We start from the raw sequence: 57,671 nt of genomic DNA, 5'->3' as shown, positions 1-57,671 counted from the left end.
CCGCGCTATCATGCCCTGAGCCGTCCGCTGGAGTGCGAGGCAGAGGCCATTGCCAGAATGATAAACCTCGCCCAGTTGGCCGGAAACGTGCCGCTCTACATCGTGCATCTCTCCAACGGTCTCGGGCTGGACTACCTGCGCCTCGCCAAAGCGCGCAACCAACCGGTATGGGTAGAGACCTGCCCACAGTATCTGCTGCTCGACGACCGCTGCTATGAACGCGAGGACGCCCTCAACTATCTCCTCAGCCCGCCGCTGCGCAACGCCAGCAATAACGACGCGCTGTGGTGCGGCATTAACGACGGTTCGATAGATACGGTGGCAACAGACCACTGCACCTTCTCGTCGGTTCAGCGGCATCAGATCTCCGGGGGCGACTTCAGCCGCTGCCCGAACGGTCTTCCGGGGGTCGAGAACCGGTTGCTGCTGTTGTTCTCCCACGGGGTAATGACCGGGCGTATTTCGCCAGAGCGCTTTGTGGCCCTGACCAGTGCCAATCCGGCCAAGCTTTTTGGCCTGTGGCCGAAGAAAGGGTTGCTGGCGCCCGGTGCCGATGGCGACGTAGTGATTATCGATCCTCAACGCACGACCACTATCCGTCATGAGATGCTGCACGACAACGCCGACTATTCGCCTTATGAAGGCTTTACTTGCCAGGGAGCCATTCGCCAGACGCTCTCCCGAGGCCGGGTCATTTTTGACAACGGTACCTTTACCGGCAGTGCCGGGCAAGGCCGTTTCTTACACCGTAACCGATTTTCCACCGAGTACCTTGCCGTTAGCGGACCAAAGACTTAATGAGAGGAATCTATGAGTAAAAAAATTGTTCTTGCCCTTGGCGGAAACGCGCTGGGCGAGGATCTCGCCGGACAGATGCAGGCCGTTAAGCAGACATCTCAGGCAATCGTTGATCTCATCGCCCAGGGCCATCAGGTAGTGGTTACCCACGGCAACGGCCCGCAGGTGGGAATGATCAACCTCGCCTTCGAAGCGGCCGCGAAAACCGAAGCCCATACCCCGATGCTGCCAATGTCAGTCTGCGTAGCGCTGAGCCAGGGCTATATTGGCTACGACCTGCAGAACGCCCTGCGCGAAGAACTACTGTCGCGCAAGCTGGATATTCCGGTGGCCACCCTGATTACCCAGGTGGAAGTGGATGCAAACGACGAAGCCTTCCGCAATCCGACCAAGCCCATTGGTTCATTCTTTACTAAAGAGGAAGCCGAACAGCTGACCAAAAACGGTTATACCATGAAAGAGGATGCCGGACGTGGCTATCGCCGTGTGGTCGCCTCGCCGAAACCGGTGGACATTATCGAAAAAGAAACGGTGAAAGCCATGATAGACGCCTGTCACGTGGTGATCACCGTGGGCGGCGGCGGTATTCCGGTGATACGTGAAGGGAATCACCTACGCGGCGCCAGCGCAGTGATTGATAAAGACTGGGCGAGTGCGAAGCTGGCAGAGATGATCGACGCCGACGTGCTGATCATTCTCACCGCTGTAGAAAAAGTGGCCATCAACTTCGGCAAACCCAACGAGCAATGGCTGGATAAGCTCTCCTTGAGCGATGCCGAACGCTTTATCGACGAGGGCCATTTTGCCAAAGGATCGATGCTGCCAAAAGTCGAGGCCGCCGTCTCCTTTGCCCGCTCCCGTCCGGGGCGCAAGGCGCTTATCACCGTGCTCAGCAAGGCCAAAGAGGGAATTGAAGGGAAAACGGGCACCGTTATTAGCCAGTAAACCAGCAGCAAACCTCTCCACTGAATGACCGACGCTTCTGGGCCGACTGACTCTAGGGGCCCTCAGGCCCCAACCTCCTTCACGCCGCAGGCGGATATCCGGTCCTGCGGCGAGGCACTTTTAATCTGAGTCATCAGCCCGCCTGGCGCTCCGTTTTTGACCTGCAGGATCTCCGCCAGTACGCTGATGGCAATCTCATTTGGCGTTTCGGCTCCGATATCGTACCCGATAGGCGCCCGCAGGCGGTTAATGTCGGATTCCTGCACGCCGTTCTCCCGTATCTGATGCAAAAAGACCTGTACTTTACGACGGCTGGCCAGCAGGCCAAGCCAGGCAACAGGTTGGGTAATCAGCCTGTCCAGGGCTTCCCTGTCCTGGTTATTGGTGGCTATCAGCACGAAGTCTTCCGGCCGGATCGCCATTGCATCAACCAACGCAGAGAAGTTGGGTGCATGCAGCAGGCGGGCCGACGCGGGGAAGTACTCCGGGCTGAGGCTTTCGGGGTAGATATCGCCGACGCAGATATCAAAGTCCAGCAGTGCGGCGCCGTGGGCGATCGATCGGTTAACGTGCCCCGCGCCAATCAGCACCAGCCGGGGGCGCAGGCCGTGGACGCTGATATACACGGACATCGCCCCGCCGCAGTCCGAGCCCACCGCATCGCTGCCGTTGCGCGCCATACGGCCATGAAACATTCTCGACGCTTTCTCTTGCAGAGCCTCAAGCGCTTCGGCAATGACTTTGCGTTCAACCATGCCGCCACCAATGGTGCCCACAATCGAGCCGTCTTCGCGGATCAGCATTTGTGCAGAGTGCCTGGGAGTCGATCCCCGGCTATCGACGATCTGCGCCAGGGCAAAGGGGTGGTTTTGTTCTTCAAGTCGTGCTGCTTGTGCGAAAATATTCATATCAACCTCAAGATCTACCTTTACTCTCTGCGACGCTCACGGGATTTCTCAGTTTGAGAGTTCAGCACCTGCTGCATAACACCCGGTGAAGATACCGTCGCAGCGACATATCCAGATGATGCAATATTCATGCTTGCCGTCAGATTTTCATTGTAAAGCGTGAGCTGGGTCATTTTGATGACTGGAATAATGCTGAAATTGAGATGTTGCACTTATTAGTTCATGTACAACAGCACCAAAAGTCGAAATGCGTTTTCGCCCCATCGTAATAAAAGCCTCAGCGCCGCCATAAATTATCATTGTGATATTTTAACTGTGTTTTTGAGAAACACTATGGGGTAAGAAAATTGAGTGATTTTAATTCTCATTAATTCACGGTGAAATAATTCACACTCCGACGTTGAGTTTCGACATGCCTCACAAATTCATTATTCCAGTGTCGTTATCTGAATAACTGGTGTGATTGTTGCTCTTCTTCTGTTACCCGTCGGGATGATTACCATCCGGCAATGTCGATCTTACAACTATGTCTAAGGAGAGGGTTATGGGAGATATCATGCGTCCCGTGCCGTTTGAGGAGCTTTTGACGCGCATTTTCGATGAATATCAGACTCAACGGTCTATTTTTGGCATTCCCGAACAGCAGTTCTACTCGCCGCAAGGGCAGCACCCGCTCAGCGTGTTCGGCGAAAGCTGCGCAACGCCTCTCGGCCCGGCAGCCGGGCCGCACACCCAGCTGGCACAGAATATCATTACCGCCTGGCTCACTGGTGGGCGGTTTATCGAACTGAAAACGGTGCAGATCCTTGACCAGCTGGAGCTTGAAAAGCCCTGTATCGACGCAGAGGATGAGTGCTTTAACACCGAGTGGTCCACCGAATTTACCCTGAAAAAAGCCTGGGATGAGTATCTGAAAGCCTGGTTCGCGCTGCATCTGCTGGAGCAGGTTTTCCCCCTGACGCCGGTTAAAGACGGCAAGTCGTTTATTTTCAACATGAGCGTTGGCTACAACCTTGACGGCATAAAACAGCCGCCGATGCAGGAATTTATCGATAACATGATAGACGCCTCCGCCCATCCTAAGTTTGCCCAGTACCGTGACACGCTGAACCGCTGGCTGCATAACAAAGCGTTTATTGAGCGCCTGCCGCAGGGCGCCCGCAAAGCCGGGCTTGATACCCTGGCGCAGCGCATACCTGCCACGCTGGTTCACGGGGTTACCCTTTCCACCATGCACGGCTGCCCGCCGGATGAGATCGAAGCCATCTGCCGTTACATGCTGGAAGAGAAAAATATCAACACTTTCGTCAAGCTGAACCCGACCCTGCTCGGCTATCCGCGCGTGCGGGAAATTCTCGACACCTGCGGCTTCGATTATATCGGCCTCAGCGAAGAGTCTTTTGACCACGACCTCAAGATCGATCGGGCCCTGGAGATGCTGACCCGCCTGATGGCACTGGCGAAAAAGCGCAAGCTGGGCTTTGGCGTCAAGCTGACCAACACTCTGGGCACCGTCAACAATAAGGGTGCGCTGCCCGGGGATGAGATGTACATGTCCGGCCGCGCGCTGTTCCCGCTGTCAATCAACGTTGCCGCCCTGCTCTCGCGGGCGTTTGACGGCAAGCTGCCTATATCCTACTCAGGCGGCGCCAGCCAGCTCAACATTCGCGACATTTTCGACACCGGCATTCGCCCGATCACCATGGCTACAGACCTGCTGAAGCCGGGGGGGTATCTACGCCTGAGCGAGTGTATGCGCGAGCTGGAGAAATCCGACGGCTGGAACCTGACTCAGGTCGACGTCGAGCGTCTGAACGCGCTGGCGAAAAAAGCGGTGAGCATGGACTACACCCAGAAACACTGGAAATCGGAAGACCGAATTGATACCGGTGAACCTCTGCCGCTGCTCGACTGTTACGTGGCCCCCTGCGTGACCGCCTGCGCCATCAAGCAGGATATTCCGGAGTATATTCGTCTACTGGGCGAACACCGCTACGCAGACGCGCTGGAACTCATCTATCAACGCAACGCCTTACCGGCCATTACCGGCCATATCTGCGATCACCAGTGCCAGTTCAACTGTACACGCCTGGATTACGACAGCGCCCTCAACATCCGCGAACTGAAAAAAGTTGCGCTGGAAAAAGGTTGGGAAGAGTACCAGAAGCGCTGGCATAAACCGGCGGGCACCGGCTCCATGCACCCGGTGGCGGTGATTGGCGCAGGCCCTGCCGGCCTTGCTGCAGGCTACTTCCTCGCCCGTGCCGGACATCCGGTAACGGTGTTTGAACGTGAAGCCAATGCGGGCGGCGTGGTTCAGAACATCATTCCGCAGTTCCGCATTCCCGGTGAGCTTATCCAGCATGATATCGACTTTGTGGTCGATCACGGCGTGAAGATTGAATACGGCTGCGATCCGCATCTGACCGTGGAAAAACTGCAGGCGAAAGGTTTCCGCTACGTGCTGGTCGGCACCGGTACCGATAAGAACAGTGGCGTGGAGCTGCGTGGCGATAATCAGAACGTGCATAAATCCCTGCAGTTCCTGCGCGAGTTTAACCGCGGCGATAAGCTGGATATGGGTAAACACGTGGCCGTGGTCGGCGCAGGCAACACCGCCATGGACTGCGCCCGTGCGGCGCTGCGAGTACCGGGCGTGCAAAGCGCCACCATCGTCTATCGCCGCTCTCAGCAGGAGATGCCCGCTTGGCGTGAAGAGTATGAAGAGGCTCTGCACGAAGGCGTCAACTTTGAGTGGCTGTGCAATCCGCAGCAGTTTAACGCCGACGGTACTCTCGTCGTGCGCGTGATGAAACTGGGGGAGCCCGATGAGAAAGGCCGCCGACGCCCGGTGGAAACCAATGAAAGCCGTATTCTGAAGGTTGACTCCCTGATTACCGCAATCGGCGAGCAGCAGGACGGCGAGGCGCTGTCGACAATGGGTATTCCGCTCGATCCCCAGGGCTGGCCTGTGGTCAATGCCGAAGGCGAGACCAGTAGACCGAACGTGTTCCTGATTGGCGATGTTCAGCGCGGCCCCTCCTCTATCGTGTCCGCTATCGGCAATGCCCGCCGCGCCACAGACGTGATCCTGGCTCGGGAAAATATCGCCAGCCACTACGGAGACAAATTCTGGAACAACGTCAATCCGGCAGACGTTTACCAGCGTAAAGGCACCATCGCCATCGCCCAGGTCGATAAAGACGATCGTGAAGCCTTCGTTGAGCAGGAGGCCAACCGCTGTCTGGAGTGTAACTACGTCTGCAGCAAATGTGTCGACGTCTGTCCGAACCGCGCCAATATTTCCGTGGCCGTACCGGGCTTCCAGAACCGCTTCCAGACGCTGCATCTAGACGCCTACTGCAACGAATGCGGCAACTGCGCCCAGTTCTGCCCGTGGCAGGGTAGACCGTACAAAGACAAAATCACCGTTTTCAGCCTGGCACAAGATTTCGTCAACAGCACTAACCCTGGCTTCTTTGTCGAGGGTGGCTGCGTCCAGGTGCGCCAGGACGACAAGACGTGGCAGCTTGAAATTAGCGACAGCGGCCAGTTCAAAGAGGTTCCACCGCAGCTGGATGCCATGTGCCGCATCATCAGCCATATTCATCAGCACCAAAGCTATCTGTTGGGAGGCGTTGAAGTATGAGTATCCTGATCCTGAAGAATGCCACCGCCGTGCAGCTCCATCCGGCGAAAGTGTGGGAGAATGTCGATATTGCCGTTGAGAATGACAGCATTCTCAACGTTGGCCCAGGGCTGAGCCAGCGCTATCCGCAGGCGCAGGTCAAGGAGATGCGCGGGCGGCTGGTGATGCCTGGCATGGTCTGCTCTCACAACCACTTTTATTCGGGCCTGTCCCGCGGCATTCAGGCGAATATCGCCCCCAGCCCGGACTTTATCTCGACGCTGAAAAACCTTTGGTGGCGCCTTGACCGAGCGCTGGATGAAGAGTCGCTCTACTACAGCGGTCTGATCTGTGCCATGGAGGCCGTGCGCAGCGGTTGTACGGCGGTTATCGACCATCACGCGTCGCCCAACTACATCGCTGGCTCGCTGAGCCAGCTGCGCAATGCCTTCATCAAGGTTGGCCTGCGCGGGATGACCTGCTTCGAAACCACCGACCGTAATTTCGGCAGCCGTGAGCTGCGCGACAGCGTCGAGGAGAATATCCGCTTTGCCAAAGAGATCGACGCCGCGCGTCAGAAGGGCGATCAACCTTACCTGGTGGAAGCCCACATTGGTGCCCACGCGCCGTTCACTGTGCCTGATGAAGGTCTGATGATGCTGAGTGAGGCACTGAAAGCGACTGGCCGCGGCCTGCATATCCACGCGGCGGAAGACAGCTACGACGTCTCCCACAGCCACCACCACTATGGTAAGGATCTGCTGGTGCGGCTAGCGGAGTTCGGCCTCATCAACAGCAAGACGCTCATTGCCCATGGCCTGTACATCTCTGATGCCGATGTCGAGCTGCTCAACGCTCAGGACGGCTTCCTGGTGCATAACGCCCGTTCCAACATGAACAACCATGTCGGCTACAACCACCGCCTGCCGCAGATCCGCAATCTGGCGCTGGGCACCGACGGCATAGGTTCCGACATGTTTGAGGAGATGAAGTTTGCCTTCTTCAAACACCGCGATGCTGGCGGCCCGCTGTGGCCGGACAGCTTTGCGAAGGCGTTAAGCAACGGCAACGAGCTGCTGAAGCGTAACTTCAACGCCCACTTCGGCCGTCTTGAAGCGGGATATAAAGCGGACCTCACCATCTGTGACTATCTGCCGCCGACACCGCTAATCGCTGAAAACATCGCTGGGCATATCGCCTTCGGCCTGGGTTCAAACAGCGTCCATAGCGTAATGGTAAACGGGGTGATGATCTATGAGGATCGTCAGTTCAGCTTCGACTGCGAGCCCATTTTCAAGGCCGCGCAGAAGGTGGCGAAAAAAATGTGGGAGAGAATGGATGCCCTGCCCTGACGGCTAGCGTAAGCCAGTGACCCAGCCCGGCCAATCTGGCCGGGCTTTTTGCTGTTGGTGCCGCAGTTTTGCCGGGTGGCACAACCAGGGTCGGAGGTCGAACAGGCCCGGCAGGCGTGAAGCAGCCGGGTAGGAAGGTTAAAGTGTAAGCAGCGCGGCCGTGGCGATATTGCGCTGCTTTTGCAGATCGTTGAGCTGCTTTTCGGTCATTTTACTCAGCGCCGCCGTCGGGCAGACGTCAACGCAGGCGGGTCCGCGATCCCTGTCGCCGCAGAGATCGCACTTGACGATAACCGGCGTCTGTCCTGTATTCACCTCAATGGCGATCGCGCCAAACGGACAGGCGACGGCACAGCTCTGGCAGCCGATACAGCGTCCGGCATCGGCCTCGACCCGTTCTGCGCCCATGCTGAGCGCTCCGGTCGGACAGGCACCCACGCAGGGAGCGTTCTCACACTGATGACACATGACCGGCACGCTGAGGTCATCGAGACGCATCACCTTCAGGCGGGGATTAAACTCCGCACCCGGGGTCACATGCTCCAGCGCACAGGCCACTTCACAGGTCCTGCAGCCGATACAGGACTGCGGACTGGCGACGATAAAACTGGTCATATCCCCTCCTTCTCCCTGAACTGGGTCAACATCTCATTGGCCGCCTGACGCCCCGCCACCATAGCAGTCACCACCAGGTCGGCACCGGTGACGGCATCACCCCCGGCATAGATTTTGTCGTTGCTGGTCTGAGTGGTTCCGCGCCCTTTGCCGCCGGTGAGGATCTGTCCCCAGCGGTCCAGCTTGATACCGTGAGCGCGCAGCCACGGCATTTCGTGGGCCTGAAAGCCAAAAGCCATAATCAGCACGTCGGCCTGCAGCTCAAACTCGGAGCCTGCTATCGGCTGTGGCCGACGGCGGCCGTCCGGGCCAGGCTCGCCCATCTTCGTGCGGATCATACCCACCGCTTTGACCTGCCCCTTGCGGGTGCGCTGAATGTATTGCGGCTGAACGTTGAACTCAAAGTTAACGCCCTCTTCCCGGGCATTCACCACCTCTTTTTTCGAGCCGGGCATACTCAGCTCATCACGGCGGTAGGCACAGGTCACGCTCTCAGCCCCGCGGCGGACGGCGGTGCGCAGGCAGTCCATCGCCGTATCGCCGCCGCCGAGCACCACGACGCGCTTGCCCTTGATATCGGTCAGCGGATACTCGGCGCTTTCTTCAAGCCCCATCACCTCGCGGGTGCTGGCAATCAGGAACGGCAGGGCCTGAATCACACCCGGGGCATCTTCTCCCTCCAGACCTGCGGCCATCAGGCCGTAGGTGCCAACGCCGAGGAACACGGCATCGTAGTTGTCCACCAGATCATTGAAAGCCACGTCGCGGCCAATCTCCTGATTGAGGTGGAAGTGGATGCCCATGCTGCTGAAAATTTCGCGCCGCACCTCAAGCACGTTTTTATCCAGCTTAAACGGTGGAATACCGAAGGTCAGCAGGCCACCGATCTGCGGATGGCGATCGAAGACGTCAACATGTACGCCCGCGCGGGCCAGAATATCGGCACAGCCTAGGCCCGCAGGCCCGGCGCCGACCACCGCTACCCGCTCCTGGCGCAGGGTAACTTCGCCGAGAGTAGGACGCCAGCCCATTGCCAACGCGGTATCAGTGATGTAACGCTCAAGGTTGCCGATGGCCACCGAACCGCCCTCGCCCTTCAGGGTGCAGGCGCCCTCGCAGAGTCGGTCCTGAGGGCAAACGCGGCCGCAGATCTCCGGCAGGGAGCTGCTTTGGTGGCACAGTTCTGCCGCCTCGATAATTTTGCCCTCGTTCACCAGGCGGATGAAATCCGGAATAGCGTTATGCAGCGGGCAGGTCCAGTTGCACCACGCTTTCTGTGCGCAATTGAGGCAGCGTTCACTCTCATATTCGGCATCGCATTCGCTCAACGGCTGGTAGATCTCCTCGAAATGCTGCCTGCGGGCGTCGGCGGCGACTTTTTTCGCTCCAACGCGGGGCGGTTTGTCGAGAATCGCTTGGCGCCGCGCACCGCGAACAGTGTCCACCGGCTGCCCTATGGCAGAGCGGATCTGCCGTTCCTTGCGCAGCTGGTTGATGCCGGCCTCATCCATCAGGCGCAGCGCCTGGGTCGGACAACTGGCCACGCACGCCTGCTGCCCGGAAGGATGCTGGCTACAGAGATCGCATTTCTGCGCCAGCTGCGGGGCGTCATCATCGTTTGCAACCATCTCAATGGCGCCAAAGGGACAGGCGATGACGCAGTTTTTACACCCGATGCACAGCGCGTCTTTAAACTGAACGCTGTCGTTAGCAAACTGCAGCGCCTGGGTCGGGCAGGAGCCGACGCAGGGAGCATCGTTGCAGTGGTGGCAGGTGGTAGCGCTGCTGACGTTGCGGTGGAAGAACACGTGAATGCGTGGGAGAAAGTCACTGCGCTGCTGAGGCCAGCTGTCTTGGTGGTGCGAGGTAACACAGGCTACTTCACAGGCGTGGCAGGCAATACAGTTCGCGGCATCGGCAACGATAAATTTATTCATCTGATCCCCTTTATTATTCTAAAAGTCGCTCAGAACTGTGATGCAATAATCATGCGCTTTTTTTTGTTTTATTGATGCCACGGCCGTTTTTGCGAGTCACCTCAAAAAACACCGCCATGTCAGCTCTGGTTTAATTTAAATGTAAGTGAAATCAGTGAAAGGCATCGCTCTGTTGATAATTTAATGCGTATCCCGTTATACCAAAATGAGATCCATCCCATCTCAATATGATACCTCTTATTTATTATCAGCCAGGTTCATTTCCGCACGCCCGCGATTCGTGGGCATATATCCCTTATCACGTGATTTATTTCACAATATTACCCTTCAATAGCCGTGTATTTGTTTTTTGGCACATCTTACGCATATCACTCACTGTGCGCGCAACATGCTGATGATTTCATCAGCTCAGGGAGGCAGTGGCCTTCGAATCGTAACTTCGCCTCTGTTCACGCTTTTACGGAGCGAAGTCGTACAGGAGACAACAACGTCATGAAAGATATTGTCAATTCCGCCTCACAGTATGGGAGATCGACCGCACCGGTTGATGAAATTTTACCTGTTACACAAATGATTCTTTATGGACTGCAGCATGTGCTGGTGATGTACGCTGGCGCTGTCGCAGTCCCCCTCGTTGTTGGCAACGCGGTAGGGTTACCGCCAGAACACATTATTTTGCTGATTAGCGCGGACCTGTTTATCTGCGGAGCGGCTACTATGGTGCAGTCGCTGGGCGCCGGTAAGTGGCTGGGCTGTCGACTGCCGCTTATTCAGGGCTGTACCTTCGCGGCGCTTATCCCGATGGTGCTGATCGGCAAGGAATATGGGATTGGGGGTATCTCTGGCGCCGTGATCGTTTCCGGTATTTTCATCCTCTGTTGCGCCCCGTGGATAAGCAAACTGATCCGCTTCTTTCCCAAAGTGGTGATGGGGAGCATCGTGACCCTTATCGGCATGTCGATTATGCCGGTCGCCGGCGGCTGGGTCGGCGGTGGCGATAGCGAGATGACAGGCTTTGGCGCGCCCTTTTCGCTGCTCATGGCCGCGATTACTCTCGTTATCATCCTCAACATTTACACCTTTGCTTCCGGCGTGGTCAAGAACACCTCGGTGCTTATTGGCCTTATCATTGGCACCCTACTCTGGAGCTTGTTCAAACCCCTGGATTTCCAACTGGTCAACGCCACGGAGTGGCTCCACCTGCCTACCCTGATGCCGTTTGCCAAACCTGAGTTCCACATTATCCCCGTTGCCCTGCTGTCGATGGTGATGGTGGTGGTCATGGTGGAAACCATGTCCTCAATGATGGCCACCGGCGATATCGTCGGTAAGAAAGTGGACGCCAGAATGCTGCGCAACGGCCTCAACACCTGTGGGGTAGCGACGACTATCTGCGGGTTATTTAACCTGTTCCCCTACGCTGCTTTCGCCCAGAACGTCGGCCTGATCGGTCTGACCGGGGTACGCAGCCGTTTTGTGGTCTCGGTCTCCGGTATCATTCTGATTCTGATGGGCGTGTTCTCAAAAATGGCGGCGCTGGTGGTGCTGATCCCGAAACCGATCCTCGGCGGCGCGGGCATCGTCATGTTCGGTATGGTGGCCGTTTCCGGCATCCGTACGCTAGGGCAGGTCAACTATCGCAATAACAACAACGGCATGGTGGTGGCATTAACCCTCGGTCTTGGCATGATGCCAGTGCTGGTACCCAACCTGTTTAGCCAGCTTCCAGCGATGGTCCAGCTCTTCCTGCACAGTGGGATCACGATTGGTACCCTGACGGCCATCGTCGCCAACCTGACGCTCAACGGTAGCGTACCTTTGCGCATTAACCACGAAGTGCTGGTACCCGATCCGGATCCACCAAGTTCAGCGGCGCGCAACATGGCCGTCAGAACCGTCAGAATGTGGCTGCTGCTGCGCAAAGTTCAGAAAGATCAGCAGCCAGAAGAGGCCCAGGAAGGGTAATTTTGATTATCCGACTCCTGTTTACGCTGATAACCCTGCTGCTGGCGCTACCCGTCGTACGGCAGAGGGTTGCGCTGGGTCTTTACAACGGCTTCGGTTTCAACCTGCTGTTCTACGTTTGATTTCATTAGGAACATTGCTATGAAGACAGTAACGACCGTTTGCCCCTACTGTGCCTCCGGCTGCAAAATGCAGCTGACGGTAGAGAAGGGAAAAATAACCCGTGCCGACGCGGCGATGGGCAAAAACAACCAGGGCACGCTGTGCCTGAAGGGTTACTACGGCTGGGATTTCGTTGACGATCCGCAGATCCTTACCCCACGTCTGAAAACGCCGATGATCCGCCGCCAGCGTGGGGGCCGGCTGGAGTCCGTCTCCTGGGAAGAGGCGCTCGATTACGTTGCGGCCCGCCTCGGCGCCATTAAAGAAAAGTACGGCCCGAATGCCATCCAGACCACCGGCTCTTCGCGTGCCACCGGGAACGAAACCAATTACATCATGCAGAAATTTGCGCGCGCCGTTATTGGTACCAATAACGTCGACTGTTGCGCACGTGTCTGACACGGCCCCTCGGTTGCAGGTCTGCACCAGTCGGTCGGTAACGGCGCCATGAGTAATGCAATCACTGAGATCGATAATACCGATCTGGTGTTTATTTTCGGTTATAACCCGGCGGATTCGCACCCTATCGTGGCGAACCACATCCTTAACGCCAAACGCAACGGGGCGAAAATTATCGTCTGCGATCCGCGCAAAATCGAAACTGCGCGCGTTGCTGATATGCACCTTGCGCTGAAAAACGGTTCCAATATCGCGCTGCTTAACGCTATCGGGCATGTGATTATTGAAGAAGATCTTTATGATAAATCTTTCGTCGCCAGCCGCTCTGAAGGCTTCGAAACCTATCGTAGCATCGTCGAAAGTTATACCCCGGGATCCGTGGAAGCGATAACCGGCATCAGCGCCCGGCAGATCCGCGAGTGCGCGCGGATGTACGCTACCGCCGGAAACGCCACTATTCTGTGGGGGATGGGGGTAACACAGTTCTGGCAGGGCGTGGAGACCGTGCGCTCCCTCACCAGCCTGGCGATCCTCACCGGCAATCTGGGCAAGCCGCACGTTGGCGTTAACCCGGTGCGCGGCCAGAATAACGTTCAGGGTGCCTGCGATATGGGGGCGCTGCCGGACACCTATCCGGGCTATCAGTACGTGAAGTTCCCGGAAAACCGGGAGAAGTTCGCCAAAGCCTGGGGCGTGGAGAGCCTGCCGGAACGGGCCGGATACCGCATTAGCGAGCTGCCGCACCGCGTCGAGCACGGGGAGGTGCGGGCGGCCTATATCATGGGGGAAGACCCGCTCCAGACCGATGCCGAGCTTTCAGCAGTCCGCAAGGCGTTTGAGGGGCTAGATCTGGTGATCGTGCAGGATATCTTTATGACGAAAACCGCAGCGGCGGCGGACGTGATCCTGCCCTCCACCTCCTGGGGTGAACATGAGGGAGTCTATACCGCAGCGGATCGCGGTTTCCAGCGCTTTTTCAAGGCGGTAGAGCCTAAGTGGGATCTGAAAACCGACTGGCAGATCATCTGTGAAATCGCCACCCGCATGGGCTATCCGATGCACTACGACAACACGAAGCAGATCTGGGACGAGCTACGCCATCTGTGCCCTGACTTCTTCGGCGCGACCTACGAGAAGATGGGCGAACTGGGCTATGTACAGTGGCCTTGCCGGGATGAGTCGAACGCGGATCAAGGCACCTCGTATCTGTTCGAGCAGCGCTTCTCAACCCCGAACGGGCTGGCGCAGTTCTTCACCTGTGAATGGCTGGCACCGCTCGACAAGCTCAGCGATGAATATCCCATGGTGCTCTCCACCGTGCGTGAGGTAGGCCACTACTCCTGCCGCTCCATGACCGGCAACTGCGCGGCGCTGGCCAAACTGGCCGATGAGCCGGGTTACGCCCAAATCAATACCGCCGACGCGCAGCGTCTGGGCATTGAGGATGAGGAGCTGGTTTGGGTCCATTCACGCAAAGGCAAGGTGATCACCCGGGCGAAGGTCAGCGACAGACCTAACTTCGGCGCGGTGTATATGACCTATCAGTGGTGGATTGGCGCCTGCAACGAACTGGTGACAGAGAATCTCAGCCCAATAACCAAAACGCCGGAGTACAAGTACTGCGCCGTTAACGTTGAACGCATTGCCGATCAGCGGGCTGCAGAGCAGTATGTGATTGATGAGTACAACAAGCTGAAAAACCACCTGCGCGAAAGTGCGGTAGGTTAAAAAAGTTCGCCCCGGGAGGTGTAAACCCGCCCGGGGCGAACTTGTCTCTTCTCACCCCCTCCCCGACGACGCTATCCTGCATCAACCAGTTCCTGGCTCAAGCGTGCAACCTGCTGATACTGTTGCTGGGTGTCAACATCCCAGTGAATACCCTGAGCATCCACCGGCACAATGCGCATCGCCATCTGGCCAATCACATCCCGGAGGGTGGTACCTTCCGCAGCGCTGCGAATAAGCGTAATGGCGTACTGCGGAAGCAGGACCGGATGACCTTTTCCCCGCTCGTAAGCCGGAATGAAGCAGGTCTCTGGATCGGTGCAGGCCCACAATTTGCGGTAGACCCCGGGCGTTACCTCTGGCATATCGCCCAGCGCAAGAAAGAAGCGCGAGGACCGGATATGGCTGACACCGCACTGAATAGAAGAGAACATTCCGGTCTGATAATCAGGGTTAAACACCACATCGATGGCCGGATGATCCTGATAGCAGGCAGCTAGCTCATCACCGCGAAACCCCGTCACCAGCACCACCCGATCGCAGAACGTCAGAGCGCTGGCGAGAGCGCTATCAAGGAGAGTCCCTTCCCCCCACGGCATCGTCATTTTCCATTTACCCATGCGGCTGGAGAGCCCAGCAGCCAGCATGACGCACTCTTTATTCATTTTTTTGCTCATGGTGATATTCCCCCTGTATCCGAATAAAACGCCACCGTCGGTAATCGACGGGGCGTTTACGGGCGATCAGGCTTTCAGAACCGCTTTAATGGAGGTAATGATGGGCTGATACCCAGTACAACGGCAGAGGTTCCCCTCCAGCGCTTCCTTGAGCTCATCGTCGCTCGGGGACGGGTTGGTATCCAGCAGCGCCTTGGTGCTCATCAATACGCCGGGAGTACAGAAGCCGCACTGAACCCCGCCGTGACGAACAAAAGCATTTTGCAGTTTTTTACCGACCGGATCCTGGTGCAGCGCTTCGACGGTAGTGACCTCCGCCCCGTTGCACTGCGCTGCCAGCAGCAGGCAGGAGCAGACGGATTTTCCGTCCATGATCACGGTACAGGCTCCGCACTCGCCCACGGAGCAGCCTTCTTTGGTCCCTGTTAACTTCAGGTCCTCACGCAGAAAATCGATCAGGCGTAAATTGTCTTCAACATCACGGGCAACGCGGATGCCATTCACTTTTAGCTCAATATGGTTCATGGTCATGGCTCCTTATTTTTTCTGCTCTGTCATCACTTCCTGCAGCATCTGCCGGAACATATCGATAAATACGGGGATTTTGTAAGGTGCAGACCAGCGCCCACCAATAGCGTTTTCCACCTGGCCGTGAAGCACCCGGGCAGCGTGTTCGATGGTCTCGGCGTTCAACGTCTTGTCAGTAACCGCCTGCTCAACCTCCAGCAAGCGCTGCGGTTTAGCCATTAGCGCGCCATCTACCAGCCGACACAGGCGAACAATGCCGTTATCGACCAGGAATTGGCCCGTTAAGCTCTGACGGGTGATGTTCAGCGCATTGCGACGACCCAACTGCAGATAGCGATTGATCAGCGGCTGCTTCATCGGGGCTGGAATAATGAACCGCGTCACCAGCTCATCAGGCTCCAGGAGGGTGCGATAACCGCCGGTGACAAACTCGCTGACCAGCATCCGGCGCGTACCGCGCACGCTGCACAGCTCTACTTCTGCATCATAGATAATCAGCGGTGGCATGGAGTCCGCACAAGGTGCGGCGTTGACGATATTGCCACCAATAGTGGCGCGATTGCGCAGCTGTAGGGAACCGACGGTTTTACAGGCAGTGACCAGCAGCGGGTAGCGTTGCTGAATCAGCGGATGCTTAACCAGATCGGTGAAGCAGACGCCCGAACCGATGGAGACCCCGCCGTCGACGTCAACGATCTCTTTCAGCTCCTGCAGCCCAGCTATGTTGACCAGCGGCACATCGCCGGACTGCATTCTGGCCTGCACCAGCACGTCGGTACCGCCAGCGATCGGCATAAAGCTCTGATCTGCCATCAGGGTCAACGCCTGCTTCAGAGTTTGCGGCATGCTCAGCGAAAGGGAGTTAAGGCGATGAACCTGCTTCTTATCGCCCGACTCCAGCATCTGCTCGCTCTGACGCTCTGGTTTCTTGAGGTTGTAGCCCAGACGAACCTGCTCCAGGGTCAGCGGCAGAGTGCGGTTATGACGCTCGATGGCGAAGCTCACCGCGTTGTTGAGGGCCGCTGCGCCCAACTCTAGCACCGGCTCGCCGATGACTTTCGCGCCCATCGGGCCAGCTTTGTCATGGTTTTCGACCGCAATCACATCTATGTGCGGCATATCTTTAATTGTCGGCAGCAGATAGGTGTCAAAGTTTTCAGATTTCACCACGCCGTGCTCGGTGTTGAAATCCTCCAGCATGCCGTAGCCAATCATCCCCTGCAGCACACCGCCATAAACCTGACCGGTAAAGCCGACCGGGTTAATCACTTTACCCACATCATGGGTGGCCACGACGTTGTTAACCGTTACTTTACCGGTACGCATATCCACCGCCACGTCGGCCACCTGACAACCGTAAACCCAGGTGAAATACGGGCTACCGCAGCCTTTCTCTTCATCCCAGTGAATATTTGGCGCTACGTGCCAGCCATACGCGGAGAGGTTTGCCCCGGTGGCTTTGGTCATATCGCACACCTGCTGGAAGCTGAGGCTCAAAGCCGGATTATGGCGGTTGAACACTTTGCCATTTTGCCAGACGATATCGTCGATATCGTCGACTTTCAACGTGACTTTGATGGCATCCGCCATGCTTTTTTTAATTTTGTTGGCCGCACTGAGGATCGCCTGTCCACCCATCAGGGTGCCGCGGGAGGCAACCGTTGAGCCGCCGTCGGCGATCATGGCGGTCGCCGGTTCGCTGAACATCACGCGGTCCAGTCCGATACCGAACGCCTCAGCAGCCAGCAGTGACATGGTGGTCTGCAACCCCTGACCGTTCTCGGAGACAGAGGTGGAGATGTTGACGCTGGCGTCGGCGTTGACCTGAATCAGCGCCGAGGAGGAGTCCAGACCTTCAGCGCCGAGAGAGCAGCCGCGGTGGCTCAGCGCGAAGCCGATACCGTAGCGGATTGGGCCACCCTTGGCGTTGAGTTGCTTATAGTGTTTGCGTTTGGCCTCATATTCGGCCTTTACCAGCGACTTCTCCAACACCTCCTGTGCGGAGACTGTATGCTCGCTGAACACCTGTCCTGCCATGCTGGTGTCGCCCTGCTTGAGAATGTTGCGCAGGCGAAGCTCGACTGGCGATAGCCCCATCTCGGCAGCGACTTCATCCATCAGGGATTCGTTGGCGAAGATAACCTGCGGGGCGCCGTAGCCGCGATAAGCGGAGGTGTAGTTATTGTTAGTGTAAACACCAACCAGATCGACGCGCACGTTAGGAATATTGTATGGACCGGCCGCCTGCACGGAGCTGCGCCAGGTAACGAAGACCGTCTGGCCGCAGTAGCTGCCACCGTCGGCGACGATGTCAATCTTGATAGCCTGAATGCGCGCGTCGTCATCCAGGCCAATGCGGTATTTCATCTTGTAGGGATGGCGCTTGTAGCTCTCGCGCATGGACTGTTCGCGGTTATAGGAGATTTTCACCGGGCGCCCGGTGAGGTGTACCAGTAGCGCCGCACGACAGGAGACGTTATCGATAATGTCATCTTTACCGCCGAAGGATCCGCCAAGAATCGAGCGCTTGACGTTCACTTTCGACTGGGGCAGATCGAGGTATTTGGCGATCACGGCGCGGGTGCGGTGCGCGTTCTGAATCGATCCCTCGATGGTCATGATCTGCTCATTATCATCCAGATAAGCGGTGATGGACTCCGGCTCAATGTAGCCGTGCTCCTGAAAACCCACCTCATACTCACGCTCAAAGATGTGGGTGGAGGCGGCAAAGCCGGCGTCAATATCGCCCTTCGCCGTGTGGTGGCGGTTGATGATGTTGCTGTCGAGTTCGCTGTGAATGAGGCGCGCCCCCGGCTTCATGGCCTCTTCCGGAGAGGTAATCGGCTCCCAGGGAGTATAGACGATTTGTATCTTATCAACCGCGATGCAGGCGGCCTCATAGGATTCCGCCGCCACAACGGCAACCACGTCGCCGCGATAGGCGATTTCATTATCGATAATGGGCGGATGATCGAGAACAATCGCCCCCAGTTTGCGCTGCCCGGGAATATCATTCCAGGTGGCAATACGCACGACGCCGGGGACTTTTTCCGCTTCCGACAGGTCGAGAGAGTCGATGCGGCCAGCGGCAATATCCACGTAGCGGCAGACGCCATACAGCATATTATTCATTTTGATGTCATCGCCGTAGACGGCTTTACCCGTCACCTTGGCGAGCCCATCAACGCGGGGCACTTCACTGCCAACAAGCAATGTATCCATGTTATTCGGTCTCCACTAGCAAGGAAAGATAACTGAATAAAGCAATGGATATGCCATCTATCTAAAAAGCGGTATTTAAGACTTGGTTATGTGAGGTAAATCGAAAAAAAATAGCGGAGTGAGGAATAAAGAGGTGATGATATCGCCCGTAATTATCAAAAGGAGACTGATTGTATCACTATGATAATACGCGGCTCCTGTGACTCCAATCGATAGAAACCACGGAATTTGAAGTGCGACCGGCTCGCTAGTGCAGAGCATGCTCAGCCCCCTACCCGATCAATCTGGCCTGCTGGTATTGACTAACATGCGAATAATACGAGAATAACAAGATTGTGTTGGGGTGCCGCATGCTGCGCCCACTTATATTACCGGAGCGAATCATCGCCTGTTCTCATCGCGTTACCAAAGTTAAACAGCTAGGCGTGCTTTTTGCCGGTGTGCTTTCACTGGCCAGTTGCACCTCCGAACCAGCGAAATCCTTAGTCACTCCGTTGCCTTCGGTGGCAAAACAGCCACTACCTGATAAATCACGGCAAAGCCAGGAACCGGTGCGCGGCGTCTGGCTGGCAACGGTTTCCCGCCTGGACTGGCCACCAGAGACATCGATCAATACCAGCAGCCCAACCATCCGCATTCGCCAACAGCAGGAAGCGCTGAAAAGCAAGCTGGATAAACTGCAGACGTTGGGGGTCAACACCGTTTTTTTCCAGGTTAAACCTGATGGCACTGCCCTCTGGGCATCAAAAATTTTGCCATGGTCAGATGTACTGACGGGAAATATTGGTGATGATCCCGGCTATGATCCGCTGCAGTTTATGTTGGATGAAGCACACAAGCGTGGCATGAAAGTCCATGCCTGGTTTAACCCCTACCGGGTGTCCGTTAACACCAAGCCAGCAACCATTGATAAGCTGAACCGCACATTGTCGCAGCAGCCAGCCAGCGTCTATGTGCTGCACCACGACTGGATCCGCACCGCAGGCGATCGATTTGTGCTCGACCCAGGTATCCCGGAGGTGCGGGACTGGATCGCCAGCATCGTGGCGGAGGTGGTTGCCAATTATGATATTGACGGTGTGCAATTTGATGATTATTTCTATGCGGAGTCCCCTGGGTCCGTTCTCAACGACAGCCAGACCTTCAAAAGGTATGGCCAACATTTTGTCTCCAAAGCGGACTGGCGGCGAGACAATACCAAGCAATTGGTTGGGCAAGTTTCTCGGACTATCAAGAAGTTGAAGCCCGACGTTGAATTTGGTGTCAGCCCTTCTGGCGTATGGCGTAACCACTCACACGATGCGGCGGGTTCCAATACGCGAGGTGCTGCGGCATATGATGAATCTTATGCCGACACCCGCAGTTGGGTACAGCTTGGGCTGCTGGATTACATTGCCCCGCAGCTGTATTGGCCCTTCGCGCGCGACGCAGCCCGTTATGATGTGCTCGCCAAATGGTGGGCGAATGTAGTGGCCTCCACCAATACTCATCTTTATATCGGCGTTGCGCTGTACAAGGTGGGTATTCCGTCAAAAAACGAACCAGATTGGATGATCAACGGTGGCGTGCTGGAACTACAAAAGCAGCTGGATTTGAACGAGTCGGTATCGCAAATTAAAGGCACGATCCTGTTCAGAGAGAACTATCTCAATCAACCACAGACCCAGCAGGCCGTCAGTTACCTGAAAAGTCGTTGGGGTAGTTGAGAGATTCAGGGGGCAATATGCCCCCTGAAACTGCCGGGCTCACAATATAGGGCTTCGCCCGTCAGCCAATTACTTCTGCAACGCTTCAAGAATGTGGTATGCCGCCTCAACCCGCACCGGGTTAGGATAATTTTTGTTCGCCAGCATCACGATACCGAGATCCTGTTGAGGAATGAAGGCTACGTAGCTGCCAAACCCGCCGGTTGAGCCGGTTTTATGTACCCAGGAGGCGCTTGACAGTGGCGCTGGCGGAGTGATTTTTGTGACGCTCAACGATGCCAGTGCGTTTTTATTATCGCTACCCTCGACTACGGTTTTCGCTTTAACCGGCCAGTTCAGCATTTCCCAACCCAGCCCCTGATACATATCACCGGCATGCCAGTAGCGCGACTGGGCAAGCGTAATCCCCTTCTGCAACGAGGTATCCTTTACTTTGGCAGGCGTCATGTTGGCCTGCACCCAGCTTGCCATGTCCTCTACCGACGACTTCACGCCGTAGGCTTCGGCATCAAACATGCCCGGAGAAACGCGAACCGCCTTCCCATCACGATAGCCCCAGGCGTAGTGCTTCTCTTCCTGCTGTGGCACGTTTATCCAGGTTTGCGATAGCTTCAACGGTTGGAACACACGTTTGGTCATCGCCTGGTCAAAACTCATGCCAGAGGGTTTGATCATCAGCGCACCGAACAGGCCAATACTGGCGTTCGAATAAAGGCGCTTGCTACCCGGAGCCCACTGCGGTTGCCAGGTTTGATAGTAATTCTGCAGCGATGCTTCATCGGTAACGTTATCTGGTATCTGCAGCGGCAAGCCACCGGCGGTATAGGTTGCCAGATGCAGCAAAGTGATCCCTTGCCATTGCTTGCCCGACAGCGCTGGCCAGAACTTGCTCGCCGGATCGTCAAGGTTGATTTCACCGCGAGCAATGGCGTCCCCACCCAGTACCCCGGTAAACGTTTTACTGACCGAACCCAGCTCGAATAAGGTTTGCTGGGTGACGGGCTGCTTGCCGGCAACGTCTGCCAATCCCCAGGTGAAGTAGTAAGGCTGGCCCTGATAAATCACCGCCACCGCCATACCGGGAATGCCCTGCTCTTTGATCAATGGTGCAACGGTGCGATTCACAATGTCGGCTATCTGTTTTTCCGTTTGCGGTGCTGCAAACACTGAACCTGAGGTGGCGAGCAACAGCACACAGGATAGGGATTTTTTCAACATTGCTAGTTCCGTAATTGAGGGTTAAAAGTGCGATCAGACGCGCTTAGTCTGTAGAATTTGATGTTGGGCGGCAAACGGTAAAATTTAGCATCAGTTAAAAGTTTTTCTAATGGCTTGGGTGATAACCATTGTACAAAGGCGAATGTGCGGGGCGTAGCGTTGTCGCTATCGAGCCGTTTTTCCCGACCTCAAAACGCTGTAGCCGTTCATGGAAAAATGCCTCTTGAAATTCGTCATTGGCACTGCCCTGAATCGCAGCACGCGGCTTAGGTTCGGCTCGTTGAAGTGGGGATCCTCGTCCTTCGGGGCGTGGAGCAGTCAAGACGAATCACAACAGCTTAAGTAAATGTGTCGCGATCCCCCATCGGAGAGTAACGCATTTATCCCCAACCAGGTCTAAAACAGAGTAGCTCGCGTTCGGTTGAGCATAACGGGGAAAATTGTCGATCCTTCCCTCTTTGAGCAAGGCCAGAACTCCCTGGCTGACTTGGCCATGAGACACTATGCATATTGTCTGGTGTGCAGCTACCGCTTGTTGGTTGTGCAAAAAACGGATAACTCGCTGAGAAGCCTGCGTCAGCGACTCGCCACCTGGGGGACAAAACTGCGCGTCTCGTGCAAATAGCGATTCTGCTTCATTGGGATGGTCAGATTGTATTTGCACCCGAGTCATCCCTTCATAATGACCGAATCCCTGCTCTTTCAGTGCGGGTTCCGCAACCAACGGGCAGAGAAAACTGTCCGCCAGTGCCTGCCCCATCTGCCAGGCACGACCAAGGGGAGATGCGTAGACACCATCTGTAGGGTAAGCGGCGTCTGTTAAGGCTGCCAGTAACGCTGATGTCTCGAGCACACCCCGTTTGGTCACCGGACTATCCATATGCCCCTGGATAATGCCGCGCTGATTCCATTCGGTTTGCGCGTGTCGTACAAGTATCACTTTCATCAAGAATTACCGTTGCTCCATTAGGCTAACAGCCAGATTCGCCAGCCGGCTGAAAATTCGTTATTATCCACCCCCACTCCCCATCCGGCAGCCTGATGTCTACGATTTTCGATACCTTTATTGCCCCGCCGTGCCATAACGAGATAGAGATCCTTTATCAGGACGATCACCTGGTGCTTATCAATAAGCCCACCGGGCTGCTCAGCCTCTCGGGGAAGGCTCCGCAAAATCTCGATTCGGTGCATCATCGGTTGGTACAGATATTCCCCGGCTGCACCCTCGTCCACCGCCTTGATTTCGGCACTTCCGGCCTGATGGTGGTTGCCCGCAATAAGGCTATCAATGCCGCCCTCTGCCAACAGTTCAGCCAGCGCACCGTGTCCAAAGTTTACAGCGCACTGCTCTGCGGACATCTGGTCGACAACAACGGGGTGATAGACGCTGCGATTGCCAAAGACCCGGCTCTGTTCCCGCTGATGTCGATTTGCTCAATCCACGGTAAACCTGCTCGTTCGCGTTATCGTGTCGTTGAGCGCTTGTATCACGAGATGGCAGACGGGACGTTACTGCCTTTGACGCGTGTAGAGCTAACCCCGGAGACCGGGCGCACCCATCAATTGCGCATTCACTGCCAGCAGTTGGGCCACCCTATTTTGGGCTGCGACCTGTATGGCGGCCTCCTGCAGCCAGGCACAGAACGGACACCGCGACTGATGCTGCACGCCAGTGAGTTGCATTTTGTTCATCCTATTAGCGAAGAGTTGATCAAAGCCTGTAATGCCTGCCCGTTCTGAAAACGATGACGTGACTTGTTCCCCATTCATTGAAAGTTAGCGACGAACTTATTGCTAAAGTGTTGCTGCAAACTGGCCAGCAGTACGGCGCTGCAAGCATAAATCGGTTATATCTTCAACTCGATTACAATGCAAGTTAACAAAGACTATCTGAAAGCTTAGAAAAATCGCAATTCAAAAAAGCATTCTCAAAATCGTTAATATTATGTCGATTTAAATAGAAAATGAGCAAGGCGGAAAACAGATTTAATTCTGGCTCATAAGTTCCATAGTTCAACACGAACTGCACTCTGTTCTTTATGTATACATCTTCTCCCACCGTATACATATCCTGAAAATCATCTAGTTTTTCAACAAGATCGTTTAACTCAAGAAAATTGTAATGATATTCAAAAGATGAGATATTTTCTTCATCAATGTTAAGGCTGCCCAAGACCGCATCAGCATAGACAATAATCTTTTCATTTTGAGAAGTAGGCGGTGACGCCAGTTTAATCGTGGAAACAAGAATCTCTCTCGCTTGACGAGTGCATTTGCTGAGCTGCTTATGGAATCTATCAATCAAGTTGAAAACCTTAAGATACCCTTCACCGGGGTTATCAGGAAACCATTCTTGAGTAGAAACCAATTCGTTGAACACCATAAGGTCAGTCGGGACCGGAATTCCAACAGGTATAGAAAAAGAATTCCCTTGAGCTGGATTAGTTGCAAAATATCGGCTGTATTCGTTTTTTAATGAATCAAGGAAAGATTTCTGAAAGTGAGTACTTTTTTTAAGAACCTCACTAACCATATCAAATAATGTAATGTATTCGATATTAGATGAGGGAAGTTTTATCGATGGTTTAACAGGTTCAACAGTTAACAAGAAGAACCAAATGTTGGGGTAGTTTTGTTTCAAAACAGCATTATTAGTATGAGTGTCAAAAGTATCTTGAAATTTTTTCTTTGTTACTGTTGCCGTCATTTGGAGACCCGTCTTCATAGAAAGGCTACCATAATCTACACCAGGGAAATTTTTCCTATCTGTGTTTAAATCTATAAAATCAGACTCATAAACCAGGTTGATTAAGGAAAGTAAAGAAACTTCCTGATTTTTTGCTAAATCGGTTAAACCATCTCGTGTACTGAGCTTAATCTGTGCATAGAGGGTCGCAGTAAAAAACCTTAACTGTCTTGCGATAAAAGAACTTTCAGATTCCATATTTTCATCTCCGATTATGTATTGATTAGGGAAGATATCCCAGCTAGGAATCACCTTCCCTACTCTGTTACATTTGTTGCCTTCATGCTGGCCGAGTCCTTCTGTTCAGAAAACGCAACACGGCGTGGTATAATGTGTTGGCTTACACATTACACCATAAGGGGGTGTCATATGGCTAGTTGAGTTGTAACCAAGAACAGATATAATCGTCAGTTATCCATATCTGATTACGTTGTTATTTATTATGCTTACCTTATTCATTTTGAATAATATATCAAAGAATTAATTCACCATGTTAAAGCCTATCAAAAATCGATCCTATGCTAGGAGTGAATAACTTGTGGTATAGTTTTGTGGCGTAAGTGTCGGTCATCCCTGAAATATAGTCACATAATATCCGATCTTTATTTTCAGAGTTTTTATAATGAAGGAGGGTGCTTTTGGGTAAAAGACGATTAGGGTTTTCACGTAATACATCAAAAAGCTTCAATACAATTTGTTGGCCTTTATACTCCAAAACTTGTATCTCTGGTGCTTTAATTACCCTCGTCATGACGAAATCTTTTAAAATCCCCAATATTTCTTTGCTGTCTGGGGTTAATTTGGCTTGCAATCTTAGTAAATGTGTTGAAAAATCGCTTAACTCATCTATGAAAACAGATGAAATAAAGTAGCCGATCAACTTACTTATTGCATGTTTTCTGTTTTTCCCTAAATCGGAAAAAAGTTTTTCGTTGTAAAAAGCAATATCTTTGAGAATATCACTATTACTATATTGTGTGATGTTTGACACGACATCATTCATCCACATATCTTTTGTTATTAGCCCTAATGCTATGCCATCCTCTAAGTCATGAACTCCGTAGGATATATCATCAGCCAGTTCCATAATTGTAGTATCAAAAGATTTATAACAAGTTTTATGATGCTTGTCTAAATTAATTCCAATTGTGGTGAACAATTTAATATCATCTAATGGCAATCCCTTTAGAATCCAATTGAAAATATCAATTTCATCGTCGAGGTAACATTTCGGCGGGTGCCACTTATCAAGGTTCAAAGGAGTAATGGATAGGTTTTCTTTCTTTAATTTATAGTTTTTAACTTTACCATATGGTGATGGGTATTTTATTAACCCTAAAAGCGTTCGCCTTGTTAAATCCATGCCATGATTAGGTGAATACTCCCCAAGTCTACTTACAATTCTTAATGTTTGGCCATTACCTTCAAACCCTCCTGAACCTATCATCGAATAATTAAGGGCGACTTCGCCACCATGACCAAATGGAGGATGGCCAATATCATGACTCAATCCAATTGCTTCGATTAGACTTAATGATGGAATCCATTTGAGAATAGTCTCATCCTTAGAGTATTTATCATTTAGTCGCTCACAAATAGCTGACCCTATCTGTGCTACTTCTAGAGAGTGAGTCAATCTTGTACGGTAAAAATCGCTCTCCCCAAGATTTAATATTTGGGTTTTTGTCTGCAAACGTCTAAATGCGGCAGAGTGAATTACCCTAGCTCTATCTCTTTGAAACTGGCTATCATCAGTACTAGAGTTAAATTCTTTAACTGGATAATCTTCATCATAGCTTCTTTTTCTCTCAGTCCAATAATTTGGTTTCATATTAATCCTTTGTTGTTAATTCCATAATCTGAAAAATAGTTTATCTGAGAAATTATTTTTTATAATCCTTAATTACTGGCCGAAAATGGCACACATTCTCCATAATCGTGGCACATACCTCTTCATCACACACGCTACCGCCCTCAGATCCCAGCATCCTGCACGCGGCTTCCAATCCTGTAATGTTACTAATGTATCAAGATTGCCAGTAATGCATGGAAAATCAAGCGGCAAGATCGAAAATAATGAGCTATCACAAGGTTATTGTTTACGTAGGTTTCACAATTGTTCGTTAGTGATTGTTCGGCCCCAAAACGAGTCTCTTCTCCAGCCTTCAGATGATGGGTTTATGGAAGATACTGGCTGTCTCGCGTGGACAACGCGGGTATGAATGAAGTCGCACTGATCAATCCCGACTTACTGGGGTCAGTTTGGATATCGAAATCCATGGCTTAATACCGATATGGGAGGGGCGGAGCCTATCGACCTCAACGTGAATAGGATAATATTCCTCCCATTGAAGGAATAATCAAAAGCAGCGATCCATGGACATCTCAGACTTAAGCCAAGCCCGCAGTAACACTGTCAATAAGCTCCTCAACACGCCTGATTTTGCGGCGCTGCTGATTGAACACGGTTGGGCGGCGTTCCCAGACCGTTTTTTAAAAGCCGTCGCTAATGCGCAAGATACTGCGACTCAGGTTTTGCTAGATGTGCTTCCCGCATTGTCGCTGGATGTGAAAACTCAGGTTGCCCAGCAAAGCAAGCAGCCGTTTATCGTGCCCTGCATGATCTGGCCAGAGTTGGTCTGGCGTTGGCAGCCATGGCAATATGCCAGCGAAGCATTGGCTTGGGAGGCGTTAAGTTCCCACTATCCAACGCTGATTGAGGGGCTTGCCAGTCGACCAATAGCCTCAAGAGCAGACCATGACCGGGCTGCGGACAAAGTTTACTCCGACTATTTTATGGATCCGATTGGCCCGATCCTCGATAAGCTGGATAACAACCCAGGTTGGCCAGCGTGCTGGGCAAATTTTGCTATTTATCATCCGGATGAAACCGTGCGTGAAAATATGATTATCCGGCTGGTTAATCCCTCTCAGGCCCTGTTGCAGTCACTGACCAAAGATCCTTCTCATTTGGTCAGGTGCCGGCTGGTTTCTCGCTATCATGAAGATGAAGCGTTGATGATGGAGCTACTGGACGACGCCAATGTCTGGGTTAGAGGTGAGCTGGCGGAACGCGCCATTTCCAGCCATGTATTGACCCAGCTTAGCCAATCGATGGATCTGTTTGTCCTGAGCAGGCTGGCTCATAACCGGCAGTTTTTCCTTAATCCAAATCCGAGCACAGGCGCCCGACTCGTATGGCAAAAGCTGGCGCAGCATCCCTACGTGTTTACCGAGGAGTGCTTTGCCGGTATGGCAGCACTGGCGGAAGATAACATCATAGATTGGCCAATCTTTTCTCGTTGGGTGGAACAACTCGCGGATAGGTGTCCTCAAGTGCGCGATAAAACGCCGCCGTTCCGCACCTTTGGCTATGCTGAATTTCCGGCTTCTGAAACGAATTTGTACGACACTGCTAGCAGCCTGTTCCAGTTTAACCGTTCGCTGGCACTCAGCCCTTTGACCCCGGTAGAGATCCTCAACTTATTCAGCCAGTGCCCATATGAGGCGTTGAGGCAAGAGGTTGCCCAGAATCCAGCCCTGCCTGCATCCTAATACGCCTAATGAAAAAGTGGTGAAGTTCGCCGAAGAAGCGCAATAAGAAAATAGTTGCGATAGTCAGCGTGGAATCAAAATGCAGGATAGTGAAGCCGCATCTAGCGGCTTCTCTTGGGACAACAATCAGTGGTAAATCTCGGCCGTACCGCACATACGGTTGTTGCCGGAAGCGCCGATAATGCGATAGGCACTTGCGCCTGCTGCTTTAGCCTTATTCTCCAGTTCACGCTGGAGGCTGCTCAGGCTGTTGCTACTTGAACAGGCGCTAATCACGCCGATTTTCTGCTGATTGGCAGGCGCAACGTCAACCAGCGTGGCCGCCATGACAGAGAAAGAAAACGTTGCCAACGCGAGTGCGGCGATGGCCATTTTGACAGGTTTCATATCAGGATCTCCTTTGCTGTTCAGATATGTCGGGCCGGGTAACCCGCTTTGCCAAGTACCGCAAGTAACTCGCTTGCTGCCAAAGTGCTGTCGACCTTTACCTCACCTGCCGCCGGATTGGTTTCGATACGGGCCTGTGGGTCAACGCCCAGTAGCGCCTTGGTGACGGATTTGGCGCAGCCGCCGCAGGTCATATTGGGAACAGTGAAATGATGCATATTGATCTCCATCGGGTTGGTGTTAGATCACTATGAGGTTTGCCAGCGTGGCAAGGTCAAAGGTTTTTCTGCAAAATTTTCTCTTTCGCTACAACGGCAAACCCCTTTTCCCCGCGTTTCAGCACACCTGACGCAACACCGAACTTTGGTGCCTTATTTGGCACTGTCGTTACTGCGGTTGGCTCGGCTAAATCAGCCAGGATCGGGCAGTCTGGGCGGTCATTACCGTGGCAGTGATCGGCCAGGAACTCGAGGGTTTGCGCCATCGCCTGCAGTTCAGCGCTCTTGGCTTTTAGCCGCGCGACGTGGGAAAGCGCCATTTCTTTGACGTCGGCGCTGGCGCGGTCCCGGTCGTTCCACAGCACCAACAGCGCCGAGATCTGCTCAACAGAAAACCCAAGGTCGCGTGAGCGGCGGATAAAGCGCAGGCTATGTACGTCCGAAGCGCTGTAATGGCGGTAGCCCGCATCCGAGCGTATGGCCTTGGGGATCAAACCGATCTGTTCGTAGTAACGGATCATTTTGGCTGAAACGCCGGAGGATTTGGCTGCTTGACCGATATTCATCGTTAACTCCTTCATAGGGCTACAGTTAGCGTTATTGTTACTGGTCTCCCTCACCCCAACCCTCTCCCCAAGGAGAGGGAGTTGATACGGAGCTGCGGTCAGGTGTGGAGACCAACTTACACAGCCTCGAAACTTCGGAGCTAAGGTGAACACTTGAATCCAGTTGTAGAACGTCAGGTCCGCTCTTCCCAAGGAGAGGTAGCTGATACGGAGTTGCGTTCAGGTATGGAGGCCAACTTATAGAGCCTCGAAGCTCCGGAGCTAAGGTGAACACTTGAATCCAGTTGTAGCACGGTCGGTCCCCTCTCCCTGTGGGAGAGGGTTAGGGTGAGGGGTATCACCATGGCCCGACATCGGTCATTTACTTGCGGTAACGGGGATAATCTCCGCCCCGCTTTCCGCCGTTCTGCTGGAGGCCTCAACCGTCATCGGAGCCTGGAAGCGCTTCAGGCGCAGCGCGTTGCCGAGTACAAAGACGCTTGAAAGCGCCATCGCTGCCGCCGCGAAGATCGGCGAAAGCAAGGTGCCGTTCAACGGATAAAGCGCGCCCGCCGCCACCGGGATCAGCACCGCGTTGTAGGCAAAGGCCCAGAACAGGTTCTGTTTGATGTTGCGGATCGTCGCCTGGCTAAGCGCGATAGCGTTCGGCACCCCGCGCAGGTCGCCAGACATCAGCACCACGTCGGCCGCCTCGATAGCCACATCCGTACCGGTACCGATGGCCAGCCCAACGTCCGCTTCCGCCAACGCCGGGGCATCGTTGATACCGTCCCCCACAAAGGCCACTCGCGCCCCGTTGACCCGGAACTTTTTCAGCGCAGCAACCTTGCCATCGGGCAACACCTCTGCCGCAACTTCATCAATACCGAGCTGTTTGGCGATCGCTGCCGCCGTTGCCGCATTGTCGCCGGTGATCATCGCCACTTTGAGGCCCAGCGCGTGCAGCGCCTTAATAGCCTCTGGCGTGGTTTCCTTGATCGGATCGGCAACCGCAATCACCGCCGCTAAACGACCGTCGATAGCGGCATAGAGCGGGCTCTTACCCTGTTCGCCCAGACGTTGGGCGGCAGATTTGAAGCTCGCCACATCAAGACCAAGCTGCGTCATGAACCGATCCGCACCTACTGAGATCATCCTGCCATCAACCTTGGCCGTTACGCCAAAGCCCGGCACGGCGTCGAAGCCTTCAACGAGGGCTAGCGTGATGCCTTGCTGTTTGGCGGCCAGCACAATCGCTTCGGCGATCGGGTGCTCAGAGCGGGCTTCAACCGCCGCCACCAGAGCCAGCACTTCGCTGTACTCAAAACCTTTAGCGGGAACGAGATCGGTGAGTTCTGGGCGTCCTTTGGTCAAGGTGCCGGTCTTGTCGAGGGCGATAACGCTCACGTCACGCAGCGCCTGCAAAGCTTCCCCCTTGCGGAACAACACGCCAAGTTCAGCTGCACGCCCGGTACCGACCATAATTGATGTCGGCGTAGCCAGCCCCATGGCGCACGGGCAAGCGATAATCAGTACCGCAACTGCATTCACCAACGCAAAGGTCAGCGCCGGTTCCGGGCCAAAGATCAGCCAGACCAGGAAGGTCAGCGCGGCGGCAGCCATCACTGCCGGTACGAACCACATGGTCACCTTATCGACCAGCGCCTGGATCGGCAGCTTGGAGCCCTGCGCTTCCTCAACCAGGCGTATGATCTGCGCCAGCACCGTATTGGCCCCGACCTTGGTGACGTGGAAGCTGAAAGCACCGGTCTTGTTGATGGTGCCCCCCACAACGGCAGCGCCTACGTCCTTCGATACGGGTAACGGTTCACCGGTGATCATGCTCTCATCCACATAAGATGCCCCCTCGACGACCTCGCCATCGACTGGGATCTTCTCCCCTGGACGAACGAACACCACGTCACCGGTGGTCACCTGATCAAGCGGGATCTCAACGGTATCGCCGTTGCGTTCAACGCGCGCGGTCTTGGCTTGAAGCCCGACCAGCCGTTTGATGGCCTGCGACGTTCGCCCCTTGGCGCGAGCCTCCAACGTGCGCCCAAGCAGGATCAAGGTCACGATGACGGCGGCGGCTTCGAAGTAGACGTTAGCGGTTCCCTTAGGCAGTACCTCGGGAATGAATGTCGCCACCACCGAATAGCCGTACGCCGCTGCCGTACCCACCGACACCAGCGAGTTCATATCGGGAGCCCCACGCAGCAACGCCGGGATACCTTTACGGAAAAAGCGCAGGCCCGGGCCGAACAACACCAGGGTGGCGAGTACAAACTGTATATACCAGCTCGTCTGTTCACCCAAAACGCCCTGCACCCAATGGTGCATCGGAGGAATAAGGTGCGAGCCCATCTCAAGGATAAAGACCGGCAAAGTGAGAATGCCCGCAATCAGCAAAGAGCGGCGCAAGCCACGCGCTTCATTCTCGCGGCGTTCGGTATCCTGATCGTTTACATTCTCCGTTTCAGCAGACAAACGACGGGCCTTGTAACCCGCCTGCACAACCGCCGCTTCAAGGTCAGCGGTGGAGACAACCCCGGCGAGGTGCCGTACCCGCGCACGCTCGGTCGCCAGGTTGACGCTGGCTGAGAGGACGCCTGGAAGTTGCGTCAACGCCTTCTCAACTCTTCCGACGCAGGATGCGCAGGTCATCTCTTCGATCGCCAGTTCAGTGGTCTCTTCTCGTACAGCGTAACCGGCGCTCTCGATAGCACTAACGGCCGCTTGTGGATCGGCCACGCCGCTGAAGGTGACATCTGCCCGCTCGGTGGCAAGATTGACCGTGGCCGTTTGCACGCCGGGAACGGCTTTTAGTGCGCGCTCAACACGGCCAACGCACGATGCACAGGTCATTCCTTCGACCGGCAGGCTCAGACGAGCCGCTTGATTGGAACCTGATGGGAGGGAAACGGAAGCCATGGCTCTACTCCTGGGAAGTTTCGGTAACAAAAAGCTTAAACCTTCCCACCAGGGGAAGGTCAAGGCCTGTTAGCAATCAGTTCTGTAGGGGGGAATTGGCTATACCGCTGGCCCCATTACAATTGCGTTCCGTCTGAGTACAGACTTCCCAACCGCCGCCCAACGCCTTATAGATGCTGACAATAGTAAGCTGCTGGTTAGTCCGTGCGACGACCAGCGCGCGCTGGCTGGCAAAGTGAGCTCGTTCGGCATCGAGCACCTCCAGATAGAGACCGTCACCTTCGGCAAATCGCACCTGGAGCAGACGCGCTGCTTCGCGATTGGCCGCAGACTCTAGCAGGCGCAACTCAAGCGTGCTGCCCGCAGCGCCATAGGCTTTAAAGGCATTATCCGTTTCCTGCAAGGCGCGCAACACGGCCTGGTCATAGCCGATCAAGGCCTGTTTGCTGCGGGCTTCACTGGCGGCGATCCGGGCGCGCGTGCGGCCAATATCCAGCAGCGACCAGCGAATCACCGGCAAGATAAAGCCTGAAAGCGCCTCGGCACCGTTCAACGCATCAAGATTCCCTGCTACAAAGCCGAGCGATCCCTGCACCTGGATCTCGGGATAGAGCGCAGCCGTCTCGACGCCAATCTGGGCGGTAGCCGCAGCAAGGTCCCGTTCCGCCGCCACGATGTCGGCACGCCGCGAGAGGAGCGATACGGGATCGCCCACGGCGATGGTTCGCACAGCCAACGAATCATCCAACGGCACAATTGCTGGCGGCCTGAACGACTGAGGTACTGTGCCGAGGAGGATGGCCAATACGTTGATGCTTGCCGCCCGACGGCGTTCCAACTCAGGCATGGCCACCTCAACATTACGTAACAGCGCCTCGGCACGCAGTCGGTCAAACTCGCTGGCTGAACCGGCGTTGACCTGCTGTTCAACCAGCTTCAGGCTTTCACGCTGGCTCTGGCTGATGTCGGTTACAACGGCAATTTCGGCCTCGAGACCGCGCAATTCGAACCAGGTAGCGGCCACCGTGGCAATGACGCTCACCTGCACTTCACGCAGTAACGCCTCGCGGGAGCCAGCTTGCGCCTGCGCAGCTTCCACCGAACGCCGCACGCGCCCAAACAGATCGAGTTCCCAAGCGGCATCGATGGCTCCGCGATAGCTTTCATGTTGCCGCGGCTGGTCGGGTGAAATTTCCACTTCTCCCCAACGGCGGTTCTCATAGCTAAGAGCGGGGCCGCCGTTGGGCAGGAAGCTCTGGCGATCTTCCCGCAGCATGGCCTTGGCCTCTTCCAGCCGCATGGCCGCGATGCCAATATCATGGTTCGCTGCCAATGCCTGCTGGATCAAGGCCGTTAGCGCCGGATCGTCGAAAGTACGCCACCACTCAACCTCGACGGCCCCAGAGCCGAGCCCGGCAGTTGGCTCACCAAAGTTGGTCGGCAGCGGCGACAAGGGTGGTGCATAGTCAGGACCCACCGCCGAGCATCCGGCCAGCAAGAACAGCGCACTCAGAGGAAGCAGCACAGTTTGATAGCGATCTCTCATGGCTGGCTCCCCTTGATGCGTTGTTTTGATGCTGAGCGATAATGCTCGATGCGGGCGGCAAGACCACGCATCACCACATAAAAGACCGGGGTCAGGAACAAACCAAACAGCGTCACGCCGATCATGCCCGCAAACACCGCAATGCCCATGGAGTGGCGCATTTCCGCCCCTGCGCCACTGGCCAACACCAGCGGAACCACGCCAACAATAAAGGCCAGCGAGGTCATCAGGATCGGCCGTAACCGCAGTCGACAAGCCTCGATAACCGCCTCAAGTGCGCTCGAGCCTTTGGCTTCGAGGCTGCGTGCAAACTCAACGATAAGAATGGCGTTCTTGGCAGCCAGTCCCACCAACACGATCAGCCCAATCTGAACGAACACGTTGTTGTCTCCCCCCACCAACCAGATACCCACGATCGCACTCAGCAGACACATCGGTACGATCAGCAATACCGCCAGGGGCAGCAGCCAGCTGTTGTACTGCGCGGCGAGGATCAGATAAGCGAGCAGCACACAGAGTGGGAAGATAAACAGCGCCGAGTCTCCGGCCAGCTTTTGCTGGTAGGTGAGATCGGTCCATTCGAAGCTCATGCCTTCAGGTAGCACCTCCTGCGCCAGTTGCTCCATCAGCGCCACCGCCTGTCCGGAACTGACGCCCGGCATAGCACCGCCGGAGATATCCGCCGAGGGGTAACCGTTATAATGCATCACACGATCCGGGCCGGAACTTGGCGTAACGGTGACAAACGCTGACAGCGGCAGCATTTCCCCGGCCGCATTGCGCACTTGTAGCCGACCAATGGCTTCAGCTTGCATGCGGTGATCTGCATCGGCCTGAGCCGTGACTTTGTAGGTGCGGCCGAAGCGGTTGAAGTCGTTGACATACAGCGAGCCGAGATACACCTGGAGTGCCTCAAAAACGTCCGCCAGACGAACGCCTTGGCTCATCGCCTTGGTGCGGTCGATACTGACGTCGAGCTGCGGTGCATTGACGTCAAGGCTGGTGAGCAGCCCGGCCACCTGCCCCGTTCCGCTGGCTTTCTGCATCAGGAGCTGAGTTTGCTGAACCAGCGCATCCAGCCCGGCACCACCGCGATCTTCAACCTGCATTTTGAAACCGCCAGTAGCACCCAGTCCTGGCACCGGTGGTGGCGGAAATACGCCAAGGAAACCGTCGGGGATGCTGGCGAATTTGGCCTGTAAGCGCCCGGCGATTGCCATCGCGCTGAGGTCGTCCGTGGTGCGATCTTTAAATGGGTCGAGCATCACGAACATCACGGCGGCATTTGGCACGTTAACAAAACCGTTGATTGAAAGCCCCGGGAATGCCACAACGCTTTCAACACCGGGTTCCGCCAGTGCGATCTTCGACATCTGCTTAACGACGGCCTCGGTGCGATCCAGTGATGCGGAGTTGGGAAGCTGGGCAATGCCAACCAGATAATATTTATCCTGCATGGGGACAAAGCCCGGCGGTACGGCCTTGAAGCCGAAGAAGGTCAGCGCAAGCAGCCCAGCGTAAACCACCAGAGCCAGGCCGCTGACCCGCACAACCTTGCGGACCGTGTTGCCATAGGCGTCCGGTGCGCGTTGGAAAGGCTTGGCCAACCGCTCAAACCTCCGTTCGACACGACCACGCAGGCTGCGAGGATCATGAGTGATCCCCACCTTACGTGGCCGCAACAGGAGACCGGCAAGCGCCGGGCTGAGCGTGAGCGAATTCACCGCCGACAGAATGGTCGAGATGGCAATAGTGAGCGCAAACTGTTGATAAAACTCGCCTTGTAAACCGCTGAGGAAGGCGGTAGGGATAAACACTGCGGCGAGCACCGAGGTGATGGCGATAATCGGCCCGGTGACCTCGTCCATCGCCTTCCTGGCGGCTTGCGGGGGATCTTCACCATTTTCGATATGCCGCTCGACGTTTTCCACCACCACGATCGCATCGTCGACTACGATACCAATCGATAGCACCAAACCAAACAGCGACAAGGTGTTGAGCGAGAACCCCATCAGATGCATTACGGCGAAGGTACCGATAAGTGATACCGGCACGGCCATCAGCGGGATCAGCGAAGCCCGCCAGTTGCGCAGGAACAGCACCACCACGATCACCACCAGGAAGATTGCCTCCAACAGCGTGGTAGCTACCGATTCCAGTGAAGCCCGAACAAACACCGTCGGATCATAGGCGATGCGTGAACTGAGCCCGGCCGGAAAGTTGCCTTCAAGCCGCTGCATGGTGGCCCGCACTGCCTGCGAAACGTCCAGCGCGTTGGCTCCCGGGCTTTGAATGATTTGCAGTGCCACGGCGGGCTCACCGTCAAGCAGGCTGCGCAAAGCGTAGGCATCTGCACCCATCTCGATGCGGGCGACATCCCGTAGGCGTGTCACCTGGCCATCAATACCGGTGCGAATGATGATATCGCCGAACTGTTCTTCATCGGTCAACCGCCCGAGGGTGTTCACCGTCACCTGGAAGGCGGCGGTAGAGTTAGGAGCCTGGCCGACCGAACCCGCCGCCACCTGTACGTTCTGCTCACGTACCGCGGCTATCACGTCGCCAGCCGTCAGCCCCCGTGCTGCGATCAGGTTTGGATCGAGCCACAGCCGCATGCTGTATTCACCCGCTCCCCAAACCAGCACGTCGCTGATCCCCGGAATACGGGATAACTCGTCGCGCACCTGCAGGTAGGCGAAATTGGAGATATACAACGGATCGTAACGCTTATCTGGCGATAGCAGGTGCACCACCATCAGAATGTCTGGCGAGGTTTTCTGTGTAACCACCCCCTGGCGTTGTACTTCCTCAGGCAAACGCGGCAACGCACGGGCGACCCGGTTTTGCACCTGAACCTGCGCCATATCGGCATTGGTTCCCTGGGCGAAAGTTACGGTCAGGATCATCCGGCCATCAGTGGCCGACTGCGACGACATGTACAACATGCCCTCTACCCCGGTGATTGCCTGTTCGAGCGGCGCGGCCACCGTTTCAGCGATCACCTTGGGGTTGGCGCCCGGATAAGAGGCGGTTACCTGCACGGTTGGCGGCGTCACGGCCGGATACTCACTGAGCGGTAATTGGAAGAAGGCAACGGTGCCAACCAACACCATCAGCACCGAGAGCACGATGGCAAAGATCGGCCGATCGATGAAGAAACGTGGAAAGCTCATTGCGCGCCTCCTGAGGTTTGCGGCAGCGCAATAGGCGTACCGTCAATCGCCGCGGACTGTGGCGTAATCTGCATCCCTGGACGAACCAATCCCTTGACGACGATGCGCTCGCCCGCTTGCAGACCTTGTTCGATCACCCGCATTCCATCGGCTATCGGGCCAAGTTCGACCGGCCGGTATTCTGTTGTATCGTCTTTGCCAACGACCAGCACATAGCGGCTGCCCTGGTCGGTGCCAATCGACAGGTCAGAAACCAGCACCTTGGGCTGCGGTGCGCCGGTCTCCAATTTGACTTTGGCGAACAGACCGGGGGTTAATTGCCCATCAGGATTGTCCACCACCGCACGTACCCGCACCGTTCCGGTACTGCGATCGGCAGAGTTGGCGAGGAAATCGACACGGCCGGGCCGCGAGTAGGTCTTGTCGGCGATCAGCGCCACCATGACTTTGGTTACCTTGGCCGCCTCTGAGGTTTTATTGGTTCTGTCAGCGGCTAGCGAACGTAAATAAGTGCGTTCGTCGACATCAAAATAGACATGCAGCGGATTGATCGAGACGATAGTCGTCAACGGAGTCACACCGCTGGCAACATAGTTACCTTCGGTGACCAGGGTTTGGCCGACACGTCCGCTGATGGGGGCGGTGACGCGGGTGAAACTCAAATCCAGTTGCGCAGCATCCAGCGCGGCTTTGGAGGCATCCACCTGGGCTTTGCCTGCGTTCACTGCGGCGGTGGCGGTATCAAGAAATGCTCGCGCGACGACCTTTTGCGCGAACAGTTTCTCGGCTCGTGTATATTCCGCCTTGGCGAGTAGCGATGCCGCTTCAGCCTCGCGTAGGCGTGCTTTGGCAACGTTCACTGCGGCTACGAACTCCCGAGGATCAATGAGAAAGAGCGGGTCTCCTTGATTAACCAAGCGCCCCTCGGGCACGGTAACCTCCTGGAGATAGCCCGCGACCCGTGGGCGAAGTTCAACCCGCTTGACCGCGGTAAGCGATCCGGTGAATTCCACAAAAGGCGTTATCGGGCGCACGACGACTTCGGCCACCGGAACGCCAGGCGGTTTGGCAGCTGCGCCGGAAGGCACCGCCTCCTTGCATCCGGAGATAATGAACGCGGCGCTTATCGCCGCAGTGAGCAGGGTTATAGCTTTGACTTGCATCGGTATACCTTTCGCGACGATTGTCGACAGTAGGTTTGGCAGGCTGCCTTTATCCGGCTTGTCACGTTTGGAAGGTCAAGTATTTTTTACGGCAGGCAATGAGCGACCAAGTTGGAGCAGAGTCACACTGACTGCAGCGGCTCCAATGGCCGCTGCTGTCGTATTTGAGGAGGGTTAATTATTCTATTGTTTTAGCCGCTAAATGAGATTGAGGCGATAATATAAGCGAAATAAAAAGCCCCATTAACAAACAACATCCACACTTTAAGCTTTTGGTTTTTGGCGTTGATCCACAGCCAAAATGCCGATGAAAGCGTAATAAACACCCCAATCAACACTTCATGCCGGGGCTGCCACGGCGTCAATAATATGCCGATGGCCGGTAATATCGTGCCTTGGAACACCATTGCTCCGGTAATATTGCCTAATGCCAAGGTATCCTTCCCTTTTCGTATCCAGAGAATGCTGTTCACCTTCTCTGGCAACTCGGTAGCAATAGGAATGATAATCAATGACAGCAGCAACACAGAGATGCCAAGCTTTTCCGATACCGCAGCAACACCGTCTATAAAGCCTAAAGCCCCCGCCACCAATACGGCTAAACCAATTAAGGTTTGCAGGATGATGGTAAATAGCGTAGTGGGTAATCCTACTCGGGATAAGAACATGACGTTATCCGCCGCGGTTCCATTACCTTCAGCCACCAGTTTTTTCGACGCGTGCAAGGTTTTTACAATATAGGTGACATAAAGCAAGACCAACAAAACGCTGACGCCCATCCTGGCGACTTTCATCTCCACAGGAATGAACAAGGCAATTGCGGCTAGCACAAAAGCCATCAGGAAGAAATGCGTATCCCGTATAAACCCCGTAGGCTCTGGGGTGATTGACCCGTTAATGCCCCGCCGTCTGACCACGGCCAGCGCCATCAAAAAGACCGACAGCGTAGACAGCATCAGCGGCGCACCCAATATTGCCCCCACGCCAATCTCTTCGTTAACATTAGCCGCCGACGTGCCGGCAACCAGGGCCAAAATGGGTACCATGGTTTCAGGTAAGGCAGTACCGATGGCGGCAAAAAGTGAGCCGGTTACCCCCTCAGAGATCTTCAACCTTTCGCCAAGGTGTTCCAGGGCGTTGGTGAAAATTTCAGAGGCAATCAATATGATGATTAAAGATATCGCGAGCTGGAAAAATGACAGCGTCATCCTTTAGCCCTCAATTCATCAGGCTTTTTGGTGAGGTGATTTGAGAGTAAAGCAGAAAAAAGGGTCATGTTGGAAATACCGACTGGACGTAGCAAACCATGGTGTAATATTCCTCGTCCAATCCAAAAGAAATATTACCCCTATGGTCTCGCCAATCTGATAGACGGATGTGCCACAGCAACTTGCTGAGTATGTTGACACATCCTCCTTCATGCTGAAGGAAGGCTACTCCCCAAATGAGTGGGGCAAGCTTAATCGAACTGTCGTAGCGCTGTCAAAGTCAATGACACCCCCGGTCTTTCACCAGACGCAGCGTTTGGTAAATCGTCATCAACCGCTGGACTAATTGCGTGTGGTTATTGGAGCGAATACGCTCGGGTAACTCGTTTAACCATGCAGACAGCTGCACCAGGCCATAGCCATTTAGCGCCTCGGCCAACATTTCCACCCGCTCAATCCCGCGCCCTCCTTGATGCCGGATCCCCTGCTGTAACCACTGAGCCAGCAACGTTTCGGTGTCTGCCAACGCTTGTTGCATGCCTGAGCGCTGTTGCAGATCGGCCTGGCGCTCCATCGGGAAAGGCTCAGCCTCATCGGCACACAGCGAGAATATCTGGGTGTCGTTGGCTACGGCCAACGGCTCGATAATCAGTTTGCCTGACTCGATCTTCACCCTGCCTGAAATCAACCGTGGCGGAGTTGCTGGCGTGAGCATTGCCCTGGCCAATACCTCGATAGCCTGAGGGGCGGCACCATCGTAATTTAGTGACGCTGTCACAAAATTGTCATCACCAGCCTCTCCGCTTAAGAGTTCAAGCTGCAAGCACTGTAAGGCCGGGTCCCAGCACCAGTCGAGCACCTCGCTAACCGGCAAGATATGCAGCTGCTCGATCGGCTGTCTGGGGCGTACAAAATCCGGCAATGCCTGCTGGAGATGACGCTTCAGCGCTGCCGCATCAGGCTGCCTGAGCGGTTCCCCCAGCAGCTCCCACGCACGGGCAGAGAGCGGCAATACGCTGGTATATTGCTTACCGCTGGCAATGTCCAACGCTCCGTTTGCCCGGCGCTTGGCGGCATTGGTGATCACCTGGCAGGCCGCCAGTTTTTTTACCGGGTGGCCGGCAATCCTGCGGCTGCCCATCGGCGTCGCCACACCTTGTGGATCGCTCTTTCTAGGCCACTGGCGTTCGATCACCATCATCGCTTGGGAGTCCGGGTCGGTGTAGATCAGATCCACCCCTTCCTGCTGCTCGTCGGCCCAATAATGCGCGCCGAGTGAAACCAGTTTCAGATGTTCCAGCTGGATCTCACCTTTGACGCCCAGGCCAAGAATTTCAGCCGCCGGAAGGCGTGGTAAGGTCTGCTGCTGCGCCTGTTGGTCCATGCACCTGGCCGCGACCAACCGGGCGGAAAGCCCGCTGATGCGCTGCAACAATTCGACCGGATGATAGCGGCTTGAACGATTATGTTGATCGGCCATCCCTTGCTGAATATCCATCAGGCTTTCGCTAATCCAGCGCCACTGAAGCTGCTGGGCATGGCGACTCACTTCTGCCATCAGGGGTTTGATGGCCGTCTCAGGCTGGCTGCTGCCGTCCGACCACAGCTTGAGCAGCAATTTATCCAACGACGTTTGTAATAACACTGCTTCTGATTGGTCGAATAAGGCGTTTGCCTGCGCCTGTTCGTCGTCAGGCAAACCGATTTGCAGCGTTAACTGCTCAAAGTCTGGCTGGCTGAGTTCGGCCTGCTCAAAACCCCAGACCGCCATCACAATATGTTCGCAAATCGTCTCCTGAATACAGTCACAGCGTGCATGAGCCAGGCTGCTGCGGGAGAAAAATCGCACGTCACACATCGGTAAACGCGCTGACGGAGTGGCTTGCGCCCCGCTGCCTTTGCTCAATTGCACCACTACGCTGCTCTGGATCAGCTTTTTAGCGCGGCTAATAACCGAGAGCGGGACATCGCCAAGCTGTTCACTAAATCTGGCCGGGGACCAAGCCGGTGCAGGTTCTTGCGGCTGAGCATCGTCAGCTTCTGGGGGCACCCCAGTGGCATGTAACGCCTGATAGGCCAGGACCAGCGTGACCCGATGGCGGCACATGCTGCTGGCCGGGCAGCTACAGGTCGCATCCCGCAAGGTTTTGCCTGGCGGAAAAGTGACCTGGTTGCCGTCGCTGAACTTGGCATCAATACAGCCGTCATCACGTTCTGTCAGTTCAGGCAGTTTTCCTTCGGCGACCTCTTTCTGTGCGCGCTTGACGAAGCCCGCATTGCTTAACGCCATCAGGGCTTCCGACGTGAGTTCGAGTAAATCGGAACGTTGAGTCATCCTTGTACCTTTTCTGCGAGCCAGGCCGCCAGTTCGCCAGGCGTCATGGCGCCAATCTGCGCGCCGACCGCGACCAGTCGGTTAGCCATATCACGATCGTATTGTGGGTTGGCCTGGTGATCTAACGCTGCCAGCCCCAACACTTTGGCTCCGGCCTGAATGCAGGTACGCACCCGCCGTACCAGCTCGCTTTCGCTGCCGCCCTCGAAAAAATCACTCAGCACTACCACGATCGTGCGCTGGGGATTGGTGATGCAGGACTGGGCATAGCCCACCGCCTTGGCGATATCGGTGCCGCCACCTAGCTGTACCTTCATCAGCAGTTCCACCGGATCGCTGACGTCTGCGGTCAAATCCACCACCGCGGTATCAAAGGCGACCAGCCGGGTTTGCATGCCTGGTAAATTCCACAGGCAGGCCGCCATCACTGCGGCATGGATCACCGAATCCACCATCGAGCCACTCTGGTCTACCAGCAGGATGATGTCCCAACGTTCACAATGGCGTTTAACCCGGCTCATAAACGCCGGGTTTTCGATAAACAGCTTGCCGTGCTGTGGGCTCCAGCGGTGCAGGTTATTGCCAACGGTACGTTTAAAATCAAAGTTGCGCGCCACCTTGACCTGCGAGGGGCGGCGGCGGTCACGGCTGCCGGAAAATGACTGGCGCACGTCACGTGCCAGGCGTTCCATGATCCGCCGAACCACTTCCGCCACCAATCGGCGTGCGGCGGCCAATACCTGCGGGTTCATCAAGTGTTTGGTGTGTAACACCGCTTTCAGTAACGCTTCCGAGGGTTCAATACGTTCCAGCACCTCAAGATTGGTGACCACATCGTCAATGCCGTAACGTTCAACCGCATCGACCTCCAGCCGTTCGATCACCTCTTTTGGGAATAGCTGATGAATTTCATTTATCCACTCTGGCGTGGTCAGGTTGGATTTACCCAGGCTGGCTCCGCGCTCACCGCGGGCCAAACGCTCAGGATCCCGTCCATACAGCCATTCCAGTGCGCTATCAACGGAGCGATAGTGATCGTCTAATTCCCCCAACGAGGCTTCGGCGGCTTCGCCTAACAACAAGCGCCAGCGCTGTAACTCTGGAGTTAATTGATTTGCCATTACACCAGCCCCCATTGGCCAAGGATTTCCAGCGCCCGTTTTTCGGCCTGTTGCATAGCCGCAATCTCCTGCGGCGTTGCGGCAGTAATTTCGCGATTTAACGACGATACCGGTAGATGACTCGCCTGATGGAGTTCCAGTATCTGGCGGGCAAACTCACCGCGTTCTCTCGGTGGCAGCCAGGCAAATGCACCGCGCATCGCCGGCAAGGCCAGCAGGAAGTCTTCGTCATCCAGTGCGCTAACCAGCTGGTTTAGACCTTCAACAAAGGTTAAATCCTGGGTCAACTGGTGGCGCGCCAACGCAATCAATCCGCTGAGCGCATCGCCCATGTTATTGGCTGCCAGGGTGGCCAGCAGCGCTAGCGGCTGTGTAATCAGCGATGCGGTATCAGGCTGAGTGTCGTTCAGGCTGAGTAATGCGCCCAATGCCGCCCCACGGCTAAGCGGATCGGCATCGGTAGACGCGGCTTTTCTTTGCCAAACGGTGAGCGCGCGATCGGCTTCCAGCGCGGGAAATAATGTATTGCGGTCGGCATCAGACAACGCGAGCAGATCACGTGTCACCAAGCGGATCGCCTGAAATGCCGCAATGTGCCTATGGTTGTCGGCGGGGTTCACGCTGCCATAGCTTTCACATAGCCAGAGCGCTCGGTCGAAGGTTATCTGGATCACCGTCAACAAGATCGCTGATCCTTGCATACCTACGCTTTCACCGTGGCGATAGAGCGTGTGGGCGGCTTCCAGCGCCAGGCCCAGGTCTTCAAAGTTCCCTTCCTGGCTCACCGCCACAGTAAGCTGTTCTACTACCCGGTTGCTGAAATCCGCCAGCCCGGCCAATGCCGCCTGATTCAGTAATTTAACCAGCGCTACCACCATCCCCTGGCTACCGTGCAGATCCAGCAGGGCCTCTTCCAGCTTGGCCAGTGCGGCATCGGCCAGCGTAGCGCCGTAGGAGGCTGCCTCAATCAGCGCTGCAACCTGCTCAAGCGGTGCTCGAAGCTGCCAGTGTTCGCTCATTTCGCCCGACATGGCCTGCCCAACCCCCTTCAGGCAATGAATGCCAGGGATCGCCAATATCGCTAACTGATGCAAGGCTCTGCTGCGCTGGCGATCTTCCGGTTTAAGCAGGTCGAGTTTGACCTCCGAGGGGATCGTAATCGCCAACCGCGCTAATTCGAGCTCCAGCGAAATCAACAGCGGCGGACGTGGCGTATTAGCCGCCAGCTTGCCGTGAGACTCCCCGGCCAATACCGCCATCATCTGCACCAGAATGGGTTCGGTTCCAGGCCGTAAAGGGCCGCGATAGGTCCACGGCAGCGGGACATCCATCGCCTCTTTCACCAGCGAGCCGGCCATGGCATCCAGCCAGTCGTTGCGTAACGGCAACTGGTGGCCGCGTAGCCGTGCAAGTGCCTGAACCCGTAGATAAACCGCGCCCATATCGGCGGTAGACGCCGGTAGGTTAAGCTTGCGCAGCCGTTCAAGTATGCGCTGGAAAGCGTATAGCCCGGCCTGCTCCAGGCCAAATTCCCACACCCACTGCTGGAACGCCGGTGACGGCATACCGGAAGCATAACCGGTGAAAGCATCCAGCCGTTTATAGCTGTAGGGCACCAAATAAGAGCCGGTGATGTATTGCGCGTCGACTTGCCAATCGTCAAAGCATTGGCTTAAAGCGGGCAGCTCAGGCTCATGCTCTTCACTGGGGAGGTTTTGCCACAGCTTCATCAAAGCGGGGGCGTGATAGCCGCCACACACCACTAACACGGCCCCGTCCTGTTGATCCATAGCCCAGCGGATCCAGCGGGCCATCATGGCTTCACGAGCCTGATTGCCTTGCGAGCCGGGAACCTCTCCGCGCAGCCGTTCGAAATAGAGGCTTAGGCGTTGTTCCAGCTCCTGCACATCGCACCGATCTTCAAATAACCGATCCCAAAGCGCATCGCTCCCCTGAATGCCCAGCTCTTGGCTCAGTGCCTGTTCAAAATCCTTGGCCCGTTGCTGCTGTTCGGCATCGGCCAAATCGGCATAACGGTTGGCAATATCGGCAAACGCAGCATGCCAGGCCGGCAGATCCATAAAGCGTGTTTCCGCCTTGATAGCTCGTGCCTGCTGCAGCGCCTGCCACTCAGGAGAATGCTCGGCAAACGGTGACCAGGAGCCTCTGCGCACGCCCTGCCCAGCCTGTTGCGGCACGCCATAGCTATAGATAGCCAGCGGTAGCTGATGAGGCAAAAACAGCTCATCGAGCCGGGAGTTGAAGTCCATCGGCCCTTCTATCAGCACGTAGCGCGGTTTTAGCGTGTTAATTCTCGCCGCTACCAGCCGGGCACAGGCCGGGCTGTGGTGGCGGATACCGATGATTTCCGGTGATTGATTCATTACGCAGCGCCTTTAAGGCAAACGGTGTCTGGCTTGGTAATAGGCCCGCCAGTGGTTACCGGGCTTTTTCGCGACCTTCTGCTCAAAATAGCGCCTGAGTTTTGCCCGATCGTCCGCATTGTCTTTGACCACCGTCCCGGCGATACACTCCACCAGATCGGCAGGCTCACCGCTACGCTGTTCAAGAAACCATGCCCGTACCCCCACCGCATGGGCCACGTTCACCGCCTCGGCGGTCGACATCACGGCGGTTAACCGATCCATGGCGTTGTCGCCGCCTTTACCCGTTGATTTCTCACCGCCGCGCAGATCGCGGAAGGTGGTGACCAGCAGTTCTAGCACCTCAACGGGGACGGTGTGAGGAATGGCGCTCTTTTCCAACAGCCGGTTGGACGCCGTAGCCACCAAATCCAGCTCCTGTTGGAAATCCATGATCGGAAACACGGTTTCAAAATCAAAGCGACGCTTCAGTGCGGCACTCATTTCGTTCACCCCGCGGTCACGGGTGTTGGCGGTGCCGATAATGTTGAACCCTTCCTGCGCATACAGCAGGTTATGGTCATCATTCAGCTCGGGGATGGTCATCACGCGATCGGACAACATACCCAGCAGGCAGTCCTGCACCTCTAATGGTGCACGAGTGATCTCTTCAAAACGCACGATTTTGCCGTCGCGCATGCCCTGATAAAGCGGTGCCGGAACCAGCGCTTTCAGCGAAGGCCCTTCGTTGATCAGCATGGCGTAGTTCCATGAATACTTGATCTGATCTTCGGTTATCGATGCCCCGCCCTGGATCGTCAGGCTGGAGGTGCCGGAGATGGCGGTCGCCAGCAGTTCAGACAGCATGGATTTGGCCGTGCCCGGCTCACCAACCAACATCAGGCCGCGGCCAGTCGCCAGCGTGACCAGCATCCGCTCAATCGAGGCCACGTCGGCGACAATTTTACGCTCAATGCCTAACTTTTCGTCACCCAGAATAAAGCGCCGAGCGGCATTCAGGCTAAGTGCCCAGCCCGGTGGGCGCGGCTGGTTATCCAATTCTGCCAACAGGGCAAGTTGTTCTGCGTATTGAATTTCCGCTGGTGGCCGCTGCATTTTTTTTTGTTGTTCAGACATAGGGATGGATTCTCTTGGTAAGCGGTACGATCCCGACATACGTCGGGATCAGGCAAGCTTAGGCGCGCAGGGCTTCCATATCACGGATCAGTTCGCTGATGACGATGTCATCCACAATAGTGAACGGTTTGCGTTCTTCGGCTCGCTGCCAGTAATACTGGCCGTCGTCGATCATCACCGTCTCCAGCGTCTGTTCAGGGTATTCATCGACCATGCCCACGATAATGCAGGGTTCAAACAACAGGCTAAACCCCAACTGGCGATCGATGGGCTTGATAAAGTCCATGATCGCGCCGCCGTCCTGGGCATCGCCACGGCGCCAGCCTTTGTTAGCCAGCCCAAGAAGACGGCCAGTGGGGACGACGGCCCCTTTCCAGCGCAGCAGCTCACGGCTTTCCCGCTCTTGTTCGGTCAGGCTGTAGGTATCGCGGCCCAACTGCACGAACGGTTGCAACAGTTCATAATCGGCAAACAGTTGGCCGAAGCCTGCCGCCTGATGCTCAGGCAACTCTAGCGCGTGCGGAATACCAATGCGTACGTTATCGCCCTGTGGCAAGGTGTATTCGTCATCTTCTGCCGTGGTCAGGCTGCCGTCTTCGGCAACGCGGAAACAGTCCACCAACTTGCCGCCGTGTGTAGAATCATCGTCCACCAGATACACGCCCCAAACCAGGCGTTGCACCAAGTGGCGTACCAGTGGATGGCGCACCAAAAACAGCTCGAACAGCTCAGGTGTCCAGCGGCGGCGCTGGCACATGGCAATTTCCAGGCGCACAACCTGCTGGGCGGCCACGGTGCGGGCATCTTTTTTCAGCAGCTTGAAGATGTTCACCGCTTCATTAGCCAGTTCCTGATGGTCGGTCTTTTTCGGCTTCGGCAGATCTTTCAGGCGGGTGCCATCCCTATCGCGCACGAAGGGTTTCAGGGTTTCGTCGAAGCTGACGGTAAACTGGCGATCGCCGAAATCCAGCCGCAGCGAGCCGTTTTCATCCAGCCCTAAGTCCGGCGCCAAACGGTCCTCCAACTCCTCAATGGTTAACTCGCGGACTTCGGCAATGGCCGCAATCTTTTCCCGCGCCCGATCCTGCAAGCCTTTAAATTTGACCTTCTGCGCGATACCGTTGAGCAGCATCAGCGCCACGTCGGATCCGATCTGATTCAGCACCTCCAGGCCGTTAACCGCCCGCTGGTGTTGAGCCTCTCCCGGCCAGGCACGAATAAACGGCGTGAGCTTGCGTGCGGTGTCATCGGTACCAAACAGACCCAGAGACGTAAATGCCCAGCCCTCTTTGGACGGCGCGGCAGCAAATAACCATGCCGAGAACATATCCCAGGCAAAGTCCGCCAGTGAGTCCGGATCGCAAGCCTGTTTTACCTGATGGATCCCTTCATACAGCCCCTCACTGACCGGGAAGCGCAGCATCGTACCCAAGTGTTCCAGCGCGCTGTCCGGTAAGGCTTTGTTACTGGACTTGAGTAACGGACGACGCCAACCGGCGGGTTGATAGAAGTCAGGCGATTTGCTGATTTTACTTGGGAAGCGATCGAGCGGATCTTCATCCAGCATAGCGCGCAGTGCGTCGATCACCTCTGGATTGCCGTAAGCTTCACCGGTTTGCATAATCAACGCTTCGTGCCCCTGCGTGGCCAGCATCCGTAACGCCGAGGTGGCGCAATCTTTGGCTTCCCCTTTCTTGCCTAATGCCGCAGGGAGCAAGCCGATAACGCTGTGGTGCGGATATTTGCACAGCCACTGCTGGGCTTCGCTACGCAGCGTTTTCAGCTTGAGGTAGGCACGGGCGATCAGCGGGGCCAATTCGCAGGCCCCCACGTGGCCCCAGACATTGGTCAGTTCCGTTGGACGAGAGCGTACTGCGTTGATCAGGCCAGGTAGCGCCGCTTCACCAAATTTGGCCACCATATACCCCTCACCGCTACATGGGTGAGTAGACAAACCGGTCCATAAGGCCAGCGCCATCTCATCAGGCAACAGCGAGGTAAAGCGCAGACTAAAGTTTGACCAACTGGTCTGCGCAAGCTGAGCCTTCCAGGCGTCAATCAGCCCCTGCGTATCCCGGTTTCTGATGGCAATGGCCGCCGTTTCGTTCTGGCTCTTTCTGTTACCTGATTGATAAATCCGAAAACCCAACTCGTTGGCCAGCGTGTTCATATTTTTTGCGGCAGCCTGATAGCGTTTTTCCTCCCAACCATTCAGCGCTAACCACTGTTTTTTCTCTTCATCGGTTAAATCGAGTACCGGTGCCAGCACCTGAGGCTCAAGTGCCAGGACTGCCGCTTCGCGTTTTTTCTTTTTCTGTAGCCAAGGCGGGCTGACCAGCACCAGGGGTAAATCAGCCTCATCGGCTAATTCAACCGGGCCAGATACGCGGGCAATCAAGTCTTGCACCTGAGTTTGCGCGGCCCCGCTCATCCAGGGCAGTAACTGGGCCACTTGTTCAGGATTGGCCAACAGCAGATTGCTTAAGCAAGCGTTCAACATGCCGCTGTCTTTGTTGTTAGTGGCCAACAGCTCGGCAAGCGCCGGGATCGATGCCAGCGGCCAGCGGTGCGCGGCGTCGATAAACCGCGCCAGAAACGCTTTACCCTGACCGGAGACCTGCGCCAGTGCGGTAATTGCCGCTGGCGTGCCAATACAGGCCAGAGCATCACCGGGAAGGTTTTTTTCCGGCTGGCAGGCCAGGATTGGCACCGCGTTAACGCCGCGCTCTGCAATCAGCGTAGCGATACTAAATTCACAGTTAAGGAATGCAGCGTGACGATACACAGAACGGCTCATTGCTCCTAACGACTTCAGGACAGCCTCGTCGGTGGCGACCAACTGTAGCCATGGCGTGACGTCACTATCCCCCTGTTGGAGCAACTCACCGGCTAACCGGTTCGCGATATCTGGGCGTTCAGGCAGTAACAAGGCAATCAACGGCTGGCGGCTAACATGCAGCTGCGGCAAGCCTAGGAGCAGTTTATCCACGCAAATCTGCCATTCGGCCTCATCGGCACAAGCCAGATACTTACGAAAATGTAGCTCAGCGCAGCTATAGGGAGACATCCACGAGCCGCTTAGCGGATCTGCGATATCCGTATTGAGGTAGTAACTGTGCTTTTGCGCATCACTATCCCAGTTTGATTCAACACAGATCCCTTGCGCCAGTAGCAGCACATCAATCGCGTACGGCAATCCCTTTCTGGCCACTAAAAAGTCGGTAATATCCGTCGTGTTGTCACCGTAATAACGGTTGGTACCGGCATTGCATGCAAGGGCAAACAACACCGCATCTGACTCAATGGTGCCGTCCATCTGTTGATCGGCCAACCGTTGCCAGCTCGCAACATAAGTCTGGCGTAACTCCGCAGACGAGGAGTCAAAGTCAGTCTGAAAATCGTCACTTTTATATAGGTGGTTGCGAAGCTTGATCCAGCTCTGCTTAGCGTTTAGCTCCGGCTTTTCGCCCGGATGGGCTCGGTTGGCCAATGCCTGAACGCTTAAATTCTTCGGTAAGGAAATCGGTTCACCATTGGCTAACCACGGTGGTGTTTCGCCAGCAGGTCTGGCGATGTCTGATGAGATAACGGATTGCGAGAGTATGGTGGCAGCAGAGACCTGAGGCATACTTTCTGCTGGGGTATCGCTTATTGGCTCAGCGCGGGGTTTTTCTGCTGGTTCGGCCTTCGGTTTTGGCGCTGTGGCGCCAATGGTGGCATTTTCATCAACGGCAATTTCAACGTAGCCCTTCCCGGTTTTTTCCTTCACCAGCTTGGTCATGGCAGCCGAGGCTTTGGCTTCGTTATCAAAACTCTTGGTCTGGCTTTGCCCTTGCGTACCAATCTTGCCCCAGCGCAGGTTTAAATCACTGTCCGACTGCTCGATTTGCCAAAATTTGTTTGATTTATCATCTTTGAATTCGAAATGACGCACCGCTGTCTCCCTGGGGATCAATTATCCATAAAATAACGCGTGGGATTAAGTTATCAGATATTTAGGCTATGAATAGGGGGACCACATGGAATTTGGGAAAAACGCCATGCGGTCAATTGATGACAAAGCGATGTGCACACATGCTGCGCCCACGGCCCCCACTTAAAGATAACAGTGCAACTGTATGACCCGCTTAACCGTGGTTAATGCCTCACGCAGGGTGGGCAGCGGCAGCGAACCCAACGCCAAACGCAGGGCATGTGGTACATGAACCGAGGTAGCAAAAGGTTCTGCGGTAGAGAGCGAAATACGCTCTTTTAACAAGGCCGCGGCGATGCGATCCGCCCTGACCTCCTCTGGCAAGGGTACCCACAGAAAATACGAATCAGGATGGCCAACATACCCCAGCTCGCTCAGTGCTTCCCTGGCGATTGACTGACGTAACCGGGCATCTTGGCGCTTTTCGTCTTCAAGTCGTGCAACGGTGCCGTCTTCGATCCACTCACACAGGATCGCGGTCATGATCGCCGGGGTATTCCAGGTGGTTGCCCTGATGGCTCGCTCCAATGCGGGGATCCATTTTCCCGGGGCAGCCACTACACCCACACGCAGCCCGGTCGCAACATTCTTGGAAAAACCGGAGATATATACCGTGGATTCAGGGGCGAGACTCGCTAACGGCAATGGCGGTTGCTCAGCCAGATAGGCGTAGGCGGCATCCTCAATGATTAGCAGCCCATGCTCACGAGCCAGCGCCACCAATCGATGTCTCTGTGGCTCGCTCATCACCCAGCCAAGTGGATTATGCAGCGTTGGCATGCAGTAAACGGCCCGTACCTGTCGGCGCTGGCATAGCCGTTCAAGTTCAGCCAAATCAGGGCCGTCGCTTAACGCGGGAATGGCGACCAGCTCAAGATGGTAGCTCTCGGCAAGGATTTTAAAACCCGGGTAGGTCAGGGCATCAACCGCGACCACGTCGCCCGGTTGCAACAGCCCCATCGCGGTGACAGCTAACCCTTGTTGAGCGCCATTAACCAGTAAAATGTTCTCTGCCGCCAGGTTTAAGCCACGATAGCTCAGATGTCTGGCTACGATCGCCCGCTCGTGTGGCCGACCTGCATGGGGTTGATAACGTAGCAATGCGTCCAGATCGCCGGAGGAAGCCAACTGGCGTAAAGCAGCCCTCAGCAGTTCGCTTTGTGACGCTAGCGTTGGGTAATTGAAGTTCAGATCGAGCATGTCCGTGGCGACGGCCTGCTGATCGATGCCCAAGCCCGGCGGCAGCGAAATCTCCCGAACAAAGGTCCCCCGGCCCGCTTCTCCGCTGACTAACCCCATCGCTTCAAGTTCCGCATACACCCTTGAGGCAGTGACCAACGACATACGTTCCTGGGCGGCAAGCTGGCGATGGGTGGGTAAACGGGTCCCTGGTATAAGACGCCCTGCGCGAATATCAGCGGCAAAGCTATCGACCAGCGATTTGTAACGGGCTCGTGCCATAGCAACTTGTATCCATGACAATTTTTTGATTGTCATTATTTTGCGGCATAACATGCCGATCCACAATCGTCCAACGTCAAAAATAAGGGTGTCCCATGCAGGTGAAGATCGAACAAAATAGCGCCAGCGGCTGGCTCAATGGCTTTTTGGGCATGGTGATCTTCAGCGGTTCACTTCCCGCCACCAGAGTCGCCGTGCTCAGTTTTGATCCTCTGTTTGTTACCGTCGCTCGTGCTGCTATTGCTGGCCTATTAGCGCTCCTGCTGTTAGGGCTGTTTAAACAACAGCGGCCACGAGGCGATCAGGTATTCTCCCTGGTGATCGTTACATTGGGCGTGGTGGTGGGCTTCCCACTGTTGACCGCATTGGCGTTGCAGCACGTGACTTCGGCCCATTCCATCGTTTTTCTTGGCCTGTTGCCATTGGCCACCGCGATATTTGGCGTGTTACGGGGTGGTGAGCGCCCTCGCCCGGCTTTCTGGCTATTTTCCATTGTCGGCAGCCTGTTGGTGCTGAGTTTTGCATTTGCTCAGGGAGTTTCCGCTTCGCTGCCCGGGGATTCGTTAATGCTGGCTGCGGTGGTGGTCTGTGGGTTGGGCTATGCCGAAGGGGCAAAACTGTCACGTGAGCTGGGAGGTTGGCAGGTGATCTGTTGGGCGTTGCTGCTGGCGTTACCCGTGATGCTGGTGACTTCACTGCTGCTGATGCCTTCATCCCTGGAGGCTATCCGCCTGCCAGCCTGGATAAGCCTGGCCTATGTTTCTCTATTCAGCATGCTGATTGGTTTTATCTTTTGGTATCGGGGCCTGGCCCAGGGTGGTATTGCCAGCGTTGGCCAACTGCAGTTACTGCAGCCATTTTTTGGCCTGGCGCTGGCAGCAGGCTTACTGCATGAACCCGTCAGCCTGCTGATGTTGGCCACCACGTTGGGGATTATCCTTTGCGTGGCAGGATCGCGCCGTTTTGCCAAATAATCCGATCATTTCACCTTGGCCATCAGCGATTCACCGATAGCGTAGAACGGCCCACCGGCAATATAGTGCAGGCTACGCAGTGCAGGTTCGGCGGTATCAACATGCCAGTAGCCCTCTTCTCCCGCTTACAATGTCACTCCTGTATGGCGGGCTGCCCCGCGATAAAACTGGCTCCACAGCGCCATCAACAACCCCAGCCCCGCTAAAACGGCTGCCACCAGATAGGTCAGTTGTAAACCTGCCGCGCTCCCTAAGCGTATATCGCTCGCTGCCGAGGCCAAAGCGAATATGCCCCCCATGGCGGAAGCCCCAATGATAAAGCCAAGGTTGCGCGCCAAATTTAACAGACCAGAAGCCACCCCACGCCGCTCGATGCCAACCTGTTTGATCACCGCCGTGTTGTTGGCCGCCTGGAACAAGGCATAGCCTGCGGTGATCAGGCAGATCGGCAAGATATAGCCCACAACGCCCTGCGTGGGTGACATCATCGACAAGGCTAATGCCCCCAGGCAAACACCCAGCAATCCCAGGCTAATCATCTGCGATGCCCCGAAGCGGTCGACCAGATATCCCGATGGCACACCCGCCAATGCGGCGATCAGCGGCCCAGCGGACATGGCCAAGCCAACCTGCTGCGGCGCTAATCCTAACCCGTGTGCAAGATAGAACGGCCCCACCACGAATGACGTCATGATCACCGTACTCACCAACATATTGGTTAGCAGGCCGCTGCTCAGGATTGGTTGGCGCAGCAGGGCCAGTTGGACCAGCGGGCTTGCCACTTTTCTCTCGACCCAGACGAACGCGCTGGCCGCAACGGCTGTCCCCAACAACAGTAGACTATTGAGCGCTCCAAAATGGCCGTGCCCCAACGTCATGGCCAGCGAAAATAGCGCCAGGGTCAAACCGAGCAAGGCCATTCCAACGAAATCAAAACCTCCCTGTTTCGTTACCTGCTGTGGATCGGTTTGCGGGAGATAGCGATAAACGCAAAATAGCGCGACGCCACCCAGCGGCAGGTTAATCAGGAAAATTGACTGCCAGCCAAACCCGGCAATCAAGACGCCCCCCAGCGTTGGGCCAAGCGCGGTTCCCACTGCGGATAAGGTGCCGAGCAGCCCCATCGCCCGTCCGACCTTATCCTTACTGATGGTTTCGCCAACTAGCGCCAGAGTGATGGCCATCATCACTGCCCCCCCTAACCCCTGCGCAACACGGGCCGCAATCAGCCACCAGATGGTCGGGGCGACAGCACAACCCAGCGAGGCGAGCATAAACAGGCTGAGTCCGGCCAGTAATAGCGTGCGACGGCTGATGATATCCCCTAACCGTCCGACGCCTACAATCAGCGTGGTGATTGCCAGCAGATAAGCGATCACCACCCACTGCACATCTTGAAACGAAGCGTTAAACACCTGCGCTAATGTGGGTAGGCTGACGTTGGTGATGCTGCTGCCCAGAGAGGAAAGCAGCGTTGGCAAGGCCAGGCTGATTAGCCCGCCACGCAGGGTCGATGGTGACAGAGATAGGACATTTGGTGCGTCGGTTTTCATGGTGGATAGACTCCTGAATAAGTTTTCAGTCAGCGTATGGCAAACCATGATATGGCGGAAGACGCAGGGTATGCAGTTTATAAGTGCAGCAAACGCCATATGTTGTGAGGATCGGGCGCAGCATGCAGCGCCCCTATGGTCGAACATGTAATACCTGTGAGCATTCTCACAACTCCGTGACAAAACCGGGAGCGAGCAAAAAATGGGAACTGTATAAACAACCGCTGGCAAGCCACCCTCGGTGCTCTCGGTATACTCAAGGCGAATCAACCTGAGTGAGTAAGCAGAATGAAAACAACAGAAATCGTCTCAGACAGTTATGTGAAGGTCGGCGTACGGGAAAAGGTCGGCTATGGCTTCGGCGATCTGGCCTCCAACCTGCTGCTGAAAGACACCAACATCCCGATCACCGACATCAGCTACACCTGCGGTTTCAGCGGCCACAAGCAGCTGATTTTTGCCTTTAACAAATATTGTCGCATGACGCCAACCGAGTTCCGGAAAAGCTACCTTACCGCCATCAATTCGGCGGCAGAGCTGCAAATCATGACCGATTTCCGTTGTCTGCCGCTTGATCGGCAGATCGTTGCACGCTTACAGAGCTTCAACACCGCCCCCCAATAGTGAAAATAATCATTACCCTATGCCGCCTGTGGCTATACTTACCCCAGTAGCTACCGCAGGTATCGCCGTTGCCTGATCCCTCCTGTTTTACCATCTGTGGAGCCGTGCCCATGAGCAAACCAGCTAAAATTCCCCGCCCTGTTAAAGCCCCAAGCTATCTGGATGCTCTACTACCAATAGTCACGTTGATTTTGCTGGTTGGATCTTCCGTTGCCCTGTTTGGACTTGAAGCCGTCAACGGCCCTTTGCAAGTGGCCATCATCCTCAGCACCATGATCACCGCAATGGTCATCCTGAAGAATGGCCATAGTTGGGAGGAAGTCTCCGAGTCTGGCCGCAAAGGCATTGCCACCGTCTCGGGGGCCATTTTTATCCTGTTTTCCGTCGGGGCGCTGATTGGCACCTGGAACATGTCCGGCACCATTCCTACCATGGTGTATTACGGCATTCTCATGATCACCCCCAACTGGTTCTATCCGATAGCCTTTTTGGTCTGCGTTGGCGTCTCTTTAAGTATTGGCAGTTCCTGGACTACGGCAGGCACCTTGGGAGTCGGGTTGGTGGGGCTGGCCAATATGCTGGGATTATCACCAGAAATTACGGCCGGAGCCGTGATTTCCGGGGCTTACGTGGGTGACAAGATCTCGCCTCTGTCTGAAAGTACCGTATTGGCCGCTCAACTCAACGGCGTCGAATTGTACAAACATATTCGCGCTCAGCTTTGGACCACCGTTCCGGCTGCGGTCATTGCCCTGCTCACCTTTATCCTGTTAGGGCTCAATCAGCACAGCGCCTTTGATGCCACCGTCACCAACAACGAACTGACCCGCTTTAACGAACTGTTCCACATAACACCGTGGAACCTGTTGCCGCTGATTTTCCTGTTGGCATTATCGGTTGCCAAGGTACCCGCTCCTTTGGCCATCATGTGTTCAGCCTTGCTGGCAGGGATCATGACGTCCTTTATGCAACCGCAGGTGATCGACCGCTTTATTGTCGAGCCCGATCTTGCCAGCCCACTGTTGGCCATCAAGGCGGCCTGGCTGGCGATGGCGACCGGTTTCCAGGAGAACTCCGGTATCGAGCAGATCGATGCCCTGCTGTCACGCGGCGGTATGGACAGCATGTTGCTGACCATCTGGCTGATCATCGGCGCGGTGACGTTTGGAATTATGGTGGATGACTTCGGTCTGCTGAACAAACTGGTTACACCGCTGCTGCTGCGGGCCAGAACCCTGGGCAAGCTGTTTACCTCGGTGGTTGCCACCGCGATTGGGTTGAACATTGCCGCGGGCGATCAATATATTGCGCTGCTGCTTCCCACCCGGCTGTTCCGTGCCGAATTTGCCAAGCGAGGTCTGGCGCCAGAGAACCTGTCGCGCATCGTTTCGGATGCCGGGATTGTCACCTCCCCACTGATCCCTTGGAACTCGTGCGGAGCTTATATGGCAGCGGTACTGGGTGTCTCGACCATGGCCTACATGCCGTTTGCCATCTTTAATATTGCCGCCCCGCTGATCACCCTGGCACTAGGCATCACCGGCTTTAATATTCGCCATATCCCCATTGCCGCTCAGTCAAAAGGAGATAATCCGAGCAGTAAAGCGGTTGAGTAGCAATAACCGTGAAACCAGGACTGAAGCAACAAAAACCAGGATCAGTAAGGTAAATTTAAGCGTGGCGTCTTTGAAGTCATACAGCGTAGTAATAAAATAGAACACGCTGTAGTGAACGATATAGACGCCCACCATCGCCGGGCTAATAAACTCCACGACGCGGGTGAGCAATCGGCTCTTGATGGCGATATTATCAAACAGGATAAATAGCGCCAGGCTCATGCCCAACAGGTGCAGATGCTCCAACACAAACCAGCCCGCGACGCTGATCTGAGTGTGGGTTGATAGATAGCGCTCGTAGAAATACATGGAGATACCGATAGGGATCACCAGCAGCCTGGCGGCCCACAGCACGCTGGTTTTTTTGGTGAACCTGCGGCCCGGAGCTTCCCCCAGCACATGGCCAATAATGTAGTAGCCGCCCCAGACCCAAATAAACGAATAGCTGGAGATAAACAGCGGGTCGTCTTGGGTATCCAGCGGGCTGAAAATGTCCAACAGGGCAATAACGGCAACCAGCCCGGCAAACACGGCCGCAGTGATTTTCAAATGGCGGATACCCTTAAGGATAACAGGGTAAATTAAATAGATAATACCCATATTCAATAATATGCCATTTTGTAAAATATAACCTTGATGAATGTATTGGGTTTTAATCAAGGATGAAACAATGTTCCAGAAAATCATGATCAGGATAATGGATTTGATTTTCACCACGATCTCTTGCCTGGTGAGTTTCTCCACCTCATCCATGTAACCGATAATGATAAAAAACAACGGCTTGGCGATAATAGACACAAAGTATAAAACCCCCATGGTATTAGCATGGAGGAAACACTCGAAAGCGCACATTTGGCTGGTCGAGAAGAAAGTGACGGCGGCAAAACAACTCAAACTCTTTAATGCCTGCTGGCTGACACTATTGATCATGGTTTTCCATCCATCACCGGATCGGTGTGACACACCCTGCTGTTTTTTATAAAAATAATCTTAGTACATTAAAACCTACTGCACAACGCGCATATTTAACCCTGAGCCGAATTATTACTCATATCATAAGAGTTTTCTTGAGTATCTAAGATCAGGTTTTGATAGATTAATTATTTTTATACCACCTTTATTTTTATGCTTAAAGAAAACTGGAGCGCCTAGCCAGCAATGTAAGTATCCCGCTTAAACGGCCCATTCACTTTTAGAGATCTTCCGACATACTGATGATGTCACCTGAGGAGATCCTTATGCGCAAGATCCGAT

The 57,671-nt window shown here is 55.1% G+C and carries 39 protein-coding genes and 1 riboswitch (1 of these 40 running past the window's edge); of the genes, 12 read left to right on the top strand and 27 right to left on the bottom strand.

Going from position 1 to position 57,671, the window contains the following annotated elements:
• Both hydA and arcC read left to right on the top strand, forming a co-directional pair.
• Window positions 1-798 carry the 3' portion of a dihydropyrimidinase gene (gene hydA, locus ABIE29_RS09165; RefSeq protein WP_429618151.1) on the top strand. 609 nt of this gene lie to the left of the window's left edge, so 798 of the gene's 1,407 nt are visible here — the last part of the coding sequence; its start codon lies off the left edge, out of view; it ends in the stop codon at window positions 796-798.
• Between the two features lie 12 nt (window positions 799-810).
• Window positions 811-1,743, top strand: a complete 933-nt coding sequence (arcC, locus tag ABIE29_RS09160) for a carbamate kinase (protein WP_429618150.1) — start codon at window positions 811-813, stop codon at window positions 1,741-1,743.
• A 62-nt stretch (window positions 1,744-1,805) separates the two neighbouring features.
• Here arcC and ABIE29_RS09155 read toward each other — a convergent pair whose 3' ends face one another.
• Window positions 1,806-2,651, bottom strand: coding sequence for an XdhC family protein (locus tag ABIE29_RS09155; protein ID WP_429618148.1), 846 nt, complete (start codon window positions 2,649-2,651; stop codon window positions 1,806-1,808).
• A 20-nt stretch (window positions 2,652-2,671) separates the two neighbouring features.
• Complete coding sequence (locus ABIE29_RS09150; RefSeq protein WP_429618146.1) at window positions 2,672-2,863, bottom strand: hypothetical protein; 192 nt, start codon at window positions 2,861-2,863, stop codon at window positions 2,672-2,674.
• Between the two features lie 332 nt (window positions 2,864-3,195).
• On the opposite strand from ABIE29_RS09150, the gene ygfK reads away from it, so the two are divergent.
• A complete protein-coding gene (gene ygfK / locus ABIE29_RS09145) occupies window positions 3,196-6,300 on the top strand; it encodes a putative selenate reductase subunit YgfK (protein WP_429618145.1) in 3,105 nt (1,034 codons plus the stop codon).
• Window positions 6,301-6,302: 2 nt separating this feature from the next.
• Entirely contained in the window at window positions 6,303-7,631 is a 1,329-nt protein-coding gene (gene ssnA / locus ABIE29_RS09140; RefSeq protein ID WP_429618590.1) for a putative aminohydrolase SsnA, read from the top strand.
• 138 nt (window positions 7,632-7,769) lie between these two features.
• Here ssnA and ABIE29_RS09135 read toward each other — a convergent pair whose 3' ends face one another.
• Both ABIE29_RS09135 and ygfT read right to left on the bottom strand, forming a co-directional pair.
• Entirely contained in the window at window positions 7,770-8,246 is a 477-nt protein-coding gene (locus ABIE29_RS09135) for a 4Fe-4S dicluster domain-containing protein (RefSeq protein WP_429618143.1), read from the bottom strand.
• Window positions 8,243-10,183, bottom strand: a complete 1,941-nt coding sequence (gene ygfT, locus ABIE29_RS09130) for a formate-dependent uric acid utilization protein YgfT (RefSeq protein ID WP_429618141.1) — start codon at window positions 10,181-10,183, stop codon at window positions 8,243-8,245. Before ygfT ends, ABIE29_RS09135 begins: the two co-directional genes overlap by 4 nt.
• Window positions 10,184-10,675: 492 nt before the next feature.
• On the opposite strand from ygfT, the gene ABIE29_RS09125 reads away from it, so the two are divergent.
• On the top strand, window positions 10,676-12,148 hold the full coding sequence (locus tag ABIE29_RS09125; protein ID WP_429618139.1) for a nucleobase:cation symporter-2 family protein: 1,473 nt from the start codon (window positions 10,676-10,678) through the stop codon (window positions 12,146-12,148).
• A 141-nt stretch (window positions 12,149-12,289) separates the two neighbouring features.
• Complete coding sequence (gene fdhF / locus ABIE29_RS09120) at window positions 12,290-14,437, top strand: formate dehydrogenase subunit alpha (RefSeq protein WP_429618137.1); 2,148 nt, start codon at window positions 12,290-12,292, stop codon at window positions 14,435-14,437.
• Between the two features lie 71 nt (window positions 14,438-14,508).
• On the opposite strand, the gene ABIE29_RS09115 is transcribed toward fdhF, so the two are convergent.
• The 3 genes from ABIE29_RS09115 to ABIE29_RS09105 all read right to left on the bottom strand — a co-directional run bounded on the left by ABIE29_RS09115 (window position 14,509) and on the right by ABIE29_RS09105 (window position 18,861).
• On the bottom strand, window positions 14,509-15,111 hold the full coding sequence (locus ABIE29_RS09115) for a nucleotidyltransferase family protein (protein WP_429618135.1): 603 nt from the start codon (window positions 15,109-15,111) through the stop codon (window positions 14,509-14,511).
• Window positions 15,112-15,177: 66 nt separating this feature from the next.
• Window positions 15,178-15,636 carry a (2Fe-2S)-binding protein gene (locus ABIE29_RS09110; protein ID WP_429618133.1) on the bottom strand — a complete coding sequence of 153 codons (459 nt, stop codon included), beginning with the start codon at window positions 15,634-15,636 and terminating at the stop codon, window positions 15,178-15,180.
• A gap of 12 nt (window positions 15,637-15,648) precedes the next feature.
• Window positions 15,649-18,861 carry a molybdopterin cofactor-binding domain-containing protein gene (locus ABIE29_RS09105; protein WP_429618131.1) on the bottom strand — a complete coding sequence of 1,071 codons (3,213 nt, stop codon included), beginning with the start codon at window positions 18,859-18,861 and terminating at the stop codon, window positions 15,649-15,651.
• A 350-nt stretch (window positions 18,862-19,211) separates the two neighbouring features.
• Between ABIE29_RS09105 and ABIE29_RS09100 the strand changes: the two genes are divergently transcribed.
• Complete coding sequence (locus tag ABIE29_RS09100) at window positions 19,212-20,567, top strand: glycoside hydrolase family 10 protein (protein WP_429618129.1); 1,356 nt, start codon at window positions 19,212-19,214, stop codon at window positions 20,565-20,567.
• 69 nt (window positions 20,568-20,636) lie between these two features.
• Here ABIE29_RS09100 and blaSFDC read toward each other — a convergent pair whose 3' ends face one another.
• Both blaSFDC and ABIE29_RS09090 read right to left on the bottom strand, forming a co-directional pair.
• Window positions 20,637-21,785, bottom strand: a complete 1,149-nt coding sequence (gene blaSFDC / locus ABIE29_RS09095; protein ID WP_429618127.1) for an SFDC family class C beta-lactamase — start codon at window positions 21,783-21,785, stop codon at window positions 20,637-20,639.
• A 328-nt stretch (window positions 21,786-22,113) separates the two neighbouring features.
• On the bottom strand, window positions 22,114-22,731 hold the full coding sequence (locus ABIE29_RS09090) for a histidine phosphatase family protein (RefSeq protein ID WP_429618125.1): 618 nt from the start codon (window positions 22,729-22,731) through the stop codon (window positions 22,114-22,116).
• 95 nt (window positions 22,732-22,826) lie between these two features.
• On the opposite strand from ABIE29_RS09090, the gene ABIE29_RS09085 reads away from it, so the two are divergent.
• Window positions 22,827-23,525 carry an RluA family pseudouridine synthase gene (locus ABIE29_RS09085; protein ID WP_429618123.1) on the top strand — a complete coding sequence of 233 codons (699 nt, stop codon included), beginning with the start codon at window positions 22,827-22,829 and terminating at the stop codon, window positions 23,523-23,525.
• A 136-nt stretch (window positions 23,526-23,661) separates the two neighbouring features.
• Here ABIE29_RS09085 and ABIE29_RS09080 read toward each other — a convergent pair whose 3' ends face one another.
• Entirely contained in the window at window positions 23,662-24,729 is a 1,068-nt protein-coding gene (locus tag ABIE29_RS09080) for an SMEK domain-containing protein (RefSeq protein ID WP_429618121.1), read from the bottom strand.
• Between the two features lie 295 nt (window positions 24,730-25,024).
• Window positions 25,025-26,362: an anti-phage deoxyguanosine triphosphatase gene (locus ABIE29_RS09075; protein ID WP_429618119.1), complete on the bottom strand. Its 1,338-nt coding sequence runs from the start codon at window positions 26,360-26,362 to the stop codon at window positions 25,025-25,027.
• Between the two features lie 545 nt (window positions 26,363-26,907).
• Here ABIE29_RS09075 and ABIE29_RS09070 point away from each other — a divergent pair.
• Window positions 26,908-28,086: a hypothetical protein gene (locus ABIE29_RS09070; RefSeq protein ID WP_429618117.1), complete on the top strand. Its 1,179-nt coding sequence runs from the start codon at window positions 26,908-26,910 to the stop codon at window positions 28,084-28,086.
• A gap of 126 nt (window positions 28,087-28,212) precedes the next feature.
• Here ABIE29_RS09070 and bhsA read toward each other — a convergent pair whose 3' ends face one another.
• The 14 genes from bhsA to ABIE29_RS09000 all read right to left on the bottom strand — a co-directional run bounded on the left by bhsA (window position 28,213) and on the right by ABIE29_RS09000 (window position 51,650).
• The gene (gene bhsA / locus ABIE29_RS09065) at window positions 28,213-28,473 is read right to left on the bottom strand and encodes a multiple stress resistance protein BhsA (protein WP_429618115.1); all 261 of its coding nucleotides are present in this window, start codon (window positions 28,471-28,473) and stop codon (window positions 28,213-28,215) included.
• Window positions 28,474-28,493: 20 nt separating this feature from the next.
• Entirely contained in the window at window positions 28,494-28,691 is a 198-nt protein-coding gene (locus ABIE29_RS09060; RefSeq protein ID WP_065684934.1) for a heavy-metal-associated domain-containing protein, read from the bottom strand.
• A 56-nt stretch (window positions 28,692-28,747) separates the two neighbouring features.
• Window positions 28,748-29,257, bottom strand: a complete 510-nt coding sequence (gene cueR, locus ABIE29_RS09055) for a Cu(I)-responsive transcriptional regulator (protein WP_429618114.1) — start codon at window positions 29,255-29,257, stop codon at window positions 28,748-28,750.
• Window positions 29,258-29,614: 357 nt separating this feature from the next.
• Window positions 29,615-32,170, bottom strand: coding sequence for a heavy metal translocating P-type ATPase (locus tag ABIE29_RS09050; protein ID WP_429618112.1), 2,556 nt, complete (start codon window positions 32,168-32,170; stop codon window positions 29,615-29,617).
• A 76-nt stretch (window positions 32,171-32,246) separates the two neighbouring features.
• A complete protein-coding gene (locus ABIE29_RS09045) occupies window positions 32,247-33,716 on the bottom strand; it encodes an efflux transporter outer membrane subunit (protein WP_429618111.1) in 1,470 nt (489 codons plus the stop codon).
• Entirely contained in the window at window positions 33,713-36,889 is a 3,177-nt protein-coding gene (locus ABIE29_RS09040) for an efflux RND transporter permease subunit (protein WP_429618110.1), read from the bottom strand. The genes ABIE29_RS09045 and ABIE29_RS09040 overlap by 4 nt, the downstream gene beginning before the upstream one ends.
• Window positions 36,886-38,052, bottom strand: a complete 1,167-nt coding sequence (locus ABIE29_RS09035; RefSeq protein ID WP_429618108.1) for an efflux RND transporter periplasmic adaptor subunit — start codon at window positions 38,050-38,052, stop codon at window positions 36,886-36,888. The genes ABIE29_RS09040 and ABIE29_RS09035 overlap by 4 nt, the downstream gene beginning before the upstream one ends.
• A 191-nt stretch (window positions 38,053-38,243) precedes the next feature.
• Window positions 38,244-39,260, bottom strand: a complete 1,017-nt coding sequence (locus tag ABIE29_RS09030; RefSeq protein WP_429618107.1) for a sodium:calcium antiporter — start codon at window positions 39,258-39,260, stop codon at window positions 38,244-38,246.
• A gap of 150 nt (window positions 39,261-39,410) precedes the next feature.
• Window positions 39,411-39,507, bottom strand: a riboswitch (yybP-ykoY riboswitch).
• A gap of 33 nt (window positions 39,508-39,540) precedes the next feature.
• The gene (locus ABIE29_RS09025) at window positions 39,541-41,595 is read right to left on the bottom strand and encodes an SWIM zinc finger family protein (protein ID WP_429618105.1); all 2,055 of its coding nucleotides are present in this window, start codon (window positions 41,593-41,595) and stop codon (window positions 39,541-39,543) included.
• Complete coding sequence (locus ABIE29_RS09020; RefSeq protein ID WP_429618103.1) at window positions 41,592-42,716, bottom strand: VWA domain-containing protein; 1,125 nt, start codon at window positions 42,714-42,716, stop codon at window positions 41,592-41,594. The genes ABIE29_RS09025 and ABIE29_RS09020 overlap by 4 nt, the downstream gene beginning before the upstream one ends.
• A complete protein-coding gene (locus ABIE29_RS09015; RefSeq protein ID WP_429618101.1) occupies window positions 42,716-45,100 on the bottom strand; it encodes a DUF5682 family protein in 2,385 nt (794 codons plus the stop codon). Before ABIE29_RS09015 ends, ABIE29_RS09020 begins: the two co-directional genes overlap by 1 nt.
• A gap of 12 nt (window positions 45,101-45,112) precedes the next feature.
• Window positions 45,113-46,216 carry an ATP-binding protein gene (locus ABIE29_RS09010; protein ID WP_429618100.1) on the bottom strand — a complete coding sequence of 368 codons (1,104 nt, stop codon included), beginning with the start codon at window positions 46,214-46,216 and terminating at the stop codon, window positions 45,113-45,115.
• A 58-nt stretch (window positions 46,217-46,274) separates the two neighbouring features.
• A complete protein-coding gene (locus tag ABIE29_RS09005; protein WP_429618099.1) occupies window positions 46,275-50,150 on the bottom strand; it encodes a DUF4132 domain-containing protein in 3,876 nt (1,291 codons plus the stop codon).
• A gap of 162 nt (window positions 50,151-50,312) precedes the next feature.
• Complete coding sequence (locus ABIE29_RS09000; RefSeq protein ID WP_429618097.1) at window positions 50,313-51,650, bottom strand: PLP-dependent aminotransferase family protein; 1,338 nt, start codon at window positions 51,648-51,650, stop codon at window positions 50,313-50,315.
• A gap of 95 nt (window positions 51,651-51,745) precedes the next feature.
• Between ABIE29_RS09000 and ABIE29_RS08995 the strand changes: the two genes are divergently transcribed.
• Entirely contained in the window at window positions 51,746-52,624 is an 879-nt protein-coding gene (locus ABIE29_RS08995; RefSeq protein WP_429618095.1) for a DMT family transporter, read from the top strand.
• 125 nt (window positions 52,625-52,749) lie between these two features.
• Here ABIE29_RS08995 and ABIE29_RS08990 read toward each other — a convergent pair whose 3' ends face one another.
• A complete protein-coding gene (locus tag ABIE29_RS08990; RefSeq protein ID WP_429618093.1) occupies window positions 52,750-54,177 on the bottom strand; it encodes an MFS transporter in 1,428 nt (475 codons plus the stop codon).
• A 288-nt stretch (window positions 54,178-54,465) separates the two neighbouring features.
• Here ABIE29_RS08990 and ABIE29_RS08985 point away from each other — a divergent pair, with 288 nt between their 5' ends.
• Both ABIE29_RS08985 and ABIE29_RS08980 read left to right on the top strand, forming a co-directional pair.
• Complete coding sequence (locus ABIE29_RS08985) at window positions 54,466-54,801, top strand: helix-turn-helix domain-containing protein (protein ID WP_429618091.1); 336 nt, start codon at window positions 54,466-54,468, stop codon at window positions 54,799-54,801.
• Between the two features lie 110 nt (window positions 54,802-54,911).
• Window positions 54,912-56,417: a Na+/H+ antiporter NhaC family protein gene (locus ABIE29_RS08980; protein ID WP_429618089.1), complete on the top strand. Its 1,506-nt coding sequence runs from the start codon at window positions 54,912-54,914 to the stop codon at window positions 56,415-56,417.
• Here ABIE29_RS08980 and ABIE29_RS08975 read toward each other — a convergent pair.
• On the bottom strand, window positions 56,379-57,347 hold the full coding sequence (locus tag ABIE29_RS08975) for an acyltransferase family protein (RefSeq protein ID WP_429618087.1): 969 nt from the start codon (window positions 57,345-57,347) through the stop codon (window positions 56,379-56,381). The genes ABIE29_RS08980 and ABIE29_RS08975 overlap by 39 nt on opposite strands.
• Window positions 57,348-57,671 lie beyond the last annotated feature (324 nt).

It is taken from the genome of Serratia sp. 2723, from assembly GCF_050434425.1.
Lineage (GTDB): Bacteria > Pseudomonadota > Gammaproteobacteria > Enterobacterales > Enterobacteriaceae > Chania.
The sequence above is the reverse complement of the archived record's forward strand: the minus strand, read 5'-3'. Positions and strand labels throughout refer to the sequence as shown.

Bases quoted from the DNA above. Each gene is read 5' to 3' on its own strand.
- arcC (WP_429618150.1), top strand. From the start codon at position 811: ATGAGTAAAAAAATTGTTCTTGCCCTTGGCGGAAACGCGCTGGGCGAG.
- ABIE29_RS09155 (WP_429618148.1), bottom strand. From the start codon at position 2,651: ATGAATATTTTCGCACAAGCAGCACGACTTGAAGAACAAAACCACCCC.
- ygfK (WP_429618145.1), top strand. From the start codon at position 3,196: ATGGGAGATATCATGCGTCCCGTGCCGTTTGAGGAGCTTTTGACGCGC.
- ABIE29_RS09135 (WP_429618143.1), bottom strand. From the start codon at position 8,246: ATGACCAGTTTTATCGTCGCCAGTCCGCAGTCCTGTATCGGCTGCAGG.
- ygfT (WP_429618141.1), bottom strand. From the start codon at position 10,183: ATGAATAAATTTATCGTTGCCGATGCCGCGAACTGTATTGCCTGCCAC.
- ABIE29_RS09125 (WP_429618139.1), top strand. From the start codon at position 10,676: ATGAAAGATATTGTCAATTCCGCCTCACAGTATGGGAGATCGACCGCA.
- ABIE29_RS09115 (WP_429618135.1), bottom strand. From the start codon at position 15,111: ATGAGCAAAAAAATGAATAAAGAGTGCGTCATGCTGGCTGCTGGGCTC.
- ABIE29_RS09110 (WP_429618133.1), bottom strand. From the start codon at position 15,636: ATGAACCATATTGAGCTAAAAGTGAATGGCATCCGCGTTGCCCGTGAT.
- ABIE29_RS09105 (WP_429618131.1), bottom strand. From the start codon at position 18,861: ATGGATACATTGCTTGTTGGCAGTGAAGTGCCCCGCGTTGATGGGCTC.
- ABIE29_RS09100 (WP_429618129.1), top strand. From the start codon at position 19,212: ATGCTGCGCCCACTTATATTACCGGAGCGAATCATCGCCTGTTCTCAT.
- blaSFDC (WP_429618127.1), bottom strand. From the start codon at position 21,785: ATGTTGAAAAAATCCCTATCCTGTGTGCTGTTGCTCGCCACCTCAGGT.
- ABIE29_RS09090 (WP_429618125.1), bottom strand. From the start codon at position 22,731: ATGAAAGTGATACTTGTACGACACGCGCAAACCGAATGGAATCAGCGC.
- ABIE29_RS09085 (WP_429618123.1), top strand. From the start codon at position 22,827: ATGTCTACGATTTTCGATACCTTTATTGCCCCGCCGTGCCATAACGAG.
- ABIE29_RS09080 (WP_429618121.1), bottom strand. From the start codon at position 24,729: ATGGAATCTGAAAGTTCTTTTATCGCAAGACAGTTAAGGTTTTTTACT.
- ABIE29_RS09075 (WP_429618119.1), bottom strand. From the start codon at position 26,362: ATGAAACCAAATTATTGGACTGAGAGAAAAAGAAGCTATGATGAAGAT.
- ABIE29_RS09070 (WP_429618117.1), top strand. From the start codon at position 26,908: ATGGACATCTCAGACTTAAGCCAAGCCCGCAGTAACACTGTCAATAAG.
- bhsA (WP_429618115.1), bottom strand. From the start codon at position 28,473: ATGAAACCTGTCAAAATGGCCATCGCCGCACTCGCGTTGGCAACGTTT.
- ABIE29_RS09060 (WP_065684934.1), bottom strand. From the start codon at position 28,691: ATGCATCATTTCACTGTTCCCAATATGACCTGCGGCGGCTGCGCCAAA.
- cueR (WP_429618114.1), bottom strand. From the start codon at position 29,257: ATGAATATCGGTCAAGCAGCCAAATCCTCCGGCGTTTCAGCCAAAATG.
- ABIE29_RS09050 (WP_429618112.1), bottom strand. From the start codon at position 32,170: ATGGCTTCCGTTTCCCTCCCATCAGGTTCCAATCAAGCGGCTCGTCTG.
- ABIE29_RS09045 (WP_429618111.1), bottom strand. From the start codon at position 33,716: ATGAGAGATCGCTATCAAACTGTGCTGCTTCCTCTGAGTGCGCTGTTC.
- ABIE29_RS09040 (WP_429618110.1), bottom strand. From the start codon at position 36,889: ATGAGCTTTCCACGTTTCTTCATCGATCGGCCGATCTTTGCCATCGTG.
- ABIE29_RS09035 (WP_429618108.1), bottom strand. From the start codon at position 38,052: ATGCAAGTCAAAGCTATAACCCTGCTCACTGCGGCGATAAGCGCCGCG.
- ABIE29_RS09030 (WP_429618107.1), bottom strand. From the start codon at position 39,260: ATGACGCTGTCATTTTTCCAGCTCGCGATATCTTTAATCATCATATTG.
- ABIE29_RS09025 (WP_429618105.1), bottom strand. From the start codon at position 41,595: ATGACTCAACGTTCCGATTTACTCGAACTCACGTCGGAAGCCCTGATG.
- ABIE29_RS09020 (WP_429618103.1), bottom strand. From the start codon at position 42,716: ATGGCAAATCAATTAACTCCAGAGTTACAGCGCTGGCGCTTGTTGTTA.
- ABIE29_RS09015 (WP_429618101.1), bottom strand. From the start codon at position 45,100: ATGAATCAATCACCGGAAATCATCGGTATCCGCCACCACAGCCCGGCC.
- ABIE29_RS09010 (WP_429618100.1), bottom strand. From the start codon at position 46,216: ATGTCTGAACAACAAAAAAAAATGCAGCGGCCACCAGCGGAAATTCAA.
- ABIE29_RS09000 (WP_429618097.1), bottom strand. From the start codon at position 51,650: ATGGCACGAGCCCGTTACAAATCGCTGGTCGATAGCTTTGCCGCTGAT.
- ABIE29_RS08995 (WP_429618095.1), top strand. From the start codon at position 51,746: ATGCAGGTGAAGATCGAACAAAATAGCGCCAGCGGCTGGCTCAATGGC.
- ABIE29_RS08990 (WP_429618093.1), bottom strand. From the start codon at position 54,177: ATGAAAACCGACGCACCAAATGTCCTATCTCTGTCACCATCGACCCTG.
- ABIE29_RS08985 (WP_429618091.1), top strand. From the start codon at position 54,466: ATGAAAACAACAGAAATCGTCTCAGACAGTTATGTGAAGGTCGGCGTA.
- ABIE29_RS08980 (WP_429618089.1), top strand. From the start codon at position 54,912: ATGAGCAAACCAGCTAAAATTCCCCGCCCTGTTAAAGCCCCAAGCTAT.
- ABIE29_RS08975 (WP_429618087.1), bottom strand. From the start codon at position 57,347: ATGATCAATAGTGTCAGCCAGCAGGCATTAAAGAGTTTGAGTTGTTTT.